This is a genomic window from Sphingomonas sp. 2378 (assembly GCF_038084995.1).
Lineage (GTDB): Bacteria > Pseudomonadota > Alphaproteobacteria > Sphingomonadales > Sphingomonadaceae > Sphingomonas.
Genome location: NZ_JAXCMJ010000013.1, coordinates 1 through 56,138, shown reverse-complemented (window position 1 = coordinate 56,138; position 56,138 = coordinate 1). Strand labels below are relative to the sequence as shown.

53 protein-coding genes (1 of these 53 running past the window's edge) are annotated in these 56,138 nt (G+C 66.9%); 16 read left to right on the top strand and 37 right to left on the bottom strand.

What is annotated here, in order from left to right; translation table 11 throughout:
* From metH to SM191_RS08905, 4 genes are all read right to left on the bottom strand, one after another.
* On the bottom strand, window positions 1-1,123 hold the beginning of the coding sequence (gene metH, locus SM191_RS08920) for a methionine synthase (RefSeq protein ID WP_341505880.1). 1,580 nt of this gene lie to the left of the window's left edge; the window shows 1,123 of its 2,703 coding nt (coding positions 1-1,123); it begins with the start codon at window positions 1,121-1,123; the stop codon falls past the left edge of the window.
* 144 nt (window positions 1,124-1,267) lie between these two features.
* The gene (locus SM191_RS08915) at window positions 1,268-2,314 is read right to left on the bottom strand and encodes a homocysteine S-methyltransferase family protein (RefSeq protein WP_341505879.1); all 1,047 of its coding nucleotides are present in this window, start codon (window positions 2,312-2,314) and stop codon (window positions 1,268-1,270) included.
* 198 nt (window positions 2,315-2,512) lie between these two features.
* Window positions 2,513-3,454, bottom strand: coding sequence for a methylenetetrahydrofolate reductase (metF, locus tag SM191_RS08910; protein ID WP_341505878.1), 942 nt, complete (start codon window positions 3,452-3,454; stop codon window positions 2,513-2,515).
* Window positions 3,451-4,413, bottom strand: coding sequence for an ArsR/SmtB family transcription factor (locus tag SM191_RS08905; RefSeq protein WP_341505877.1), 963 nt, complete (start codon window positions 4,411-4,413; stop codon window positions 3,451-3,453). Before SM191_RS08905 ends, metF begins: the two co-directional genes overlap by 4 nt.
* A gap of 125 nt (window positions 4,414-4,538) precedes the next feature.
* On the opposite strand from SM191_RS08905, the gene SM191_RS08900 reads away from it, so the two are divergent.
* Window positions 4,539-4,916 (top strand): hypothetical protein, encoded by a 378-nt coding sequence (locus tag SM191_RS08900; RefSeq protein ID WP_341505876.1) that lies wholly within the window; start codon window positions 4,539-4,541, stop codon window positions 4,914-4,916.
* Between the two features lie 90 nt (window positions 4,917-5,006).
* On the opposite strand, the gene arfB is transcribed toward SM191_RS08900, so the two are convergent.
* The gene (gene arfB / locus SM191_RS08895; RefSeq protein WP_341505875.1) at window positions 5,007-5,432 is read right to left on the bottom strand and encodes an alternative ribosome rescue aminoacyl-tRNA hydrolase ArfB; all 426 of its coding nucleotides are present in this window, start codon (window positions 5,430-5,432) and stop codon (window positions 5,007-5,009) included.
* 9 nt (window positions 5,433-5,441) lie between these two features.
* Window positions 5,442-6,086, bottom strand: coding sequence for an RluA family pseudouridine synthase (locus tag SM191_RS08890; RefSeq protein WP_341505874.1), 645 nt, complete (start codon window positions 6,084-6,086; stop codon window positions 5,442-5,444).
* Between the two features lie 49 nt (window positions 6,087-6,135).
* Here SM191_RS08890 and SM191_RS08885 point away from each other — a divergent pair, with 49 nt between their 5' ends.
* Complete coding sequence (locus SM191_RS08885) at window positions 6,136-6,915, top strand: M15 family metallopeptidase (protein WP_341505873.1); 780 nt, start codon at window positions 6,136-6,138, stop codon at window positions 6,913-6,915.
* A 140-nt stretch (window positions 6,916-7,055) separates the two neighbouring features.
* Here SM191_RS08885 and wrbA read toward each other — a convergent pair whose 3' ends face one another.
* Both wrbA and SM191_RS08875 read right to left on the bottom strand, forming a co-directional pair.
* Entirely contained in the window at window positions 7,056-7,658 is a 603-nt protein-coding gene (wrbA, locus tag SM191_RS08880; RefSeq protein WP_306999239.1) for an NAD(P)H:quinone oxidoreductase, read from the bottom strand.
* Between the two features lie 29 nt (window positions 7,659-7,687).
* On the bottom strand, window positions 7,688-8,425 hold the full coding sequence (locus SM191_RS08875) for a pirin family protein (protein ID WP_341505872.1): 738 nt from the start codon (window positions 8,423-8,425) through the stop codon (window positions 7,688-7,690).
* A gap of 135 nt (window positions 8,426-8,560) precedes the next feature.
* Here SM191_RS08875 and SM191_RS08870 point away from each other — a divergent pair, with 135 nt between their 5' ends.
* The 3 genes from SM191_RS08870 to ctrA all read left to right on the top strand — a co-directional run bounded on the left by SM191_RS08870 (window position 8,561) and on the right by ctrA (window position 11,391).
* On the top strand, window positions 8,561-9,496 hold the full coding sequence (locus tag SM191_RS08870) for a LysR family transcriptional regulator (protein WP_306999236.1): 936 nt from the start codon (window positions 8,561-8,563) through the stop codon (window positions 9,494-9,496).
* Entirely contained in the window at window positions 9,493-10,587 is a 1,095-nt protein-coding gene (locus SM191_RS08865) for an AI-2E family transporter (RefSeq protein WP_341505871.1), read from the top strand. Before SM191_RS08870 ends, SM191_RS08865 begins: the two co-directional genes overlap by 4 nt.
* Window positions 10,588-10,689: 102 nt before the next feature.
* Window positions 10,690-11,391 (top strand): response regulator transcription factor CtrA, encoded by a 702-nt coding sequence (ctrA, locus tag SM191_RS08860; protein WP_267434782.1) that lies wholly within the window; start codon window positions 10,690-10,692, stop codon window positions 11,389-11,391.
* A gap of 81 nt (window positions 11,392-11,472) precedes the next feature.
* Here the strand turns inward: ctrA and SM191_RS08855 are convergent, their stop codons facing one another.
* The 3 genes from SM191_RS08855 to SM191_RS08845 all read right to left on the bottom strand — a co-directional run bounded on the left by SM191_RS08855 (window position 11,473) and on the right by SM191_RS08845 (window position 14,978).
* A complete protein-coding gene (locus SM191_RS08855; RefSeq protein ID WP_341505870.1) occupies window positions 11,473-12,537 on the bottom strand; it encodes a choice-of-anchor A family protein in 1,065 nt (354 codons plus the stop codon).
* Between the two features lie 98 nt (window positions 12,538-12,635).
* Window positions 12,636-14,309 carry an amidohydrolase gene (locus tag SM191_RS08850; RefSeq protein ID WP_341505869.1) on the bottom strand — a complete coding sequence of 558 codons (1,674 nt, stop codon included), beginning with the start codon at window positions 14,307-14,309 and terminating at the stop codon, window positions 12,636-12,638.
* Window positions 14,310-14,534: 225 nt separating this feature from the next.
* Window positions 14,535-14,978 carry an Lrp/AsnC family transcriptional regulator gene (locus SM191_RS08845; protein ID WP_306999229.1) on the bottom strand — a complete coding sequence of 148 codons (444 nt, stop codon included), beginning with the start codon at window positions 14,976-14,978 and terminating at the stop codon, window positions 14,535-14,537.
* 127 nt (window positions 14,979-15,105) lie between these two features.
* Between SM191_RS08845 and ald the strand changes: the two genes are divergently transcribed.
* Window positions 15,106-16,212, top strand: coding sequence for an alanine dehydrogenase (ald, locus tag SM191_RS08840; RefSeq protein WP_341505868.1), 1,107 nt, complete (start codon window positions 15,106-15,108; stop codon window positions 16,210-16,212).
* Window positions 16,213-16,617: 405 nt separating this feature from the next.
* A complete protein-coding gene (locus SM191_RS08835; RefSeq protein ID WP_267434766.1) occupies window positions 16,618-16,830 on the top strand; it encodes a DUF3072 domain-containing protein in 213 nt (70 codons plus the stop codon).
* A 4-nt stretch (window positions 16,831-16,834) separates the two neighbouring features.
* On the opposite strand, the gene SM191_RS08830 is transcribed toward SM191_RS08835, so the two are convergent.
* The 6 genes from SM191_RS08830 to ccmC form a co-directional block, all read right to left on the bottom strand.
* Window positions 16,835-17,461, bottom strand: coding sequence for a tetratricopeptide repeat protein (locus SM191_RS08830; protein ID WP_341505867.1), 627 nt, complete (start codon window positions 17,459-17,461; stop codon window positions 16,835-16,837).
* A complete protein-coding gene (locus tag SM191_RS08825) occupies window positions 17,461-17,838 on the bottom strand; it encodes a cytochrome c-type biogenesis protein (protein ID WP_341505866.1) in 378 nt (125 codons plus the stop codon). The genes SM191_RS08830 and SM191_RS08825 overlap by 1 nt, the downstream gene beginning before the upstream one ends.
* Window positions 17,835-18,362 carry a redoxin family protein gene (locus tag SM191_RS08820; RefSeq protein ID WP_341505923.1) on the bottom strand — a complete coding sequence of 176 codons (528 nt, stop codon included), beginning with the start codon at window positions 18,360-18,362 and terminating at the stop codon, window positions 17,835-17,837. Before SM191_RS08820 ends, SM191_RS08825 begins: the two co-directional genes overlap by 4 nt.
* Window positions 18,359-20,293: a heme lyase CcmF/NrfE family subunit gene (locus tag SM191_RS08815; RefSeq protein ID WP_341505864.1), complete on the bottom strand. Its 1,935-nt coding sequence runs from the start codon at window positions 20,291-20,293 to the stop codon at window positions 18,359-18,361. The genes SM191_RS08820 and SM191_RS08815 overlap by 4 nt, the downstream gene beginning before the upstream one ends.
* Entirely contained in the window at window positions 20,290-20,724 is a 435-nt protein-coding gene (ccmE, locus tag SM191_RS08810; RefSeq protein WP_341505863.1) for a cytochrome c maturation protein CcmE, read from the bottom strand. Before ccmE ends, SM191_RS08815 begins: the two co-directional genes overlap by 4 nt.
* A 97-nt stretch (window positions 20,725-20,821) precedes the next feature.
* Window positions 20,822-21,547, bottom strand: a complete 726-nt coding sequence (gene ccmC, locus SM191_RS08805) for a heme ABC transporter permease CcmC (protein ID WP_341505862.1) — start codon at window positions 21,545-21,547, stop codon at window positions 20,822-20,824.
* Window positions 21,548-21,812: 265 nt separating this feature from the next.
* Here ccmC and SM191_RS08800 point away from each other — a divergent pair, with 265 nt between their 5' ends.
* A complete protein-coding gene (locus tag SM191_RS08800) occupies window positions 21,813-23,876 on the top strand; it encodes a TonB-dependent receptor (RefSeq protein ID WP_341505861.1) in 2,064 nt (687 codons plus the stop codon).
* A 92-nt stretch (window positions 23,877-23,968) separates the two neighbouring features.
* On the opposite strand, the gene SM191_RS08795 is transcribed toward SM191_RS08800, so the two are convergent.
* Window positions 23,969-24,418 (bottom strand): MaoC family dehydratase, encoded by a 450-nt coding sequence (locus SM191_RS08795; protein ID WP_341505859.1) that lies wholly within the window; start codon window positions 24,416-24,418, stop codon window positions 23,969-23,971.
* On the bottom strand, window positions 24,415-26,268 hold the full coding sequence (locus tag SM191_RS08790; RefSeq protein ID WP_341505858.1) for an acetyl/propionyl/methylcrotonyl-CoA carboxylase subunit alpha: 1,854 nt from the start codon (window positions 26,266-26,268) through the stop codon (window positions 24,415-24,417). Before SM191_RS08790 ends, SM191_RS08795 begins: the two co-directional genes overlap by 4 nt.
* Window positions 26,269-26,400: 132 nt before the next feature.
* On the opposite strand from SM191_RS08790, the gene SM191_RS08785 reads away from it, so the two are divergent.
* A complete protein-coding gene (locus SM191_RS08785) occupies window positions 26,401-26,757 on the top strand; it encodes an endonuclease domain-containing protein (protein ID WP_445949834.1) in 357 nt (118 codons plus the stop codon).
* A gap of 77 nt (window positions 26,758-26,834) precedes the next feature.
* Here the strand turns inward: SM191_RS08785 and SM191_RS08780 are convergent, their stop codons facing one another.
* Both SM191_RS08780 and SM191_RS08775 read right to left on the bottom strand, forming a co-directional pair.
* Window positions 26,835-28,433, bottom strand: a complete 1,599-nt coding sequence (locus SM191_RS08780) for a carboxyl transferase domain-containing protein (RefSeq protein WP_341505857.1) — start codon at window positions 28,431-28,433, stop codon at window positions 26,835-26,837.
* A gap of 136 nt (window positions 28,434-28,569) precedes the next feature.
* The gene (locus SM191_RS08775) at window positions 28,570-29,736 is read right to left on the bottom strand and encodes an acyl-CoA dehydrogenase family protein (protein ID WP_341505856.1); all 1,167 of its coding nucleotides are present in this window, start codon (window positions 29,734-29,736) and stop codon (window positions 28,570-28,572) included.
* Between the two features lie 185 nt (window positions 29,737-29,921).
* Here SM191_RS08775 and SM191_RS08770 point away from each other — a divergent pair, with 185 nt between their 5' ends.
* The gene (locus SM191_RS08770; protein WP_341505855.1) at window positions 29,922-32,078 is read left to right on the top strand and encodes a histidine kinase dimerization/phosphoacceptor domain -containing protein; all 2,157 of its coding nucleotides are present in this window, start codon (window positions 29,922-29,924) and stop codon (window positions 32,076-32,078) included.
* Between the two features lie 234 nt (window positions 32,079-32,312).
* On the opposite strand, the gene SM191_RS08765 is transcribed toward SM191_RS08770, so the two are convergent.
* The 7 genes from SM191_RS08765 to rpiA form a co-directional block, all read right to left on the bottom strand.
* Window positions 32,313-32,687, bottom strand: coding sequence for a biliverdin-producing heme oxygenase (locus SM191_RS08765; RefSeq protein WP_341505853.1), 375 nt, complete (start codon window positions 32,685-32,687; stop codon window positions 32,313-32,315).
* A gap of 131 nt (window positions 32,688-32,818) precedes the next feature.
* Window positions 32,819-33,565: an HAD-IIB family hydrolase gene (locus SM191_RS08760; protein ID WP_341505852.1), complete on the bottom strand. Its 747-nt coding sequence runs from the start codon at window positions 33,563-33,565 to the stop codon at window positions 32,819-32,821.
* The gene (locus tag SM191_RS08755; RefSeq protein WP_341505851.1) at window positions 33,562-34,383 is read right to left on the bottom strand and encodes a Cof-type HAD-IIB family hydrolase; all 822 of its coding nucleotides are present in this window, start codon (window positions 34,381-34,383) and stop codon (window positions 33,562-33,564) included. Before SM191_RS08755 ends, SM191_RS08760 begins: the two co-directional genes overlap by 4 nt.
* Window positions 34,380-35,363 (bottom strand): phosphogluconate dehydrogenase (NAD(+)-dependent, decarboxylating), encoded by a 984-nt coding sequence (gene gnd, locus SM191_RS08750; RefSeq protein WP_341505850.1) that lies wholly within the window; start codon window positions 35,361-35,363, stop codon window positions 34,380-34,382. Before gnd ends, SM191_RS08755 begins: the two co-directional genes overlap by 4 nt.
* Window positions 35,364-35,440: 77 nt before the next feature.
* Window positions 35,441-36,565, bottom strand: coding sequence for a transaldolase (gene tal, locus SM191_RS08745; RefSeq protein ID WP_341505849.1), 1,125 nt, complete (start codon window positions 36,563-36,565; stop codon window positions 35,441-35,443).
* A complete protein-coding gene (gene tkt / locus SM191_RS08740; RefSeq protein ID WP_341505847.1) occupies window positions 36,565-38,652 on the bottom strand; it encodes a transketolase in 2,088 nt (695 codons plus the stop codon). The genes tal and tkt overlap by 1 nt, the downstream gene beginning before the upstream one ends.
* 74 nt (window positions 38,653-38,726) lie before the next feature.
* A complete protein-coding gene (rpiA, locus tag SM191_RS08735; protein WP_341505846.1) occupies window positions 38,727-39,398 on the bottom strand; it encodes a ribose-5-phosphate isomerase RpiA in 672 nt (223 codons plus the stop codon).
* A gap of 267 nt (window positions 39,399-39,665) precedes the next feature.
* On the opposite strand from rpiA, the gene SM191_RS08730 reads away from it, so the two are divergent.
* The 3 genes from SM191_RS08730 to SM191_RS08720 are packed head-to-tail and all read left to right on the top strand — an operon-like array spanning window position 39,666 to window position 45,650.
* Complete coding sequence (locus SM191_RS08730) at window positions 39,666-40,850, top strand: efflux RND transporter periplasmic adaptor subunit (protein ID WP_445949836.1); 1,185 nt, start codon at window positions 39,666-39,668, stop codon at window positions 40,848-40,850.
* 7 nt (window positions 40,851-40,857) lie between these two features.
* On the top strand, window positions 40,858-44,088 hold the full coding sequence (locus SM191_RS08725) for an efflux RND transporter permease subunit (RefSeq protein ID WP_341505844.1): 3,231 nt from the start codon (window positions 40,858-40,860) through the stop codon (window positions 44,086-44,088).
* The gene (locus SM191_RS08720; protein WP_341505843.1) at window positions 44,088-45,650 is read left to right on the top strand and encodes an efflux transporter outer membrane subunit; all 1,563 of its coding nucleotides are present in this window, start codon (window positions 44,088-44,090) and stop codon (window positions 45,648-45,650) included. Before SM191_RS08725 ends, SM191_RS08720 begins: the two co-directional genes overlap by 1 nt.
* Window positions 45,651-45,711: 61 nt before the next feature.
* On the opposite strand, the gene phaP is transcribed toward SM191_RS08720, so the two are convergent.
* From phaP to SM191_RS08690, 6 genes are all read right to left on the bottom strand, one after another.
* Complete coding sequence (gene phaP / locus SM191_RS08715; protein ID WP_306999187.1) at window positions 45,712-46,083, bottom strand: phasin family protein; 372 nt, start codon at window positions 46,081-46,083, stop codon at window positions 45,712-45,714.
* Between the two features lie 86 nt (window positions 46,084-46,169).
* Window positions 46,170-46,628, bottom strand: a complete 459-nt coding sequence (locus SM191_RS08710) for a hypothetical protein (RefSeq protein WP_341505842.1) — start codon at window positions 46,626-46,628, stop codon at window positions 46,170-46,172.
* Window positions 46,618-47,085: a hypothetical protein gene (locus tag SM191_RS08705; protein WP_341505841.1), complete on the bottom strand. Its 468-nt coding sequence runs from the start codon at window positions 47,083-47,085 to the stop codon at window positions 46,618-46,620. Before SM191_RS08705 ends, SM191_RS08710 begins: the two co-directional genes overlap by 11 nt.
* Before the next feature lie 51 nt (window positions 47,086-47,136).
* Window positions 47,137-47,472, bottom strand: coding sequence for a hypothetical protein (locus SM191_RS08700; RefSeq protein WP_341505840.1), 336 nt, complete (start codon window positions 47,470-47,472; stop codon window positions 47,137-47,139).
* Between the two features lie 61 nt (window positions 47,473-47,533).
* Window positions 47,534-48,082 carry a helix-turn-helix domain-containing protein gene (locus tag SM191_RS08695; RefSeq protein WP_306999179.1) on the bottom strand — a complete coding sequence of 183 codons (549 nt, stop codon included), beginning with the start codon at window positions 48,080-48,082 and terminating at the stop codon, window positions 47,534-47,536.
* Window positions 48,083-48,233: 151 nt separating this feature from the next.
* Entirely contained in the window at window positions 48,234-48,434 is a 201-nt protein-coding gene (locus tag SM191_RS08690) for a hypothetical protein (RefSeq protein WP_306999177.1), read from the bottom strand.
* Window positions 48,435-48,807: 373 nt separating this feature from the next.
* On the opposite strand from SM191_RS08690, the gene acnA reads away from it, so the two are divergent.
* The gene (acnA, locus tag SM191_RS08685; protein ID WP_341505839.1) at window positions 48,808-51,495 is read left to right on the top strand and encodes an aconitate hydratase AcnA; all 2,688 of its coding nucleotides are present in this window, start codon (window positions 48,808-48,810) and stop codon (window positions 51,493-51,495) included.
* A gap of 369 nt (window positions 51,496-51,864) precedes the next feature.
* On the opposite strand, the gene SM191_RS08680 is transcribed toward acnA, so the two are convergent.
* The 3 genes from SM191_RS08680 to SM191_RS08670 all read right to left on the bottom strand — a co-directional run bounded on the left by SM191_RS08680 (window position 51,865) and on the right by SM191_RS08670 (window position 54,388).
* Complete coding sequence (locus SM191_RS08680) at window positions 51,865-52,377, bottom strand: hypothetical protein (RefSeq protein WP_341505838.1); 513 nt, start codon at window positions 52,375-52,377, stop codon at window positions 51,865-51,867.
* A 92-nt stretch (window positions 52,378-52,469) separates the two neighbouring features.
* Window positions 52,470-53,168, bottom strand: coding sequence for a hypothetical protein (locus SM191_RS08675; RefSeq protein ID WP_341505837.1), 699 nt, complete (start codon window positions 53,166-53,168; stop codon window positions 52,470-52,472).
* On the bottom strand, window positions 53,165-54,388 hold the full coding sequence (locus SM191_RS08670) for a TIGR04063 family PEP-CTERM/XrtA system glycosyltransferase (RefSeq protein WP_341505835.1): 1,224 nt from the start codon (window positions 54,386-54,388) through the stop codon (window positions 53,165-53,167). The genes SM191_RS08675 and SM191_RS08670 overlap by 4 nt, the downstream gene beginning before the upstream one ends.
* Window positions 54,389-54,484: 96 nt before the next feature.
* Here SM191_RS08670 and SM191_RS08665 point away from each other — a divergent pair, with 96 nt between their 5' ends.
* Both SM191_RS08665 and SM191_RS08660 read left to right on the top strand, forming a co-directional pair.
* A complete protein-coding gene (locus SM191_RS08665; protein ID WP_306999169.1) occupies window positions 54,485-54,637 on the top strand; it encodes a hypothetical protein in 153 nt (50 codons plus the stop codon).
* On the top strand, window positions 54,630-56,000 hold the full coding sequence (locus SM191_RS08660) for a putative O-glycosylation ligase, exosortase A system-associated (protein ID WP_341505834.1): 1,371 nt from the start codon (window positions 54,630-54,632) through the stop codon (window positions 55,998-56,000). Before SM191_RS08665 ends, SM191_RS08660 begins: the two co-directional genes overlap by 8 nt.
* The last annotated feature ends 138 nt before the right edge of the window (window positions 56,001-56,138 follow it).

Sequence of the window (56,138 nt, the reverse complement as noted above, 5' to 3'; positions counted from 1 at the left end):
CGCGGGCGGACTTGACCACTTGGGGCAGGAACATCTTGCCCGATCCGAACAGGTCGCCGACGACGTTCATCCCGTCCATCAGCGGGCCTTCGATGACCTCGATCGGCCGGGCGAATTGCTGGCGACATTCCTCGGTATCGTCGACGACATGCGCGTCGATGCCCTTGACCAGCGCGTACTCCAGCCGCTTGGTGACCGGCAGGCTGCGCCACTCCGCCGCCTGCTTTTCCGCGACCGCATCGGTGCCGCGATAGCGCTCGGCCAGCGCGACCAGCCGCTCGCCCGCTTCGGGATCGCGGTTGAGGACCACATCCTCGCACGCCGTCCGCAACTCGGGATCGATCGTGTCGTACACGTCGAGCTGGCCCGCATTGACGATTGCCATGTCCATGCCCGCCGGGATGGCGTGGTAGAGGAACACCGAGTGCATCGCCCGGCGCACCGGCTCGTTGCCGCGGAAGCTGAACGACAGGTTCGACAGGCCGCCCGAGATATGGACGTGCGGGCAGCGCGCCTTGATCTCGCGGCACGCCTCGATGAAGTCGACGCCGTAATTGTTATGCTCCTCGATGCCCGTCGCCACCGCGAAGACATTGGGGTCGAAGATGATGTCCTCGGGCGGAAAGCCGATGCCCATCAGCAGGTCATAGGCGCGGGCGCAGATCTCGACCTTGCGCGCCTTGGTGTCGGCCTGGCCGACCTCGTCGAACGCCATGACGACCACCGCCGCGCCGTACGCCATGCAGCGACGGGCATAATGGAGGAAGGATTCCTCGCCTTCCTTCATGCTGATCGAATTGACGATCGGCTTGCCCGACACGCATTTCAGCCCCGCCTCGATCACGCTCCATTTGGAACTGTCGATCATGATCGGCACGCGCGCGATATCCGGCTCGGCGGCGATCAGCTTGAGGAAGGTGGTCATGGCGAATTCGGCGTCGAGCAGCCCTTCGTCCATGTTGACGTCGACCACCTGCGCGCCATTCTCGACCTGGCTGCGCGCCACCTCCACCGCGCGGGCATAATCGCCCGCCAGGATCATCTTCTTGAACGCCGCCGAGCCGGTGACGTTGGTCCGCTCGCCGATATTGACGAAATTGGTGGAGGATGCGGTCTGGGTCATATCTCGATCTCTATTCCTCCCCTGCTAGGGGAGGTGGCAGGGCGCAGCCCTGACGGAGGGGTGTCACGCTGTCGAGAGGCGGGTCTCTGCGAGACACCTTCCCCTCACCCAACCCTCTCCCCGGAGTGGAGAGGGCTATTCAGGTCACGCCGCCATCGTGAAGGGCTCGAGGCCAGCGAGGCGGGTGACGACCGGCGGGGTCGGGACGGCGCGGGGCTTCATGCCCTTCACCTTGTCGGCGATCGCCTTGATATGCGCGGGCGTCGAGCCGCAGCAGCCGCCGAGCACATTGACCTGCCCCTCGACCGCCCATTCGCCGACCAGACCGGCGGTGGTGACGGGCGCTTCGTCATAGGCACCCAGTTCGTTGGGCAGCCCGGCATTGGGATAGATCATGATCAGCGTGTCGCAGATTTCGCTCAGCGTCTTCACATGCGGGCGAAGCTGTTCCGCGCCGAACGAGCAGTTCAGCCCGATGGTCAGCGGCTTGGCGTGGCGCACCGCGTGCCAGAAGGCCTCGACCGTGTGGCCCGACAGGTTGCGGCCCGACAGGTCGGTCAGCGTCATCGACAGCATGATCGGGATTTCACGGCCCCGCGCCTCGCCCGCCTCGATCACCGCCATGATCCCGGCCTTGGCGTTGAGCGTGTCGAACACCGTCTCGATCAGGATGAAGTCCGCCCCACCCTCGACCAGCGCGTCGATCTGTTCGCGGTAGACGTCCTTGAGGTAATCGAAGTCGATCTCGCGATAGCCCGGATCGTTGACGTCGGGCGACAGCGACAGCGTCTTGTTGGTCGGCCCGATCGCGCCCGCGACGAAACGCGGGCGGCCGTCCTTCGCCTGATATTCGTCCGCCAGACGGCGGGCGAGCCTGGCGCTCTCGACATTGATCTCGCGGACCAGATGTTCGGCACCATAATCGGCTTGGCTGATCCGGTTCGCCGAGAAGGTGTTGGTTTCGGCGATGTCCGCACCCGCCTCGAAATAGGCGCGGTGGATGGACTCGGGCACCTCCGGCTTGGTGAGCGCCAGGATGTCGTTATTGCCCTTCTGGTCGTGCGATAGGCCCAGCGTCCCGGCATAGGCCGCCTCGTCCAGCTTCCAGTTCTGGATCTCCGTGCCGAACGCGCCGTCGGTGATCAGGATACGCTTGGCGGCTTCGGCCAGGAAGGTGTCGCGGGTCGTCATCGGTCTGCTCCTGCTCTGGCGAGCGGTTGTTCTTTTCCAGGGGTGGGGAGCCTCTGGCGTCATCGCCTGTGGCCCTGCCCTCCCCCATCCCCTCCCGCTTGCGGGAGGGGTGTGCCTGGGTCTTCGGTCGGGCACTATCGCCAACCGCCGACCCTCTAATTCATCACTCCCCTCCCGCCTGCGGGAGGGGGCTAATCGTCACGCCGCCGCGATCGCCTCGGCCTTCTTGCCGCGCACGCCCAGCAGATGGCTGATCGCATAGGCCAGTTCGGCGCGGTTGAGCGTGTAGAAGTGGAAGCCCTTCACCCCGCCCGCATACAGACGGCGGCACATCTCCGCGGCGATCGTCGCGGCGACGAGTTGGCGCGCGCCGGGATGGTCGTCCAGCCCCTCGAACAGACGGTCCATCCAGTCGGGGATGCACGCCCCGCACATGGCGGCGAACTTGCGGGTCTGGGCGACGTTCGACACCGGCAGGATGCCCGGCACGATCTCCGCCGTGATCCCCGCCGCCGCCGCCGCGTCGCGGAAGCGGAAATAGGCTTCGGGCGAGAAGAAGAACTGCGTGATCGCGCGGTTGGCTCCGGCATCGATCTTACGCTTCAGATTGTCGATATCCGACGCCTGATCCACCGAGTCCGGGTGGCATTCGGGATAGGCCGCGACCGAAATCTCGAACGGATGCAGCTTTTTGAGGCCCGCCACCAGATCGGCGGCATTCTCATAGCCGCCCGGATGGCTCACGAAGCGCGCGCCCTCCGCAGGCGGATCGCCACGCAGCGCCACGATATGCCGCACGCCCGCCGCCCAATATTCGTGCGCGACCTGATCGATTTCCTCGCGCGTCGCCTCGACACAGGTCAGATGCGCCGCCGCCGCCAGCGTCGTCTCGCGCTGGATCCGCGCGACGGTGGCATGGGTCCGTTCGCGGGTCGAGCCGCCCGCGCCGTACGTCACCGACACGAAGCGCGGGTCGAGCGGCTCCAGCGTGCGGATCGCATCCCAGAGCTGCGCGTCCATCTTCTCCGTCTTGGGCGGGAAGAATTCGAAACTGACCGCGATATCGCCGCCGACATCGGCGAACAGCGGTTCGTCATGCGCCAGCGCCGCTTCGGCCTGGGTCAGGATCGTATTCGTCATGCCGCCTTCACCCTATTCGTCTCGACGGGCCGAAGCCCCTTCTTCACACCCAGCCAGAGCTTGACGGTCAACTCGCCGCCCTCCAGCGTCTTCGTCTCGGCCAGCGTCAGCCCGGCGGGACCGAACCAGCCGGCGATCTGTTCGTCGCCAAAGCCCAGACGGCTATGCGCCGCCTTTTGCCGCAGTTCCTCGCGATCGTGCGGCGCGAAATCGGCGATCAGCAACCGCCCGCCCGGCCCCAGCACCCGCGCCGCCTCGGCGATCGCCGCCCCCGGCTGCTGCGCGAAGTGGAGGACATGGTGCAGGATCGCGATATCCGCCGCGCCGTCACCCATGGGCAGCGCATAGAGGTCCGCCTGCCGCAACTCGGTATTGGCGCGCCCGTGCAATTTCGCGCGGGCCAGCCGCAGCATCTCCGACGATCGATCGATGCCCAGCGCCGCATCAGCGCGGTCGCCGAACAACTCCAGCATCCGCCCGGTGCCGGTGCCGATGTCGATCAGCGTGCCCAGATCGCCTTCGCCGATCAGGCCCGCCATCGCCTCCTCGATCTCGCTGTCCGCGACATGGAGCGAGCGGATCGCGTCCCACTCGCCCGCATGATCCTCGAACCAGGCCGCCGCACTCGCCGCCCGGTCCGCGCGCACCGCCGCCAGCCGCGCGACATCCGCCACCACCCAGGGGTCGGGCCTGTCCGCCGTCCAGCGGTCCAGCGCCGCCGTCATCGGCTCCACCGCCTCACGATCGCCGAGTGCGACGAACACCCAACTGCCTTCCTTGCGCCGCTCGGCCAGTTCGGCATCGACCAGGATCTTCACATGGCGGCTGACGCGCGGCTGGCTCTGGCCCAGCACCTGCGCCAGTTCGCCCACAGACAGTTCCATCGAGCGGAGCAGCGCCAATATGCGCAGCCGCGTCGGATCGCTGAGGGCGCGAAAGATTTCCAGCGCATTGGCCATGGATTACGATATAAAGATATCTTTATATGCGGTCAACGGAGGCAACTCATTTAGGCCGACACGGACCCGAAACGGATAATCTGCGTTGGCACGCCGATCATATGTTTGAAACGGGAGTGTTTGCCATGAAGAAGGCCCTGATCCTCGCCCTGACCGGCGCCGCCGCCATCTCGCTTTCCGCGTGCAGCGAAAACAGCCGCACCCAGACCGAACAGGCCGCCGATGCGATCGGCTCGGACGTGAAAGCGACGACGCAGAACGCGTCGGACGATGTCGAGGCGGCGACGGCGCGCGCGCTGAATTCGGCGGAGAATGCGATGGACAAGGCGGGCGACAAGCTCGACCGCGCCGGTGACCGTGCGGCGGCCCATGCCGACCGCGCGGGCGACAATATCGATCGCGGCCTCGACCGGGCGGGCGACAAGATCGAAAAGGGCGCCAACGACGCCCGCCAGGCGACCGGCAACGCGCTGGTCCGTGCGGGCGAGGACGTTCGCCGCTAAGCGGTCCGTCCTTCGGGATGAAGGGAACGGGTCGGCGAGATTCTCGTCGGCCCGTTTTCGTTTGGGGAGAGGCTGTCCCTTGCCCCAAACTCAGTCGAACCGCACCTTCCCCCGCCCCGCCTTCACCTGGGCGCGCCCCTTCTTGGCGTCCACCCGCCGCGTCTGCGAGGCCCGTGTCGGCTTGGTCGGCCGGCGCTTCTTGGGCACGATGGTCGCCTCGCGGATCAGCTCGATCAGCCGCTCGCGCACCTCGCGCCGGTTCATCTCCTGCGAGCGGCTGGCATCGGCGCGCAGGGTCAGCACGCCGTCCTTGCTCAGCCTTTGCCCCGCCAGCACCGCGAGGCGCATCTTCACCGCCTCCGGCAAACTCGGCGAGCCGCCCACGTCGAAGCGCAGCAGCACCGCGCTGTCGGTCGTGTTGACATGCTGCCCACCCGGCCCGGAGGCGCGGGTGAAGCTCTCGCCGATCTCGCGCTCGTCGATCGCGATGGCGCTGGTGACGGGGATCAGCGCCATCGAACCGGCTTATTCGGTGAACGCGCCGAAGCGTTCGGGAAGCGGGGCTTCCGCGGTGATCGGGCCTTTGGTATCGCCGCGCGGCACGGTCAGGCTGGCGGCGTGGAGCAGCATGCCCCCGGCCTCGCCCGCACCGTAAACGGGATCGCCGACCACGGCCGCGCCCAGCCCGGTCGCCGCATGAACGCGAATCTGGTGCGTGCGGCCCGTCTCGGGGCGGAACTCGACCAGCGTCCGCCCGCCCTCATGCCGCAGCGCCCGCCAGCCGGTCCGTGCCGCCTTGCCTGCCGGATCGGCGACGATCCGCCAGCCTTCCTCGCGGGTCGAAACCTTGGCGAGCGGAAGGTCGATCATCCCTTCCCCCTCGACGACACCATTCAGCACCGCCAGATAGCGCTTTTCGACCAGCCCGGCCTCGAACGCCTGCTGGAAGCGCGCATGCGCCTTCGGGTTGCGCGACAGAAGCAGACAGCCGCTGGTGTCGCGGTCGAGCCGATGTACCGCATGCGGCCAGCGCTTGAATCCGAATTTGAGCGATTCCAGGTGGTTTTCGAGGCTGATCGACCCATTGCGGGGCCGATCGACGGGCAGGCCCGCCGGTTTGTCGATCACCAGCGCTTCGCCGTCGATGAATAGAACGCGATCTCCGTGCATCACGCTCCCTTGCCACCGCCAGCGCCGACATGCCAGAGCCGCGCGCGTCATGCCGTCCCTTCGTACCGTTTTCCTGCCCGCGACCTTCGCCGTCACGCTCGCCCTGCTGCCCATCCTGGCGCAGGCCCAGTCGTGCGACGGCGCGCTGCCGCCGCCGGGCCCCGATGGCCGGGTCGCCGGGCATTTCTTCTATGGCGACGCCCCGCCCGCCGAACTGGTCCCGGCCCCGCCGGGCTTCGCGCTGGGCCAGCCCTGCTATGTCCGCCGCGACATGCTGCCCGACCTGGAGCGGTTGCTGGCCGCCGCGAAGGGCGATCCGGCGGTGATGGGGCAGTTGCGCGGGCTGTCCTGCCACCGCGCCATCCTGCGCCAGGGTCATGTCTTTTGCCGCGACCGGGACAGCACCGCCGCCGAGCGCGCCATTTCGGTCGCCCCGGCGGGGCATAGCGAGCATGCGACCGGCTATGCGATCGACTTCGCGGTGCGGCCCTCGCCCAATTGCCCGGATGCCGAGGCCTGCATGGCCGCGACCCCGGCGGCGCGCTGGCTGTTCGCCAACGGCCCGCGCTTCGGCTTCGAGTTGAGCTTCCCCGCAGGCAACACGCAGCGGGTGAAGTGGGAACCATGGCACTGGCGCTGGGTCGGGACCAGTCCGACCGCGCCGGGGGCGGCGCAGGCACGCTTCATCTTCGCCAAGGCGCGCGCGCAGTTTCCCGCCAAGCCGGGGGTGCGCGATCCGTTGAAGGTGGTGGTGGCGAGCCCGCCGCCGGTTCCCGTTGCGCCCACGCCCTTGTCCGCTCCGCTCAAGAAGAAGCAGAAGCGGCGATAGGGTTGGGCGTGGCCTTCGACTTCGCTCAGGCTGAACGGGATCCGGGGATATAGCCCCGTTCCAACTACCACCCTCCGTTCGCACTGAACGGAGGGTAGGAAAAAGGCGGGGATACCTTCCGGCACCCCCGCCCCTTAAAATCACCCGAACAGCTTGGCGGCCGTCTCGGCGATGCGCTTGCCCTGGTAGCGGGCGCCGTCCAGGTCGACCTGGCTCGGCTGGCGGCTGCCGTCGCCATCGGCCAGGGTGGACGCGCCATAGGGCGTGCCGCCATGGACTTCCTTGACACCCATCTGGCCCTGGAAACCGTAATCCAGCCCGACGATGGTCATACCGTGGTGGATCAGGTTGGTCAGCACCGAGAACAGGGTCGTCTCCTGCCCGCCATGCTGGCTGGCGGTCGAGGTGAAGGCGCCGCCGACCTTGCCGACCAGACCGCCGCGCATCCACACGCCGCCGGTGGTGTCCCAGAAGGCCGCCATCTGGCTCGCCATCCGGCCATAGCGGGTCGGCGTGCCGACGATGATCGCGTCATAGTTGGTCAGCGCGTCGGGGCCCTCGATCTCGGGGTGCGCGGTGTCGGTCTTGAAGTGCGCGGCGGCGACCACCTCGGGCGGAGCGGTTTCGGCGACGCGGCGGATATCCACCTCGGCACCCCCGGCGCGCGCGCCCTCGGCGATGGCGTCGGCCATCTTCTCGATGTGACCATAGGACGAATAATAGAGTACCAGAACCTTGGCCATGTGACTTAACTCCCTTCCAGAAATTGCAGTTATTCGGAATCGACCAGAACGATCTCGGCATCCTCGATGGCGGTGATCGTCACGGTACGGCCACCCGACAGCGCCGCACCGTCCCGAGCCGCGAACGGCACACCGTCGATTTCGATCCGTCCGGTCGCGGGGACGAGATAGGCGTGACGCCCCTCCCCCACGACATGCTCGACGCTTTCCCCGGCCCGCAGGGTCGCGCCCAGCACACGGGCATCGGCGCGGATGCGTAGCGCATCGCCATCCTCCTCGAACCCGCTGGCCAGCGTCACGAACCGGCCCGAACGCTCGCCCCTGGGGAACGGCTTGGCGCCCCAACTCGGCTGGCCGCCCCGGCTGCGCGGTTCGATCCAGATCTGGAAGAGCGTGGTCGGCTCGGCCTCCAGATTATATTCGGCATGGCGCACGCCCGATCCGGCGCTCATCACCTGAACATCGCCCGCCGCGGTGCGGCCGACATTGCCCATCGAATCCTGGTGCGTGATCGCACCGGTGCGGACATAGGTGATGATCTCCATATCGGCATGGGAATGCGGCGGGAAACCGGCGTTGGGAGCGATGACATCATCGTTCCACACCCGGATCGCGCCCCAGCCCATGCGGGCGGGATCATAATAATTGGCGAACGAGAAATGGTGCCGCGCGTCCAGCCAGCCATGGTTGGCATGGCCCAGGCTTTCGAAGCTGCGGCGGTCGATTCCCCGATCCTGAACAGGGGTGTCGATGACTTGGGTGCTCATAGGGTATCTCCCTTGGTTGAGCCCAAGATAGGGTGCATAATCGTCGCGTAAACGGAAACGCTGGAAACCGATCGTTTCCAAGTGCATTGTAGCGCGGAGCCGGCCGCCAAAGGGGTCGGGGCGAAGGGGGTATGGATGCGTCTGCCGGATCTGGAAGCCTGGGCCATCTTCGCCGCCGTGGTGGAGCACCGATCCTTCAGCGGCGCCGCCGACGCCATCGGGCTGTCCAAGGCCACCGTGTCCAAGGCGATCACCCGGCTGGAGGCGCAACTCAACCAGTCGCTGTTCCACCGCACCTCGCGCCGCCTGGCCCTGACCGAGGCGGGCAAGCCGCTGGCCGAGCATGCCGCGCGCATTCTGGCCGAGGCGCGCGCCGCCGAGGAAGCCGCGCGCGACGCCGCCAGCGCGCCCGCCGGTCGCATCCGGCTTGCCGCGCCCATGTCGTTCGGGGTGACCAACATCGCACCGGTCATCGCCGAGTTCCTGGCCGCGCATCCGGGGATCGAGATCGAACTCAGCCTGTCCGACGCGCGGGTTGATATCGTCGCGGAAGGCTATGACATCGCACTGCGCATCGCCGATCTGCCCGACAGCTCGCTGCGCGCGCGGCGGCTGTGCGGGATTTCTACGCATGTCGTCGCTTCGCCCGGCTATCTGGCGGAGCATGGCACGCCGACCCACCCCAATGAACTGGGCGAGCATCGGCTGCTCAGCTATTCCAACATCACCGGCCCCTGGCGCTTTCGCCGCTCCGACGGGGCGGAAGTGTCGGTCCGTCCGCAAGGTCCGCTGACCGCCAATAGTGGCGATGCACTGGTCCCCGCCGTGCTGGCCGGACTGGGCATCGCGCGGCTGCCGGGGTTCATCATCGGGCCGCATCTGGCATCGGGCCGCGCGGTGGCGATCCTGGAGGACTGGACGCCGCCGCCGATCGGGCTTCATCTGCTGACGCCGCCCAGCCCCTTGCGCCCGGCGCGGGTCGAGGCGCTGATCGCCTGGCTGGCCGACCGGGTCCGCGACCCCTGCATGATCGCCAAGGCGACGGAGAAGGCGATGGGGGACGTGCGATGAACCGGCTTCGCCCCGACGAGGCCGATGCGCGCTTCATCCGCCGCATCGTCCTGACCTTGGTGATCCTGGGCGTCGGCGCCGCACTGTTCCGGGCGGGCGACCTGCTGATCCTCGCCTTCGGGTCGATCCTGGGGGCGATCGTCATCCATGCCATCGCCGATCTCTATGCCGACCGTCTGCCGATCGGCCCCAAACGCTCGCTGACCCTGTCGGTCGCGACGGTGCTGGCGGTGCTGGGCTTCCTGGCCTGGCTGTTCGGCGTCGCCTTTCGCCAGCAGTTGAACACGCTGGTCACGCAATTGCCGAACCTGATCGACCAGTTAGCCGCCTGGGCCGCGCAATCGCCGGTCGGAGCCAAGGTGGTGGACGCGGTCCGCGCCGCCTATGCGGGCAGCCGGGTGGCGCAGGATATCGGCGGCATCGTGTCGGGCGCGGGCGAGTTCGTGCTCAACTGCGTGTTGCTGCTGGTCGGGGCGCTGTTCTTCGCCGCCGATCCCAAAGTCTATGAGCGCGGCTTCCTGCTGCTGATCCCTCGATCGATGCGCCCGGCGATGGAGGATGCGCTGTTCGATACCGGATCGACCCTTCGCCTGTGGCTCCGCGCGCAATTGATCCAGATGACGACGATGGGCGTGCTGGTCGGCGTAGGATTGGCGATCGCGGGGGTGCCGTCCGCCGCCGCGCTGGGGCTGCTGACGGGCCTCAGCGAATTCGTCCCCTATGTCGGGCCGGTCGCCGCGATGCTGCCCGCGCTGGGGCTGGCGGCGCAGGGCGGCAACCATGCGATCATCGGCACGCTCATCACCTTCGCCCTGGTCCGCCTGGTCCAGACCAACGCCATCACCCCCTTCGTCACCAGTCGCGTCGTGGCGATCCCTCCGGCCGTAACCCTTTTCGCGATCATCGGGATCGGCACCATATTCGGCCTTTTCGGACTTTTCTTTTCCGCGGCACTGTTGATCGTCGTGTTTACCTTGATCAGAAGCCTGTATTTGCGGGAAGTTCTGGGCGAAGACATTCCGCCGGTGGAACATCAGACCTTGCTCGACCCCCGGGCCAGAGTGAAACAAGACAATAATAATCCGGGTTAGGAGCGAATTAACCTTTTACGTTCACGCAAGCGTTGGCTAATGATTAACACATCCGGTCGCCCGGGGACCTTGGTGGCGATCATTCGCGAATGGGGATTGTCGATGCGCGTGCTGCTGATCGAGGACGAACCGACCACCGCCAAGGCGATCGAGCTGATGCTCGGCAGCGAAGGCTTCAACGTCTATACCACGGATCTGGGTGAAGAAGGCCTCGATCTGGGCAAGCTGTACGACTACGACATCATCCTGCTCGACCTGAACCTGCCGGACATGCATGGCTATGACGTGCTGAAGCGCCTGCGTGTCGCGCGCGTCTCGACCCCGGTGCTGATCCTGTCGGGGATCAACGAAATGGATTCGAAGGTGCGCAGCTTCGGCTTCGGCGCCGACGACTATGTCACCAAGCCCTTCCACCGCGAGGAGCTGATCGCGCGCATCCACGCCGTGGTCCGTCGCTCCAAGGGCCATTCGCAGTCGATCATCCGCACCGGCAAGCTGGCGGTCAATCTCGACGCCAAGACGGTCGAGGTCGACAATGCCCGCGTCCACCTGACCGGCAAGGAATATGCGATGCTGGAGCTGTTGTCGCTCCGCAAGGGCACGACGCTGACCAAGGAGATGTTCCTCAACCATCTCTATGGCGGGATGGACGAGCCCGAGTTGAAGATCATCGACGTCTTCATCTGCAAGCTGCGCAAGAAGCTGAGCCTGGCCTGCGATGGCGAGAATTATATCGAGACCGTCTGGGGTCGCGGCTATGTGCTGCGCGAACTGGACGAGGGGGAACAGGCCGCCGTCGCCTGATCCTTTGGCCGTTACGAAAAAGGCCGGTTCGCAAAGAGCGGACCGGCCTTTTTCATTGACGTGATTGCGCAGCCTTCCCCGTCAGGCCGACACCGACCGTCGACGCCACGCCACCATCGCCATCAATCCCAGTCCGACGGCCATCATCAACAGGCTGCCCGGCTCGGGCACCGGGGTCGGCGACCCGCCGCCGCTGCTCCCGCCCGAACTGCTCGGCGGATTGGGCGCGGTCGGGGTATAGGTGCCGATATAGGTCCCCAGGTGGAACTCGCCATTCTGGATCAGGCTGCCGAACACCGCCGATCCTTCGATATAGTTGCCGGTCACCGCCGCGGCCTTGGGGGCCAGCACCGACCCCTTCCATGCGGTCGACAGGGTCAGGCTGGTCGCATCGGGGAAGTTCCAGATGACATGCTCGCCCAGCCCCGTGGCATTGCCCAGGAAATTGTCGTTCAACTGGATCGCACTGCCGCTGACATTCACGATGACGGTGTCGGCGCCATTGGTGTTGAACGCGATCTCGCCGAAGCGCGTCAGGTCGGCGGCGGTCAGGTTGAACACGCCGACGCCATCGGCATTGGCCACCGCGTTGAACGTCGCGCGATTGCCCGCGATCGAAACCTGCGCCGTCGGGCTGAGTGCGGCATAGCCGTTCGACAGGTCCGTCATGCTGCTCGCCAGCACCGTCTTCTGCTGCGTCAACCCCGCGACGAAGCCGGGATCGCTGTTCCCCAGGCCCGACTGGACGACATTCTGGTTGATATTGGTGTTGGACAGGCTGCCCCCGACCTTCACCGTCTGAACGCCACCATTCAGGTTGAAGCCGCTCTGCACATTGCCGCCGACCAGCGCACCCGAGCCGTTGTTCAGGTTCTTGGTGCCGCCCAGCACGTCACCGACCACCGTCAGGCCGGGCAGCGCATAGGTTGAGGCGGGGACGGTGCGAATCTGGTAGTTGGACGAATTGCCGCTGAGATTGCCACCGACAAAGGTCCGCCCCTCCACCTCCGAACTGGAGGTCAGGTCGCCCAGGACGATGAGATTCCATTCCTTCAACGCGTCGATCCCGACCACCAGGGGGTCGGCGATGGCGATCGACGGCATGGCGACGGCGACCAGCCCGGCAAGAACGAGACGATGTTTCATGGGGCGATGATAGACGAAAATCGCCGCCAAATCATCAGGCGGTTGGCGAGCAGGTGTCCCGAAGCGCGACGCCCATGGTCATGGGGCGGCCTATAACATCACTTCCGCTCCCAGACCTTCTGCCCGCCGATCCAGGTTTCCTCTACCCGCGTCGCCCGCAACTCGCTGGGGTTGATGTCCAGCGGGTTGCGGTCGACGATGATGAAGTCCGCCTGCTGGCCCTGGCCCAGTCGCCCGAACAGGTCCTCGGCAAAGGCCGCATAGGCACCGTCCATGGTGAAGGCGCGCCAGGCCGCCTCGCGTCCGATGATCTCCTGTGGCTGCCACCCGCCATAGGGCTGGCCGTCCGGGCCTTGCCGTGTGATCGCCGCGGCCCAGCCAGCAAAGGGATCGGGGCTCTCGACCGGATAGTCCGACCCGAAGGTCAGCGTCGCGCCGTTCTTCAACATGGTGTTCCAGGCATAGGCCCCCGCCAGCCGTGCCGGGCCCAGCCGCGCCTCCGCCATCTGGCGGTCGCTGGTTTCGTGCACCGGCTGCATCGAGGCGATGATGCCATGCTTGCCGAAGCGCGGCAGGTCGACCGGATCGACGATCTGGGCATGTTCGATCCGCCAGCGCCGGTCGCCCTTATAGGTCTCGGCCAGTTCGTCGATCGCGTCGAGCACCTGTGCATTGGCCTTGTCGCCGATCGCGTGCACGGCAACCTGGTACTTGTCCATCGCCGCACGGCTCATCAGGTTGCGGATCACGTCATCGGTCATAAAGCCCAGACCGGATTGCCCCGGCGCATCGGCATAGGGTTGCTTCAACCATGCCCCGCGCGATCCCAGCGCCCCGTCGCCGTACAGCTTCACCCCGACCAGGCGCAGCTTGTTGTCGTACAGCCACGGCGTCGGCCCGGTGCCGCCGATCCGCACCGTATCGTCGATCCCGCCGCCATAGCTCATGATGCGGACCCGCAGATTTCCGGCATCGCCCATCCGGCGATAGGTCATCCATTCGTCCAGCGTCGTGCCCATATCGGCGGTCGCGGTGATGCCATGGCTGAGCAGTTCGTTCTGCGCCTTCAGGAAGGCGGTGTTGCGATCCTTGGCCAGCGGTTGCGGGATCGCCTTCTGGATCAGCGTCATGGCGGCGTCGACGAACACGCCGGAGGGCTGGCCACCGATCTTCTCGATCCGGCCACCGGCGGGCGAGACGGTCCTGGCCGTGATCCCCGCCGCCTTCATCGCCGCGCTGTTCGCCCACAGCGCATGGCCATCGGCGCGCTCCATCACCACCGGGCGGTCGGCGGCGACGGCATCCAGGTCGGCGCTGCTGGGAAAGCGGCCCAGGCCCCAGCTTTCCTGGTTCCATCCGCCGCCCAGGATGACCTTGCGATCCGGATTGGCCGCGACATAGGCGGCGATCCGGCTGCGCGCCTCGTCCAGCGACCGGGTGGTCGACAGGTCGAGTTCGATCAGGCGAAAGCCCAGCCCCATCACATGCCCGTGCGAATCGACGAAACCGGGCAGCATCACCCGCCCCTTCATGTCCGCGCGCCAGTCCAGCTTCTCGGGGCGCTTGTCCTTGGCGGAGAGCAGCCGCACGACCTTTCCATCCGGGGTCAGCAGCAATCCGGTGAACCGCACGACCTTGCCGTCCCTGTCGAGCGTCAGCCCGGTCACATTGTCGACCAGCGCATCGGCGAAGGCAGGAGCGGGAGACAGCGCAACCGCCAGCGCGGCGAGAACGGTGGGAAGGACGCGGAAGGAGAAAGCCTGCTTTACCATGGGGTCATTCCCTATCGGGTGACGGGCTGGGTGGGAAGCGTGGGAGTATGCCGATCACTTTCGGTATTCCTCCTGCTCCCCGGACGTCATCCCCCCCTTCCGTCATCCCAGCGAAGGCTGGGATCTTCGGCAAAGGCACCGCTCCGATCGACAAAGGCCCCAGCCTGCGCTGGAGCGACGGATGATGAACGGGGATGATGAATGGCCGGGGCGCCATGGGCGACCTCAAGACCGCCGCACCACCTCGCGGATCACGAAATGCGAGGCCAGCCGCGTCACCCCCGGCAAACGCGCCAGCGTTTCGCGGTGGATGCGCTCATAACTGTCGTCGCGCCGGACCTCGACCTGGATCATATAATCCGCCTCGCCGCTCATCAGGAAGCATTCGACGATCTCGGGACAGCGCAGGATTTCGCGCTCGAACGCCGCCATCGTGTCCTGCCGCTGGTCCTTCAGCGTGACGTTGACCATCACGGTCGAGGGTCGCCCCCGCGCCTCGTGGCTCAGGATCGCGCGATAGCCGGTGATGACCCCCGCCTCGCGCAGTTGGGAAACCCGGCGATGCGCCGCGCTGGCGGACAGGCCGACCTTCTCCCCCAGCGCGGCGCTGGTCAGGTCGGAATCGCGGGCCAGTTGGGCCAGGATGCGGCGGTCGATGGCGTCGGACATTTCATCCCGGTACACCCGCCACCCACGCAAGGAAATCCTGATAAACAGGATTCACCGGGACCGCTTTGCACACCTCTCCCGCCCGATCGGCGCTATTGTCATGGCAATAGTCTTCACGGAGAGTCCCATGCGCGTCGGTGTGCCCAAGGAAATCAAGAACCACGAATATCGCGTCGGCCTGACCCCGCCGTCGGTCGCCGAACTGGTCGCCGCCGGGCATGAGGTCATCGTCGAGACCAAGGCTGGCAGCGGCATCGATTTCGAGGATCAGGACTATATCGACGCGGGCGGGCGCATCGTCGCCACCGCCGCCGAGGTGTTCGACCAGGCCGAAATGATCGTGAAGGTCAAGGAGCCGCAGGCGGTCGAGGTCGCGATGCTGCGCCCGCACCATGTGCTGTTCACCTATCTCCACCTCGCCGCCGACAAGCCGCAGGCCGAGGGACTGATGCAGTCGGGCGCGACCTGCATCGCCTATGAGACGGTCACTTCGCCCCGTGGCGGCGTGCCGCTGCTCAAGCCGATGTCGGAAGTCGCGGGCCGCATGGCGGTGCAGGTCGGCGCGCATTACCTGGAAAAGCAGCAGGGCGGCCGTGGCATCCTGCTCGGCGGCGTTCCGGGCGTCGCGCCTGCCAAGGTCGCGATCCTGGGCGGCGGCGTCTCGGGCGTGAACGCGGCACAGATGGCGGTCGGCCTGCGCGCCGATGTCACCATCTATGACATCAACAACGACCGTCTGGCCGAACTGGACATGTTCTTCTCCAGCCAGATCAAGACCGCCTATGCGTCCAAGGCGGCGATCGCGGCGGCGGTGAAGAATGCGCATCTGGTCATCGGCGCGGTGCTGGTGCCCGGTGCGGCCGCGCCGAAGCTGGTCACCCGCGACATGCTGAAGACGATGAAGCGCGGTTCGGTGATGGTCGACATCGCGATCGACCAGGGCGGCTGCTTCGAGACCAGCCATGCCACCACCCATCAGGACCCGGTGTTCGAGGTCGATGGCGTGATCCATTACTGCGTCGCCAACATGCCCGGCGCGGTCGCCCGCACCTCGACCTTCGCGCTGAACAACGCGACCCTGCCCTTCGCGGTGAAGCTGGCGAACATGGGCGCCGAAGCCGCGATGAAGGCCGATGCGCATCTGGCGAACGGCCTGAACGTCTCGGGCGGCAAGATCCGCCACGCGGCGGTCGCCGAAGCGCTCGACCTGCCGTTCGAGGCCTGGGCGGGCTAAACTCCGTTCGCATTGAGCGAAGTCGAAGTGCAAGCCACGGTGTCCGCCACGAGGGTGGCCCCGTGGCCTTCGACTTCGCTCAGGCCGGACGGCTGTTGGGATCGCCCACCCCCGTTCGCGCTGAGCAGAGTCGAAGCGCACGCCCGGACCTCCGCCACATAGGCAATCCCTGACCTCCGGTTTTATTTGACTGAGCGGTGCGTGGGATAAGGTTCGCGCGGAGGCGCGGAGAGTTCACGTCCGGCCGACAGGCCGGTCTTTCATCATCAGGGTGCGTCATCGCCTTCGGCCGAACGGACCCCGATGGGTGCGTCTACCCCAAACCTCTCTGCGTCTCCGCGCCTTCGCGCGAACCATTGAAACAAATCAAGAACATGAGAGTTGGTCCCGCGAAAGGAATTCGCGATGACCGACAATCCCAAGACCGAACCCTTCTCCAATGCCGAGAAGGACCCCGATGACTGGACGACCGGCGACGAACCGATGACCGGCGCGCAGGCGAGCTATTTGAAGACGCTGTCCGAGGAAGCGGGCGAAGGGTTCGACGAAACGTTGAGCAAAGCCGACGCCTCCAAGCGGATCGACGCGCTTCAGGCCAAGACCGGGCGGGGCCAGTAAGCCCTTATTGCCCCATCATCCGCATCGCCTGATCGAGCAGCATCACCCGCTGCTCGATCGCCGGGCGGTAGGAGGCGTCGGCGGGGGTCAGTTGCAGGGCGCGTCGCCATAGCAACCGGGCCCTGGCGAAATCCCCCGCCCGCATCCAGGCCAGCCCCTCGAAGAAGAACGGCACCGGGTCGTTCGCCCCCAGCGTCCGCGCCCGGCGGAATGCGAATTGCGCGGCGGGCGACATCTGATTGCGGTCATGTGCGAACAGGACATTGCCCAGTTCGGTCCAATAGGGAACGCTGCGCGGATTGGCCCCGACCGCGCCCAGCATGATCTTCACCGCCGTCCGGCTGTCCCCCGACCGCGCCAGCGCATCGGCGGCGGTGAACATCGCCGCCTCGCCGCCATAACGCCCCAGCAACTGCCCGCGCAGGTCGATCAACGCCTCATTGTCCGACTGCCGGTCGGACGGCGGCATGGGCGCGGCGGCGGGCAGGGTCGGCCTTCCCTGCCATGCATAGCCGACCCCGCCCAGCGCCAGCGCGGCCCCCAGCATCGTCCAGAGCGGCCGGGGGAAACGCAGCCAGAACGCCAGCGCGATCGCCGCCGCCGCGAGGCCGAGAAGCGCGAGCCAGCCCATCAGCGTGCCCGCCGGAAGCTGGAGCGCGCGATCAAAGCGCCGACGCCCAACAACAGGATCGGCGTCGCCCATAGCAAGGCCGTCGCGCCCGACAGCGGCGGATCATAGCTGACATAATCGCCGTACCGTTCGATCAGCCAGTGGCGTATCGCCTCCGGGCTTTCCCCCTGGGCGATACGTTGGCGGACCAGTGCGCGCATATCGGCGGCCATGTCCGCATCGCTGTCGGCGATCGACTGGCCCTGACAGACGACGCAGCGCAATTCGCCCATCAAGGCGCGGGCCTGCGCCTCGGCGCGGGGGTCGGCAAGCTGGGTGTTGCCGTAATCGGGCGCGGTCGTGGCCGCCGCCAGCGCCAGGGCGAGGAACAGGCTCATCGCGCCGCCTCCACATCGCGGACGATCCGGTCGACCTGATCGGGGCGGATATCGCCGATATATTGCCGCACGATCCGCCCGCGCCCGTCGATCAGGAACGTCTCCGGCACGCCCGACGAGCCGAGCGACAGTTGCACCCGGCTGCGCGCATCGTTGCCGATCGCGGCATAGGGGTCGCCGTTGCGGAGCAGGAAGTCGGCGATGGCGGGGCCCTTGTCATGGATGGCGATGGCGTCGATCTCCACCCCCCTGGCCTTCAACGCCATGAGTTGCGGCGCTTCGGCGATGCAGGGGATGCACCAGCTCGCGAAGACGTTGAGCAGGCGCGGATGCCCCTTGCCGAAATCGCCGCTCGCCAGCCCCGGCTTGCCCGGCACCATCGGGTCGAGCCGGAAGTCGGGCAAGGGCTTGTCGACCAGCGTCGAGTGAACCGTGGTGTCGGACGGGCGCATCAGCCCGCTCGCCACCACGACGAACAGGATGGCGAAGGCCGCCAGCGGCACCCAGATCAGCCAGCGCTTCAGTCCCATAGCAACGCCCGTCGCCGCTGCTGCCAGCCCTTGAACCAGCGCCCGAACAGCGCCAGCGCCCCGCCCAGCGCGACCAGCGCGCCGCCCAGCCAGATCAACGTCACGAACGGCTTCCACCACAGCCGCAACTGCCAGCGACCGGTCGCCGCATCCTGCTGCCCCAGCACGGTATAGAGTTGCCCGTCCCAATGGGTGGCGATGGCGCTTTCGCTGGTGGTGGTCGGCGGATCGGTAAAGAAGCGCTGTTGCGGGCGGAGGGACTCCGCCGACCCGTCGCGCGTCGCGGTCAGCCGCGCCTCCAGCGCCGACCAGTTCGGTCCGATCGCCGGATAGATGCGGTCCAACTGCACCCGCCACGGTCCGACGATCGTGGCTTGCCCCGGATAGAGCGCGACCAGCCGCTCGGCGGTGAAGGCGCTGTCGCAGGCCATGCCGATCATGCTGACCCCGATCCCGACATGCGCGACGACCATGCCCCAGATCGGCAAGGGCGTGCGCCGCCAGTTGCGCCGGGTGATCGGCAGCACGCTGGCGACGATCAGCCCGACACCGAAGGACAGGCCCAGGAGCGGCAACGCCCCCATGCCCCCGGTCAGGGTCAACACCAGCGCGAAAGTCCCCGCCGCAGCAACCATCGGCCAGAGCATCCGGATCAGCACAGCCTCCGCCTGATCCTGCCGCCAGCGCAACATCGGCCCGACCGCCATGACCGCGACCAGCGCCAGCGCGATCGGCCCGGCGGCGGCGTGGAAGAAGGGTGGCCCGACCGACAGTCGCACCCCGAACCCGGCGGCGACCAGCGGATAGAGCGTGCCGATCAGCACGATGCCCAGGATCACCGACAGCAACAGGTTGTTGACGACCAGCCCGCCCTCGCGGCTGACAAAGGCGAAGCTGCGCCCCGCCCGAACCTGCCCGATCCGCGCGCCGAACAGGGCCAGCGCGCCGCCGATATAGAGACCCAGCAGCGCCAAGATGAACGCCCCGCGCCGGGGATCGACGGCGAAGGCATGGACGCTGGTCAAAATCCCCGAGCGCACGAGGAACGTCCCGATCATCGACATGGAGAATGCGACGACGGCCAACATCACCGTCCACGCCCGCAATCCGTCGCGCGCCGCCAGCACATTGACCGAATGGAGCAGCGCCGTCGCCGCCAGCCACGGCATCAGCGAGGCATTCTCGACCGGATCCCAGAACCACCAGCCGCCCCAACCCAGCTCATAATAGGCCCAATAGGACCCCGCCGTGATCCCGATGGTCAGGAGCACCCAGGCCCCCAGCACCCAGGGCCGCATCGCACGGGCAAAGGCCGGGCCGACCTGCCCCGTGACCAGCGCGCCGACCGCGAAGGAGAAGGCGACCGACAGCCCGACATAGCCCGCATAGAGCGTGGGTGGGTGGAACGCCAAACCGGGGTCCTGCAACAGCGGATTGAGCCCCTGCCCCTCCACGGCGGCTGGATTCAACCGCGCGAACGGGTTGGAGGCGAAGAGCAGGAACGCATAGAAGCCCAGCGCGATCGCGCCCTGCGCCGCCAGCGTCGCGACATGCGTCGCCCGGTCGAGCGCGCGTTCCCTCCATGCCACCAGCGCGCCGCCCGCCCCCAGGATCGTGACCCATAGCAGCATCGACCCTTCGTGATTGCCCCAGGCTCCGGCGAATTTGTAGATCCAGGGCTTGGCCGAATGGCTGTTTTCCGCGACCAGCCTGACCGACAGATCGGTGTTCAGGAACAGCGCGATCAGCGCCGCCATGGCGATGGCGACCAGCGCGCCCTGCACGATCGCGACCGGGCCGATCGCCGCCATCGCCTGCTCACCGGCGACATCCTTACGCCGCAGGCCAAGCACGCCCAGCAACAGTTGCAACCCCGCCAGCATCGCGGCGAACCAGAGCGCGGCAAGGCCCGCCTCGGCGATCATGGCTCCAGGCTCCGGCTCTCGTGCATATTGCCCGCCATCTCGGGGGGCATGTATTTCTCGTCATGCTTGGCGAGCAGATTGGTCGCGACGAAGCGGCCATCCGGCTGGAACTGCCCCTCGGCCACCACACCCGATTTCTCGCGGAACAGGTCCGGCGTGATCCCGGCGAAGGTCACGGGCGTCGTCGCCTTGCCATCGGTCACGACGAAGCGGACCGTCACGCCATCGGGGGCGCGGTGGACCGATCCCGCCTCGACCATCCCGCCCAGCCGTACCGCCCTGCCCAGCGGCAAGCCTTGCGCCTTCGCGTCCGAAGGCGTGTAGAAGAACGCCGCCTGGTCCTTCATCGCCGACATGGCGAGCAGCACCGCCGCGACGATCGCGGCCAGCGCCAGCAGCGCCAGCGCAAGGCGTTGGGATTTGGGCGTCATTTCTCGGCGCGCTTCATCGCCAGATAGCTGATCAGGGTGAGCGCGCCTGCGCCGCCCAGCATGACCGCATAGGCAGCCGCCACGAACGCCATCTGGTTCATGCCCGCGCCATCCGCCGCATCCGCGCCTCGGCCTTGGCCTTGGCGAGCAGGGTGCGCATCCGCATCAGCACGATGGCGGCGAACAGGAAGGTGAAACCGGCCAGCGCGATGGGCAGCGGCCAGAGCAGCGACTTGTCGATGCTGGAACCCGTCAGCCCGATCGACTGGCCCTGGTGCAGCGTGTTCCACCACACGACCGAGTAACGGATCACCGGCAACAAAGCGGTGCCCGCCAGCCCGTACAGAGCCGGAATCCGCCCGTCCCCTCCCCGATCCGCATCGGCGCGGGCGAGCGCGATATAGCCCAGATAGACGAACAGAAGGAGCAGCATCGAGGTCAGCCGCCCGTCCCATTGCCACCACGTCCCCCAGGTTGGCCTCCCCCAGATCGACCCGGTGGCGAGGCACAGCGCGGCGAACACCGCCCCCGGCCAGGCGATGGCGCGGCCCGCGACCTGCGCCAGCGGATGCCGCCAGACGATCAGCGACAGGCTGGCGATGGCGATCCCGCTCCACCCGCCCATGCCCAGCCAGGCGGCGGGTACATGGATGTAGAGGATGCGTACCGTCTCCCCCTGAAGATAATCGGGGGGCGTCTGCGTCAGACCCGCCCAGACCGCGACGGCGATCAGCACGACGCCCGTCCCCAGGAAAATCCCGGTCAACGGACGAGCGATCTTCAGGAAACGCGCGGGGTTCGCAAGGGTGTGCAGGGTGGCCACGATGACAGGACTGTAAGGCCGTTTTTCGACCGCGTCATCCGCCTTCTCCCTCCTTATTATGCCCCTCCCGCAGGCGGGAGGGGTTTGGGGAGGGCATGGGGTCTCACGGAGACCGTCGCTTGTGGCCTACCCTCCCCCATCCCCTCCCGTTTACGGGAGGGGCGTGAAACTCATTAAGCGTTGAACCCGATAACATCCTGATTCGTCTTATCCTCGCGACACTCCTAGCAGGAGGCGCAAGGCGCAAAGGGACCATTACATCATCATGCCAGCCTTCCACCGCCTGCCCTTCCTCGCCCTCATGCTGACCCCCGCCCCCGTCTCTGCCCAAACCACAGAACCCGAAACCATCATCGTCACGGGCCGCGGCCTGGCCGACCAGCCCGGCGACCGCGCGCTGGACGTGGTGACGATCGACCGCGACCGGATCATGCAGAACGCCTCGCAAAGGCTGGAGAACGTCCTCGCCGATGTCGCCGGCCTTCAGCAGTTCCGCCGTTCGGACAGCCGCTCGGCGCATCCGACCTCGCAGGGGATCACCCTGCGTGGCCTTGGCGGCAATGCGTCGAGCCGGGCGCTGCTGGTGCTCGACGGCGTGCCGCAGGCCGATCCGTTCGGCGGCTGGGTGGTCTTCCCGGCCTATGCCACGGGGCGGCTGGGGCGCATCCGGGTGACGCGCGGCGGCGGATCGGGGTTTTGGGGTCCCGGCGCGCTGGCGGGCACGATCGAGATGGACAGTGCGACCCCCGACCAACTCTCCCCCCTCGACCTGGCGCTATCCTATGGCAGCCGTGATTCGGTCGATGCGCAAGGTTCGACCTCGCTGGCGCGCGAGGGCGGGTTCCTGACCCTGTCTGGCGCCTATGCGCGCGGCGACGGCTTCACCCCCATCGTCGAGGGACAAGGCGGGCCCGCCGACCGCCCCGCCCCTTACGAGCAATATTCCGGCGCGGCGCGCGGCGTCATCGGCATCGCGCCTTCGACCGAGTTGCAGATGACCCTCGCCGCCTTTCACGACGCGCGCGATCGGGGGACCGACTTCACCGACAATCGCTCGGACGGCGCGGATGCCAGCATCAGGCTGGTCGGGCGCGGGGCATGGGGCTGGTCGGCGCTGGGCTATGTCCAGACACGCCAATTCGCCTCACGCTACGCCAGCGTGAACGCCGCGCGGACGGCGGCGACACTGACGCTCGACCAGTATAATGTCCCCGCGACCGGGCTCGGCGCACGAGTGGAGGTGTCGCCGCCGCTGGGCGATGCGGTCACGCTGCGGCTGGGTGGCGATATCCGCGACACCAGCGGCCGGACGCAGGAACTCTACACCTATGTCGCCGGGCTCCCCACGAGGCGGCGCGAGGCGGGCGGCGCGACGCGGACCATGGGGCTGTTCGCCGATGGCAGCGTCGAAACAGGTGTCCTGACCGTCACCGCCGCCGCGCGGGTGGACGACTGGCGCATCCGGGGCGGAAAGCTGGACGAAAATATACTGGCGACCGGCGCGGTGCTGACCGACACCGATTTTGCGGATCGCTCGGGACAGGAGTTCACCGGGCGGCTCGGCCTCGCGATGCGACCTGTCGAGCCATTGACCCTGCGCACCGCCGCCTATCGCGGGTGGCGGCTGCCGACGCTCAACGAATTGTACCGGCCGTTCCGCGCGGGAGCCGATGCGACCGCCGCCAATGCCGCGCTGAACCCCGAACATGTCGAGGGGGTGGAAGGCGGCTTCGACCTGACCCCGGCAAGGGGCTTGCGCCTGTCGGGGACGTATTTCCTTAACCGGCTGACCGATGCGATCGCCAATGTGACGATGGGGCGCGGACCGGGAACATTTCCCGGCGTCGGCTTCGTCGCGGCGAACGGTGTGTATCGGATGCGGCAGAATCTCGACGCGATCCGCTCGCAGGGGTTCGAGCTGGAGGCGATTGCCAGCAGCGGACCGGTCAGCGCGCGCGCCTCCTGGTCGCATGTCAGCGCGCGGGTCGAGGCGTCCGGCATTGCCGCACCGCTCGATGGCCTGAGACCGGCGCAGACACCGCGCGACCAGCTATCGGCGACGCTGGCGGTCGAACATCGCGGAGCGGCTCTGAGCGGGACCGTGCGGCATATCGGTCGCCAGTTCGAGGATGACCAGAATAGCCGTACCCTCGCCCCCGCCACGACGCTGGACGCCTATGCGGCGATGCCGGTCGTTCGCGGCTGGTCGATCGAGGCGCGGGCGGAGAATCTGGCCGATGCGCGGGTCGAGGCGACCTATAGCGGCGCGGGGCTGATCGAGCGGGCGACGCCCCGGACGTTGTGGATCGGGGTGCGGACGCGGTTGTGAGCAAAGGGGCGTGCACTTCGACTTCGCTCAGTGCGAACGGGGTTCAGTACCCCGCTCCGTTCAGCCTGAGCGAAGTCGAAGGCCACGCCCCGTCAGGCCCGCCGCTTCACCAACGCCGTGCGCAGACACCGGCACACCACCTCGTCCCGCTGGTTCAACGCCTCATGCCGGAACGTCACCAGCCCGGCCCCCGGCCGCGACTTGCTCTCGCGCAGGGCCGTCACCTCGCTCGTCGCGCGCAGCGTGTCGCCCAGGAACACCGGCGCGGGCATGACCAGTTCGTCATAGCCCAGATTCGCGACCAGCGTCCCCAGCGTCGTCTCCCCCACCGATAGCCCGACCATCAACGAGAAGGTGAAGGTGCCGTTGACCAGGATCCGTCCGAACTCGCTGGCCTTCGCCGCCTCGGCATCGATGTGCAGCGGTTGCGGATTATGGGTCATGGTGGAGAAGAGCAGATTGTCCGTCTCGGTCACGGTGCGACGGATGGGATGGTCGATCCGGTCGCCGATCGTCCAGTCCTCGAAGACGCGCCCGCTCATGCCGCATCCTCCGCGACGATGCGGACCAGCGCAATACCCTCCGCCACCTGTCCGCCGGCTTGCGCCATCAGGTCGGTGACGGTGCCGTCGAACGGCGCGGTCAGGACATGCTCCATCTTCATCGCCTCCAGCGTGACGAGCGGCTGGCCCGCGCTGACCGTCTGTCCCTCGCTGACCGCCACCGCGATGATCCGGCCGGGCATGGGCGACAGGATCGCGCCGTCCCCCGCCCCGCCCGCCGCGAGGCCATCCGCGCGCCAGCGGGTGAAGGACCAGCTTTGCCCGCCCTCGGAGATCAGCAGTTGGTCGGAAGGCGAAGGGGGCACCTCTCCCGCCTCGCTGTAATCGACCGTGATCGGCTGGCCGTCGAGCAGAAAGCGCGAGGTCCGCCGGGGCGCGGCGTTGAGGCGGAAGCCGATGAGGTCGTCCTGCCCGATCAGCGCCGCCGCCGCCTCGGCCAGCGCCTCTTCGGAGGGCTCGGTCGGTGGCATCAGCGACTCGCCCTCGCGCGCGATCAGGCCGGTATCGACGCGGCCGCTGGCGAAGTCGGGATGGTCGAGCGCCTGCACGAGGAACCCGGCATTGGTGCGGACCGGCCAGATCACCGCCTCGTCCAGCGTATCGGCCAGCATTTCGCGGGCGTCGTCCCGGCTTTGCCCGTGCACGATGACCTTGGCGATCATCGGGTCGTACCAGGGGGTGATCTCCGCGCCTTCCTCGACTCCCGTGTCGATACGGATCGCGGGGTCGTTCCCTAAGTCGAACACCTCCAGCGTGCCGATCGCGGGAAGGAAGCCCCTGGCCGGGTCTTCGGCATAAAGCCGCGCCTCGATGGCGTGGCCGTGGATCGCGAGCTGTTCCTGCGCCATCGGCAAGGGCTCGCCCGCCGCGACGCGGAGTTGCCACTCGACCAGATCGACACCGGTGATCGCCTCCGTGACGGGATGCTCGACCTGGAGCCGCGTGTTCATCTCCATGAACCACACCCGGTCGGCGCGAAGCCCCTCGGAGGCGTCGGCGATGAACTCGATGGTCCCTGCGCCGACATAGTCCACGGCCTGTGCGGCACGGACTGCGGCACCGCACACGGCTTCGCGGGTCGCCTCGTCCATGCCGGGCGCGGGCGCTTCCTCGATCACCTTCTGGTGGCGGCGTTGCAGCGAGCAATCGCGCTCGAACAGATGCACGACCCGGCCATGGCGGTCGCCGAACACCTGCACCTCGATATGGCGGGGCGAGAGGATGTATTTCTCGATCAGCACCCGGTCGTCGCCGAACGAAGCCGCCGCCTCGCGACGGCAGGAGGCCAGAGCCTCGGCGAAAGCGGCGGGGTCGTCGACGCGGCGCATCCCCTTGCCGCCGCCCCCGGCGACCGCCTTGATCAGGACGGGATAGCCGACCGCATCCGCCTCGGCGGCGAGGCGGTCGGGGGACTGGTCCTCGCCCAGATAGCCGGGGGTGACCGGGACTCCGGCGGCGATCATCCGCGCCTTGGCGGCGTCCTTCAGGCCCATGGCGCGGATGCTGTCGGGGTTCGGCCCGACCCAGACCAGCCCGGCGGCGATCACCGCCTCGGCGAACCCGGCATTTTCAGAGAGGAAGCCATAGCCGGGATGGATCGCCTCCGCCCCGCTGTCCTTCGCCGCGGCGAGGATTCGGGCGGCATCGAGATAGCTTTCCCGCGCCGGAGCCGGGCCGATCAGGATGGCTTCATCGGCCAAGCGGACGTGCAGTGCGTCCGCATCGGCTTCCGAATAGACCGCGACGGTGCGCAACCCCATCTCCCGCGCGGTGCGGATAATGCGGCAGGCGATCTCGCCACGATTGGCGATGAGGAGGGATTGGAACATGCTTTAATCCTCATTCCTCCCCAAGCTGTGCTTGGGGAGGGGGACCATGGCGATAGCCATGGTGGAGGGGCGATGGGAATACCGACGAAGCCGGGCCGGACGGTTCGGAAAGCGCGTGCTCTCAGGCGTGATTTGACGCTGCCCGAGGTCGTGCTGTGGCGCGTCCTCCGCGAGCGGCCCGAAGGGTTGCGGTTTCGCAGGCAGCATCCGGCGTGGGCCTATGTGCTGGACTTCCACTGCCCGGCGGCGAGGCTGGCGGTCGAAGTGGATGGCGAGGTCCACGGGCGTGGTAATCGACCGGAGCGGGATACTCGGCGCGATGCATTTTTGGGCGAGCATGGGGTGGCGGTTTTGCGCATACCCGCTGGGGATGTGCTTCGCGATCTGGATAGCGTCGTGCGTTACATCGTCGCGCAGGCTCGCGACCGCTTGCCCCTCCATCTTCCTGCGGACGGTCCCCCTCCCCAAGCACAGCTTGGGGAGGAATAAGCGGCCTTCTTCATTCCTCCCCATCTTCGATGGGGAGGGGGACCGCCGCGAAGCGGTGGTGGAGGGGCATTCCCCGATCACATCCGGAACACCCCGAACCGGGGCGCCTCCGCGATCGGAGCATTCAAACACGCATCCAGCGCCAGCCCGAGGACATCCCGCGTCTGCGCCGGATCGACGATGCCATCGTCCCACAGTCGCGCGGTGGCGTACCAGGGATTGCCCTCGTCCTCGTAACGCTGGCGGATCGGGGCCTTGAACGCCTCCGCCTCCTCCGGCGTCCAGTTCTCCGCATCGCGGTGGACGGTCGCGAGCACGCTCGCGGCCTGCTCGCCGCCCATCACGCTGATCCGCGCATTGGGCCAGGTGAACAGGAAGCGGGGCGAATAGGCGCGCCCGCACATGCCGTAATTGCCCGCGCCGAAGCTGCCACCGATCAGCACCGTGATCTTGGGCACCTGCGCCGTCGCCACCGCCGTCACCAGCTTGGCGCCATGCTTGGCGATCCCCTCCGCCTCGTACCGCCCGCCGACCATGAAGCCGGAGATGTTCTGGAGGAACAGTAGGGGGATACGCCGCTGGCACGCCAGTTCGATGAAGTGCGCGCCCTTCTGCGCGCTCTCCGAGAACAGCACACCGTTATTGGCGAGGATCGCGACGGGCTTGCCATGGATATGCGCGAAGCCGCAGACCAGCGACGCACCGTACAACGCCTTGAATTCGTGGAAGCGCGAGCCATCGACCAGCCGCGCGATCACCTCATGCACGTCATAGGGCGCGCGGACATCCTGCGGGATCAGGCCGTATAGTTCCTCCGCCGAATAGAGCGGTTCGTCCGGCTCCGCGAGGTTGACGTCGGGCAGGACCTGAGGCGGCAGCGTCTCGACGATGTCTCGGACGATCGACAGCGCATGGTCGTCATCTTGCGCGACATGATCCACCACGCCCGACTTGCGGCCATGGGTGTCCGCACCGCCCAGTTCCTCGGCGGAGATGACCTCGCCCGTCGCCGCCTTCACCAGCGGGGGCCCCGCCAGGAAGATCGTCCCCTGCCCGCGCACGATCACCGTTTCGTCCGACATGGCCGGGACATAAGCGCCGCCCGCCGTGCAGCTTCCCATGACGCAGGCGATCTGCGGAATGCCCGCCGCCGACATCTGCGCCTGGTTGAAGAAGATGCGGCCGAAATGATCGCGGTCGGGAAAGACCTCCGCCTGGTGTGGCAGGTTCGCGCCGCCGCTATCGACCAGATAGATGCAGGGCAGCCGGTTCTCGAGGGCGATCTCCTGCGCCCGGAGATGCTTCTTGACGGTCAGCGGGTAGTAAGTGCCGCCCTTCACCGTCGCGTCGTTGGCGACGATCATCACCTGGCGGCCATGGACGCGACCGATACCTGCGATCATCCCCGCGCCGGGGACGGCATCGTCATACAGGCCGTTGGCGGCAAGCTGGCCGATTTCAAGGAAGGGGGAACCGGCGTCGAGCAACTGCTCCACCCGGTCGCGGGGGAGGAGTTTTCCGCGTGCGACGTGACGTTCGCGGGAGGATTCGCTGCCGCCAAGGCCCGCCCGCGCCACATCGGCACGCAGGCGCTCGGCGAGCGCGCGGTTATGCCCGGCATTGGCGCGAAAGCCCGGATCGTCGCGCGACACCCGGCTGCAAATCGCCGCCCCCATCAATTCCTCCCCATCTCTGATGGGGAGGGGGACCGCCGCGAAGCGGTGATGGAGGGGCGAGGGGCTTGCCCCTCCACCATCGCTGACGCGATGGTTCCCCTCCCCAAGTACAGCTTGGGGAGGATTGAAGCGGTCGTCATTGCGCCACCTTTTCGAACTTGCCGATCAACTCGCGCCCGATCAGCATCCGGCGGATCTCGTTCGTTCCCGCGCCGATATCGAGCAGCTTGGCATCGCGCGCGAAGCGTTCGACCGGCCAGTCCTTGGTATAGCCCGCCCCGCCCAGCGCCTGGATCGCCTCCATCGCCACCTTCACCGCATTCTCGCTGGCGAGCAGGATCGCGCCCGCCGCGTCGAACCGGGTGGTCCGCCCCGCATCGCAACTGCGCGCCACCGCATAGACATAGGCCCGCGCCGAATTGAGCGCGACATACATGTCGGCGATCTTGGCCTGGATCAGCTGGAACTCGCCGATCGCCCGGCCGAACTGCCGCCGCTCGCGGACGTAAGGCACGACCACGTCGAGGCACGCCTGCATGATGCCGAGTTGAATTCCCGCCAGCACCGCGCGCTCATAATCCAGCCCGCTCATCAGCACGCCGACGCCGCCGTTCACCGGCCCCATCACCTGCGCGTCCGAGACGAAACAGTCGTTGAAGACCAGCTCGGCGGTCGGGCTGCCGCGCATCCCCATCTTGTCGATCTTTTGGCCGATCGCAAAACCGGCCATGTCCTTCTCGATCAGGAAGGCGGTGATCCCCCGGCTCCCCTCGCCCGTCTTGGCATAGACGACCAGCGTGTCGGCATAGGGCGCATTGGTGATCCAGAACTTCGTGCCGTTCAGCACCCAGCCGCCCTCGGCCTTCACCGCGCGCAGCTTCATCGACACGACGTCGGACCCCGCCGACACCTCCGACATGGCGAGGCTGCCGACATGCTCGCCCGAAATCAGGCCGGGGAGATATTTCGCCTTCTGCTCCGCATTGGCCCAGCGGCTGATCTGGTTGATGCACAGATTGGAGTGCGCGCCATAGGAGAGCCCCAGCGAGGCGGAGGCGCGCGACACCTCCTCGATCGCGACGACATGCTCCAGATAGCCGAGACCCAGCCCGCCATCCGCCTCGTCCACCGTGATGCCATGCAGGCCCAGCGCACCCATTTCGGGCCAGATGTCGCGGGGAAACCAGTCTTCCGCGTCCATCCGCGCGGCGAGCGGTGCGATCCGGTCGGTCGCGAAGCGGCGTGTCGCCTCACGGATCATGTCCGCGCTTTCGCCCAGCGCGAAGTCGAAATCCTCGATCATGTCCTCTCCAAGCGGCTCTTTGAGTCCGTTACCCCGCTTTAAACGGATATTACCCAAACGCGCAATCTTCGTTCCAGCCTCGGTTGCATCGCCCGATGCCGGGGCGGATCGAAAGGCCGATCCAAACATTTGCAACTGGTCGCGAAACTCTTCATGTGGCAGGAACGAGAGGATTTGATCACCTGATGGCCACCCGTCCCGTCGCCACCGATCCAGGGCAAGATATTACCGCCTGCGACCGGGAACCCATCCATATTCCCGGGGCGATACAGCCACATGGCCTGCTGCTGGTCGCCGATGCCGCGACGCAGCGGATCGTCGCGGGCGCAGGGAATATCGAGGACCGGCTGGCCTCCGAATGGCTGGATCGCCCCTTGTCCGAACTGCTCGGACAGGAGGTAGCGAAGATGGTCGCGGCCATGCCGATCGGGCCGGGCTCGGCGGTCGCCGCCGTCCCCGTCGACGGGTCGAACGAAGCCTTTTCGGTCACCGCGCACCGCGTCGCGGGCGAACGGGTGCTGATCGAGCTGGAACCCAGCATCGCCGATGCTCCCTGGGGCCGGGGCAGCCCGCTCGCCTGGCTGGACGCGGCGGCGACGAGCTTCGAGCGGACTGGCGACCTGGCGATGCTGTTCGACCGGGCGGCGACCACCTTTCGCCTGCTGACCGGCTTCGACCGGGTGATGGTCTATCGCTTTCTGGACGAGGATGCGGGCCGCGTCGTGGCCGAGGCGCGCGCGCCGGAATTGCAATCCTTCCTCCACCATCACTTCCCCGCATCGGACATTCCGAAGCAGGCCCGCGCGCTGTACGTCCGCAACAGGACGCGCTGCATTCCCGATATCGGCTATGTCCCCGCGCCGCTCCGCCCCGCCGGGTTCGAGACGCTGGACCTCAGCGACGTCGCATTGCGCAGCGTGTCGCCCATCCATCTGCGCTATCTGGCGAATATGGGCGTGGTCGCCTCCGCGTCGATCTCGATCGTCAAGGACGGGGTGTTGTGGGGCATGGTCGCCTGCCACCATCACAGCCCGCGCCGCCTGTCCGCCGAACTGCGCGCCGCCGCCGCCGCGCTGGCGGGCGGCCTGGCGCGTCAGATCCGGGCGCGCGAGGAGGCCGAACTCTATCGCGAGCGGCTTCGCCTGCGCGCGGCGGAGGACGGCATATTGCCGCGCGTCGTCGGGCCGGGCGATATCGTCCCCGTCATTCGCCGCCTGATGCCGGACCTGATGACCATGCTGGGCGGGACCGGCTTTGCCATCATCCATGGCGGCAAGGTGCATGACCATGGCATCTGCCCGCCCGCCCTCGCCTCGCTCGACATCGCGCAGACGGTGACCGCGCGTACCGCCGGCGAGTTGTTCGTCACCCATCAACTTGCCGACGCGATGCCCGAGACCGCACCGCTGGCCGCCACCGCCAGCGGCGTGCTGGCCCTGCCGCTGGTCGATGGCGGGATCACGCTGTTGTGGTTCCGTGCCGAGCAGGTCGAGGAGGTCGAATGGGCGGGCAATCCGCACAAGTCGGTCGCCGCGAACCCCGATGCCACCCTGACCCCGCGCGCCTCGTTCGACAGCTGGCGCGAGACGGTGCGCGGGCGTTCGCGTCGCTGGACGATGGAGGAAGTGGAGTCCGCCCATCGCCTCCGCCGGGCCCTGCATGAAGCGTCGCAGAACCACCGGCTGCGCGGGCTGAACAGCGCGTTGCAGCGGACGCTGGACGACAAGGAAGCGCTGCTCCAGCAGAAGGACGTGCTGATGAAGGAGGTGGACCACCGGGTCCAGAACAGCCTCCAGCTCGTCTCGTCCTTCCTGTCGCTCCAGGCCAAGGCGGCGGGCGATCCCCATGTGCGCGAGCAGTTGAACGAGGCGCAGGCACGGCTGTCCGCCGTCGCCCTGGTCCATCGGCGCCTCTACCGCGACGACCAGATCCAGACGGTCGATCTCGCCCGTTATCTGGAGGATCTGGTCGGCGACATGCGCCAGTCAATGGGTCGCGACTGGTCGGCGATGATGCGCATGGACCTGACGCCGATCCTGATGCCGACCGATCGGGCGATCAACCTCGGGCTGGTCACGACCGAGTTGATCATCAACGCCACCAAATATGCCTATGACGGCGCCGCGGGGCCGGTAACGATCACGCTGGAGCAATATGGCAATCGCCTGCGCCTGATCGTCGCGGACGAGGGGCGTGGCAAGGGCGACGATGAGGTCGACGACGGGCGCGGCTTCGGCAGCCGGATGATGGCCGCGATGATGCAGCGCCTGTCGGGTACGATCGAATATGACGACAACCAGCCGGGCCTCCGCGCCATCGTGATCGCCCCGATCGCGGATTGAGGGGGAAGCCTTCGGGGCTCTAACCTCCGTTCAGCCTGAGCGAAGTCGAAGGCCAAGGGCATAATTACCCCAAAGGTACCACCCCGGCGAAGGCCGGGGTCCAGTTTTTGGCATCCTTTCGGAGCGTCAAAATGCTTCGCATCCGGACCTCGGCCTTCGCCGGGGTGGAGGGGAATAAAAGTGAGGCGAATCCCATAGCCTTCGACTTCGCTCAGGCCGAACGGAGGGTGGGGGTTACGCCGCTTTGCCGTAAAGGGCGAACACAACCTCTGCGGCCTTTACCGCCCGGTCGATCCACGCCTCATCCCCCGCCGCCGCGTCCAGCGCATGGCGGAAGTCGCGCCATTCCCCCGGCCCGAAGCCGGACTGGAGATAGGCCTTGGGCAGCCCCTCTCCCACCCGCCGGGCGAGCATCACCCCGCCCAGCCGCGATCCTTCCGTCACATACAGCGCGCCCCAGCGCGCCGCATCGTCATCCGACAGATCGAGCGTCAGGGGTTCGGGCATATCCCACCCCAGCGCGCTCAGGTCCGCCGCCAGCGCCGCACGCCGCGATCGCCAGGGAAAGCCGATCCGCCGCCCCGACAACCAGTCCTCGACCACGGGCAACGCACGCGCATGGGCGATCAGGAACGCCGTGTAGCTTTCCCGATCGTCCAGCCGATAGGCGCCATAAGCGGCATCGACCGCCTCATGCGCGGGACCGGTGCGCGCGCGCAGGATGGCCGATGCGCTGTCGCTTATTTCAGGCAGGCGACGATCCCCGCGATCACCGCCAGCGTCTCTTCCGGATCGCGCACGCGGACCGTGTCGAGGCCCAGTTCCTTGGCGGGATAGTCGTTGCCGCCGGGAAAGATCGCGTCGCCGATGAACATCATCGCGTCGAGGGGAATGCCGCTGGCGTCGCGCAGCTTCTTGAGCCCGTACGCCTTGTCGACGCCCTCACGGGTGATGTCGATCGAGGTCGCACCGCCCATGTTGATCGACAGGCCCGGCAGGCGCTGCTTGAGATCGGCCTGTATGATCTTGCGCTTCTCGAACTTGGGGTCCCAATGTTCCTTGGCGTCGATCGGCGCCTGCTGGCCGAGCGCGGAGAAGGTGATCTGGCTGCCGCGATCCTCGATCCGCTCGCCCCAGGTCTGCTCCGGCACGAAGCCGGTCGCCTCCAGCGCGGCGTCGAACGCCTCCAGGATCTTGGCCTTGGTCGCATCGTCGAACAGTTCGGCATAGACCGGGGTCCATTGGCCGTCCTGATAGGTGTAGAGCTTGGTGCCGGTGGTCGGCATCAACCACAGCTTGCTGCGGTCGGCGCGTTCGGGCAGGCGGCTCGCCACCTGCTTGTCGAACTGCGGCCAGTCACCGCCCGAGATCACCGCGACATGCGCGACGTCGAGCAGGTCGGCCAACGCCTCCCCCATCGGTTCGCCCAGAGGCTGTTTGCTTTCGGCCAGCGTACCGTCGAGGTCGAACGCAACCAGTTGCTTCATGAAGGCACTCCGATTCTGGGCATGATGATAGTATTGATGGCATAGGCCACGCCATCGTCCGCGTTGGAACGGGTGTGTACCGATATCTGTTCCCTAACAGCGTCCGGCGCATTCGCCATCACGATCGGCAGGCCCGCGCGTACCAACATGGGAAGGTCGTTGGCCTGGTCGCCCAGCACCGCGACCTGTTCCAGCGGCACGCCGAACGCCTTGGCCAGCATAGCCACGCCATCGCCCTTGTTCGCTTGCAGCGCGGTCACGTCAAGATAATAGGTCTGCGACTGGGCTATGGTCGCCGCCCTGCCATGCGCTTCATTCGCCTTGTCATGCAGGCCACGCAGCAATTCGGCGTCGTCGCTGACCAGCGTGATCTTGTCGACCTTGTCGATCAACGCGGCAAAATCCTGCGTCACGACCGGTTCCTGCGACGACGCCTTGCGCTCATGCTCGACATGGGTGCCCTCGGCGCTGCTGGCGTACCAGCGATCGTCGGCGAAGACCCAGATGGCGACCGGGTTCTCGGCCGCCATCGCCAGCACGTCCTTCACGACCTCGGCCGGCACCCGGAATTGCACGTCGATCGAACCGTCACGACGGAAGACGGTGCCCCCGTTGAACGCCCCGATCGGCGCGTCGATCGCCAGTTCCTCGGCCAGCCAGCCCAGCCCCGATCGCGGCCGGGCGCTGATGATCGTGAAGCCCACACCCGCCGCCTCCAGCCGCTTGACGGCGGCGATGGTGGCGGCGCGGAGTTTCTTGTCCGGATCGACCAGCGTGCCATCGACATCCGACACGACCAGCCGGATGGGCGGGCTCATTGCGGGATTTCGGTGTGGCCGCCAAAGCCGAAGCGCATCGCCGACAGCACCTTGTCGCCGTATGTATGCTCGACCCGGCTGCGATAGCGCGCGAAGAGCGAGGCGGTCAGGACATTGGCCGGAACCTTCTCCTCCATCGCCGCGTCGATCGTCCACTGGCCCTCGCCCGAGTCCGCGACATGGCCCGAGAACTGCTCCAGCATCTCGTCCTTGGCCAGCGCGATGGCGGTCAGGTCGAGCAGCCATGACGAGATCACGCTGCCGCGCCGCCAGACCTCGGCAATGTCGGTCAGGTTCAGGTCGAAGCGTTCGTCCTCGGGCAGCTTGTCGCTGTTCTTCGACTTCAGGATGTCGAAGCCCTCGGCATAGGCCTGCATCAGGCCGTACTCGATGCCGTTGTGGATCATCTTGACGAAATGACCGGCACCGGCGGGACCGGCATGGATATAGCCCTTTTCGGCGCGCGGATCGACCTTGTCGGCGATGCGGCCCGGCGTGCGGACGATATCGCCCGTGCCGGGGGCGAGTGCCTCGAAGATCGGATCGAGATGGTCGACCGTTTCCTTGTCGCCGCCGATCATCATGCAATAGCCGCGCTCCAGGCCCCAGACGCCGCCCGAGGTGCCGACATCGACATAATGGATGCCCTGTTCCGCCAGCGTCTTGGCGCGGCGGATATCGTCCTTGTAGAAGCTGTTGCCGCCGTCGATGACCACGTCACCGTCCTTGGCCAGCCTGGCGATTTCCGCGATCGTGTCCTCGGTCGGGCCACCGGCGGGCAGCATCACCCACCAGATCGCCTTCTCGGCCAGCTTGGCCGCCATGTCCTCCAGCCCCGTGGCCGCCTCCGCGCCGTCCTTGGCGAGCGCCTGCACCGCCTCGTCGCTGCGATCCCAGGCCACCACCTGATGCCCAGCCAGCATCAGGCGGCGCGCGATGTTGCCACCCATGCGGCCAAGGCCGACCAGACCGATCTTCATGCGGAACTCCATTATGTTCTTGGTGTCGTAAAAAAGGGAAAGGCCCCCTCCCCGGCCTGGGGAGGGGGCCTGTCGGATCAGGCCGTGGCGGGCTGCTTCTGCCCGATCGCGCCGAGCAGATCGTCGAACGCCTTGACGAAGGAGGCGACCCCCTCCGCCACCAGCGTGTCGGTCACACCGTTCAGGTCGAGGCCCAGCCGCTCGGCCTCGGCCAGCACATGCTTGGCCTCGTCGATATCGGCGGTCAGCGTCTCGGCCACCGTGCCATGGTCGCGGAAGGCGTCCATCGTCTTGGGCGGCATGGTGTTGACCGTGTCCGGCCCGATCAGCGTGTCGATATAGAGCGTGTCGGGGAAGGACGGATCCTTGGTCCCCGTCGAGGCCCAGAGCAGACGCTGCGGCTGCGCGCCCTTGGCGGCCAGCGCCTGCCAGCGGTCGGACTTCAGGAAGTCCAGATACCACTGATACGCCAGCTTGGCGTTGGCGATGGCGACCTTGCCGCGCACCGCCTTCAGCGCATCCGCCTCGGCATCGCCGGCGGCGATCCGCTCGTCGATCTTCTTGTCGATCGCCGAGTCGATGCGGCTGATGAAGAAGCTGGCGACGCTGGCGATCCGGTCGATCGGCTGCCCGGCCTTGACCCGCTCTTCCAGCCCGGCCGCATAGGCCTCGGCCACCTTGATATAGGCGGCTTGCGAGAAGAGCAGCGTGACGTTGACGTTGATCCCCTTTGCGATGGTCGCCGAGATCGCCGCAGCACCCGCATCGGTGCCCGGAATCTTGATCATCAGATTGGGGCGATCGACCGCATGCCACAGCTTTTCGGCCTCGGCGATGGTCGCGTCGGTGTCGTCGGCGATATAGGGCGACACTTCCAGGCTGACATAGCCGTCCTTGGCGTCGAGCCGGTCATAGACGGGCCCCAGCGTTTCCGCCGCCGCCTTGATGTCCTGGATCGCCAGATGCTCGTAGCGGTCGATGGTCGCCGCGCCGGGATTTTCCTTGTCGAACGCGGCCAGCGTGCCGTCATAGGCGTCGCCATGCCCCATCGCCTTTTCGAAGATCGACGGGTTGGAGGTGACGCCGGTCAGCCCGTCCTCGGCGACCAGCTTTTCCAGCCCCTTCGCCTCGAGGAACTTGCGATCGACGAAATCGAGCCAGGGGGCGCAACCCTTGGCGCCCAGTTCCTGCAACTTGCTCATCACTTGGTCTCCAGCATTTCGCGGGCCACCTTCACGACATTGTCATGGGTGAAGCCGTACTTGTCCTGCAACTTGGCGAGCGGGGCCGAGGCGCCGAAGGTCGACATGGTGATCGTCCGACCGTCGAACCCGACATAGCGGTCCCAGCCGACCGACCCGGCCTGCTCGACCGCCAGACGCCTGGTGACGGCGCGCGGCAGGACGCTTTCCTTATAGGCCGCATCCTGCAACTCGAACCGATACCAACTCGGCAGCGAGACGACGCGCGCCTTGATGCCATCGGCCTTCAACGTCTCATAGGCGTCCGTCACCAGCGACAGTTCCGACCCCGTTGCGATCAGGATGATGTCGGGTGTGCCGTCGCAATCCGCAAGGACGTAACCGCCCTTCCTCACGCCCGAAGCAGGCGCATATTTGCCGCGATCCAGCGTCGGGAGCGCCTGACGTGAGAAGATCAGCGCGGTCGGATGGCTGGCCGACTCGGCGGCGCAACGCCACGCCTCGGCAACTTCGTTGGCATCGCCGGGGCGAATGGTGTCGAGGCCGGGGATCGCGCGCAGCGTCGCCAGATGCTCGATCGGCTGGTGGGTCGGACCGTCCTCGCCCACGCCGATCGAGTCGTGCGTGAAGACGAAGATCGCACCGATCTCCATGATCGCGGCAAGGCGGATCGGCGCGCGCATATAGTCAGAGAAGACCAGGAAGGTCGCGCCATAGGAACGCAGATGCGACAGCGCCATGCCGTCGACGATCGCGCCCATCGAATGCTCGCGCACGCCGAAGTGGAAGTTGCGCCCCTCATAGCTGCCCGGCTGGAACGAACCGCCATCCTTGATCAGCGTCTTGGTCGAGGGCGCGAGGTCGGCCGAACCGCCGATCAGCCACGGCACCTTGGCGGCGATGGCGTTCTGCACCTTGCCGCCCGAATCGCGGCTGGCGATGCCCTTGGCATCCGCCTCGAACACCGGAATCTCGCTGTCCCAGCCCTCGGGCAGTGTGTCGGACAGCATCGCGTCGAGTTCGGCGGCGAGGTCGGGATATTCGGCGCGGTAACGCTCGACCATCGCGACCCATTCGTCGCGCAGCGGCTTGCCGCGTGCCTCGATCGCGCCCTGGAACGCTTCGCGCACGCCGTCGGGGACCAGGAACTTGGCATCCTCGGGCCAGCCATAGGCCTTCTTCGTCGCGCGGATCGCGTCCTCGCCCAGCGGCTCGCCATGCGCCTTTTCGCTGCCCGCCTTGGGGCTGCCATAGCCGATGACCGACTTGACGACGATGAAGGTCGGCTTGTCGGTGGTCGCCTTGAAGGTGTCGAGCGCGGCGGTCAGCGCGGCGACGTCGTTCGCGTCGTCGACATGCAACACGTTCCAGCCATAGGCCTCGAAACGCTTGCCCACATCCTCGTCGAACGCGATGTCCGTGCCGCCCTCGATCGAAATCTGGTTCGAGTCGTAGATCCAGCACAGGTTGGACAGCTTGAGGTGCCCGGCGGTCGAGGCCGCCTCGGACGCGACGCCCTCCATCATGTCGCCGTCGCCGCACACGACATAGACGTCATGGTCGAAGACCGGGAAACCCTCGCGGTTGAAATGCGCCGCCAGCCAGCGCTCGGCGATCGCCATGCCGACCGAATTGCCGCAACCCGCGCCCAGCGGGCCGGTCGTCGTCTCGACGCCGGTGGTGTGACGATATTCGGGGTGGCCCGGTGTCTTGGAGTTGAGCTGACGGAAGCCCTTCAGGTCTTCCAGGCTGAGCGCGGGCTTGCCGGACTTTTTGCCGTCCGCGTCGATCTCCTCGATCCCCGCTAGGTGGATCAGCGAGTAGAGCAGCATCGAGGCATGGCCGACCGACAGCACGAAGCGGTCGCGATTGGGCCAGTCGGCATGGGCGGGGTCGTAGCGCAGGAATTTCGACCAGACGGTGTGACCGACCGGAGCCAGCGCCATCGGCGTGCCGGGATGGCCCGAATTGGCCTGCTGCACCGCGTCCATCGACAGGGTGCGGATGGTGTCGATGGTCAGTCGCTCGATCGACCCGTCTTCATGAAGATGGGTATCGGCCACGGCGTGGGTGGTGGCATCGGTCATGGAGTCTGGCCTCATCCTTGTCTTATGCGATCGAACGCGTCCGCGCCCGCTCTGGTTGCCATGCGTGAGCGGCCTTAGCGCGGGTTCGCCCCCCGTTCCAGCCGGGTAACGATCCCGTTATCCGCAATATAGGCGGCATCGATTTCGCGCAGGAACAGACCATGCCCGACAATTCCTGGTATCGCTACCAGAGAATCGGCGAGGGTCGGGAGCGAGGAATCGTCCCAGCCATGGCCGTCGATGACGATATTGCCATTGTCGGTCCGATAGTCGGGGCGCTCGACCATATGGACGAAAAAATCCTTCAGTCGCGCGGTGACATAGCTTTTGGCGAAGGGCAGTATCTCGACGGGAAGCGGCGTTCCGCCCAGCCGCGCCACCCGCTTCGAGCCATCGGCGATCACGATCATCCGGTCGGCGGCGTCGGCGACGACCTTCTCACGCAGCATCGCCCCGCCCGCCCCCTTTACCGCATACAGCCGCGCGTCGATCGCATCCGCGCCGTCGATCGCCAGATCGACCCGCGACACCTCGGCGAAGTCGCGCACTCGCAGACCCAGCGACTCGGCCAGATTGGCGCTCGCGAGGGAGGTGGCGACCGTCTCGATCCGCAGATTCCGTTCGGCCAGCGCCGCAATGGCGTGCGCGGCGGTCGAGCCGGTCCCCAGGCCCACCAGCATATCGTCGCATACCTCCCGCACCGCGGCAGCGGCGGCGAGGTGCTTATCGGCGTCCCGATCCTTCATTTCCTTACAAAAATGCTCCAGAACCCCAAAGGCTCCCACATGACGGGATTCGCCGCAACGCGACAAATTGCGACAATTAAGGCATGGGGATTTAGGCCATCATCGCTTGCCTTTTCGGCTCCGCCTCGTGCAATTTGACATAAGACAGCAACGTTTGCCCGGATCACGCATTGAGGCGCGAGCCGGGCTCCCGCTCGGCATTTCAGGCAGGTGGACGATTTGAACTTTCCAGGCTTTCGCGGGCGCCGGGCGCTTGCCGGTACGGCCATGGTCCTGGCGCTGGCGACCTTGTCGGCATGTGGCGGCGAAAAAGGCGGCACGGCCAAGGCGCGCGCGGGCGGACAGCAGCAGACGCCGACCGTCGGCTTCGTCACCGTCCAGCCGACCAACGCGCCGATCATCACCGAACTGGCCGCGCGGACCACGGCCTTCGAAAGCTCCGACGTGCGCCCGCAGGTGACCGGCGTCATCCGCCGCCGCTTCTTCACCGAAGGCTCGCTGGTGAAGCGCGGCCAGCCGCTCTACGAGATCGACCCGCGGCTCTACCGCGCCTCGGTCAACCAGGCCGCTGCCAACCTGCAAAGCGCGCAGGCCAATGCGGAGGCGACGCGAACACTCGCCGAACGCTATCGCCCGCTCGCGCAGATCGAGGCCATCTCGAAGCAGGACTATACCAACGCCCAGGCCTCCGCCCGCCAAGCCGCCGCCCAGGTGGCGCAGACCCGCGCCGCGCTGGAAACCGCACGGGTCAACCTGCAATTCACCACCGTCCCCGCCCCCATCACCGGGCGGATCGGCCGCTCGCTGTTCACCGTGGGCGCGCTGGTCAGTGCCAGCCAGACCGATCCGCTGGCGCAGATCCAGCGGCTGGACCCGATCTTCGTCGATATCCAGCAATCCGCCGCCGACCTGCTCTCGCTCCGCCGCAGCCTGTCGGCGCGCGACGGCCTGATCCCCGCCAGCGCGCGCGTGACGCTGCGGCTGGAGGACGGGACCGATTACGGGCAAACCGGCACCGTCGAGTTCGCCGAAGCCGTGGTCGATCCGCAGACCGGCACCGTCACGCTGCGCGCGCGCTTCCCCAATCCGCAAGGACTGTTGCTGCCCGGCATGTTCGTGCGCGCGCGCTTCGCCCAGGCGATCGACACGGGTGCCTATCTGGTCCCGCAACAGGCGATCGCCCGCGACCCCAAGGGCAATGCGACGTTGTTCGTCGTCGGCCAGGACAGCAAGGTCCAGCAGCGGACGGTCAAGGCCGAGCGGACGCAAGGGACCAACTGGGTCGTCACCGATGGCCTGAAACCCGGCGACCGGATCGTGACCCAGGGCCTCGCCAATCTGCGCGCGGGCCAGAGCGTGAAGGCGGTCCCCGCCGACAGTCCGCAAAAGGTCCAGCCCCCCTCGCCCGAGCAGTTGAAGAAGATGCAGGCCGCCAAGAGCAAGGCGGGCTGACCGGACCATGCTCAGCCGCGTCTTCATCGATCGTCCCATCTTCGCCTGGGTCCTTGCCATCATCGTCATGCTGGCGGGCGTCGGCGCGATCATGGGCCTGCCCATCGCGCAATATCCCGACGTCGCGCCGCCCCAGGTGTCGATCCGCGCCACCTTCCCCGGCGCGTCCGCCCAGACGTTGCAGAACTCGGTCACCCAGGTCATCGAGCAGCAACTGACCGGCATCGACGGGCTGCTCTATTTCCAGTCCTCCTCGTCCAGCCGTGGCTCGGTGACGATCACCGCGACCTTCGCAAAGGGCACCGACCCCGATATCGCGCAGGTGCAGGTCCAGAACCAGGTCCAGCAATCGGTCGCACGCCTGCCGCAACAGGTGCAGCAACAGGGTCTGGTCGTCCGCAAGTCGAACCCCGACTTCCTGCTGATCGCAGGCGTCTATGACGAGACGAACCGGATGACGAACCAGGACGTCTCCGACTATCTCGTCTCCAACCTGCAAGACCCGCTGGGCCGTATCCAGGGCGTGGGCGACACCAACGTCTTCGGCTCGCAATATGCGATGCGCATCTGGCTGAACCCGGAGCGGCTGGCCTCCTATCAGTTGATGCCCTCGGACGTGGTCACCGCGATCCAGAACCAGAATACCGAAGTCGCGGCGGGCGAAGTCGGCGGCACGCCGTCGGCCAGCACGCAGATGCTGAACGCCACCGTCACCTCGCAGTCGCGGCTCCAGACGCCCGAGCAGTTCCGCGAGATCATCATCAAGACGCTGAACAACGGCGCGACCGTCAAGCTGTCCGACGTGGCGCGGATCGAGCTGGGCGCGGAAAGCTATGCCGCCGTCAGCCGGATCAACCAGCATCCCGGCGCGGGTATCGCCGTGCTGATGGCCCCCGGCGCCGACGCGCTGAAGACCGCCGAACTGGTCAAGGCGGAAATCACCCGCGTCGCCAAGACCTTCCCGCCCGGCCTGAAGATCGCCTATGCCAATGACACGACCGCCTTCATCAAGCTGTCGATCGACGAGGTGGTCAAGACGCTGATCGAGGCGATCATCCTCGTCGTCATCGTTATGTTCGTCTTCCTGCAAAGCTGGCGCGCGACGCTGATCCCGACGATCGCGGTGCCGGTCGTACTGCTGGGCACCTTCGCGATCTTCTATCTGGCGGGATTCTCGATCAACACCTTGACCTTGTTCGGGCTGGTGCTCGCCATCGGCCTGCTGGTCGACGATGCGATCGTGGTCGTGGAGAATGTCGAGCGCCTGCTCGACGAAAATCCCGACATGACCCCGCGCGAGGCGACGATCGAGTCGATGAACGAGATCACCGTCGCGCTGATCGCGATCGCGCTGGTCCTGTCGGCGGTGTTCCTGCCGATGGCGTTCTTCGGCGGGTCGACCGGCGTCATCTATCGCCAGTTCTCGATCACGATCGTCTCGGCGATGATCCTGTCGGTCGCGGTCGCGATCATCCTGTCCCCCGCCCTCACCGCCAGCCTGCTCAAGCAGAAGGCCAAGGAGGGAGAGGAAGGCGCCTGGCTCGACCGCAAATTCCCGCGCGTGGCGCATGGGCTGCAACGCGCCAAGGACGGGTTCAATTCGCGTTTCGACTGGACGGTGGAGAAATACACCTCCGCCGTGCGCACCGTGGTCGACCGCAAATGGCTGTTCCTGCTGATCTATGTCGGCGTCGTCGCGCTACTGGCGATCCTGTTCCTGCGCCTGCCCACCGGCTTCCTGCCGACCGAGGATCAGGGTTCGGCGATCATCCAGTTCCGCCTGCCCGCCGGCGCGACACAGGGGCGGACGATGGAGATCCAGCGACGCGTCGAGCAATATTTCGCCCAGAACGAAGGCAAGAACGTCCAGGTGCTCTTCACCGTCTCGGGCGGCGGCGGTGGCGGCACCAGCGGCCAGAATACCGGCCAGGGCTTCATCAACTTCGTCGATTGGGCCGACCGCAAGGGCAAGGAAAACAGCGCCGACGCTATTACGGGTCGCGCCTCCGCCGCATTCCGGGGCTTGCGCGACGCGCAGGTCTTCGCGCTCGTTCCGCCCGCCATCCGGGGTCTCGGCCAGTCGGACGGCTTCACCATGGAGTTGCAGAACATCTCGGGCATGTCGCTGGAGAAGTTCGAGGCGATCCGTGACGAATTGCTCGCCAAGGCCAATGCCGATCCCAAGCTGGCCTCGGTCCGCCTGACCGAACTGCCCGATATCGCGACCCTGCGCGTCGACCTCGACCAGCAGAAGCTGTCGGCGCTGGGCCTGACCCAGCAACAGGTGAATTCGACCCTGTCGACCGCCTGGGGCGGGCAATATGTCAACGACTTCATCGACCGTGGCCGCGTGAAGCGCGTCTTCGTCCAGGGCGATGCCCCCTATCGGAGCGAGCCCGAAGACCTGAAGCAATGGTTCGTGCGCGGGTCGAGCGGCCAGATGGCCCCCTTCTCCTCCTTCTCGACGATCAACTGGGGCGTGGCCCCGACCACGCTGTCGCGCTTCAACGGCATCCCGTCCTATGAATTCCAGGGGTCTGCCGCACCGGGCTATAGCTCGGGCGACGCGATGCAGCGGATGACCGAATTGGCCGCGCAAATCCCCGGCACCTCGATCGCCTGGGCGGGGCTGTCCTATCAGGAGCGTTTGTCTGGCGGACAGGCCCCGATCCTCTACGGCCTGTCGATCCTGGTCGTGTTCCTGTGCCTGGCCGCGCTCTATGAAAGCTGGTCGATCCCGTTCGCGGTGCTGCTGGTCATTCCGCTCGGGTTGATCGGGGCGGTGGCGTTCGTCACTTTGCGCGGGCTGACCAACGACGTCTATCTCCAGATCGGGTTGCTCACGACGATGGGGCTGGCGGCGAAGAACGCCATCCTGATGATCGAGTTCGCCGAACAGGCGGAGAAACAGGGCAAGCGCGTGATCGACGCCGCGCTGGAGGCCGCCAAGATTCGTCTTCGCCCGATCCTGATGACCAGCTTCGCCTTCATCTTCGGCGTGTTGCCGCTGGCGATCTCGACCGGTGCGGGGGCGAACAGCCGTATCGCGATCGGCACCGCCGTGATTGGGGGCATGCTGACCGCGACGGTGCTGGCGATCTTCTACATCCCGCTGTTCTTCGTGCTGGTCCGCCGGTCGGTCCGCAACGGCCTGGCCCGGCTGCGGGGCAAGCCGATGAGCGAGCATGGCGCGGGGCATCGCCCGGCACCCGACGCACCCGAGGCGGAGAAGGCCTGATGCGTATCCTGTCCCCGCTCCCCGCCATGCTGCTGGCCGCGACCGCGCTGTCGGCCTGCTCGATGGCGCCGAAGTACGAGCGCCCCGCCACGCCGGTGCCGCCCTCCTGGCCGGTCGGCGACGCCTATCTCCGCCAGTCGGAGGCGGCGCTGCCGACGGTGCGCTATAGCGACGTGTTCCGCGACGCCCGGTTGCAGCAACTGATCGTGCAGGCGCTGGCCAACAATCGCGACCTGCGCGTCGCCGCCGCCAATATCGCGTCCACCCGCGCGCAATATCGCATCCAGCGCGGCAGCCTGTTCCCGCAGATCGATGCGACGGGCCGCTACAGCTATACCGATCGCGGTTCGGGCGGTGCGGGCAGCCAGGCGGTCGGCAATGGCGGCACGGGAACCGGCACGGGCGGGACGGGCACGGGCACTGGGACCGGCGGCACCGGCACTGGCACCGGCGGCACCGGCGGCACGATCGTCACCGGCGCGAACGGTTCGGGCAGCGCCTGGTCGGTCAATCTGGGCACGACCGCGTTCGAGCTGGACCTGTTCGGGCGTATCCGTTCGCTGACCGGCGCGGCGCTCGATCGCTATTTCGCGACCGAGGCCGCCGCCCGCGCGACCCGGCTGACGCTGGTGGGCGACATCGCCGATGCCTGGCTGACCTATGGCGCGGACCAGAGCCTGCTCGCCATCGCGCAGCAGACCGCCGCCAATGCCGAGCGCAGCGTCACGCTGACCCGCGCGCGGCTGACCGGTGGGATCGCTCCGCGTACCGACCTGCGTCAGGCCGAGCAGGTGCTGGCGACCGCCCAGGCCGATCTGGCGCAACAGAAGACCGCCGTCGCGCAGGACATCAACGCGCTGCAACTGCTGGTCGGCGCGCCGATCGATACGGCGCTTCTCCCCCGCTCGATCGAGGAGGCGGCCCCCACCGTCGCAACCCTGCCCGCCGGGCTCGATTCAGGGATCCTCCTGCGCCGCCCGGATGTGGTGCAGGCCGAATATCTGCTGCGCGCCGCCAATGGCCAGATTGGGGCGGCGCGGGCGGCGTTGTTCCCGCGGATCTCGCTGACCGGGCTGGTCGGCTTCGCCAGCACCGCGCTGTCCTCGCTCTTCTCAGGGGGCAGCTTCAACTATTCGGTCGCACCCGCCGTCAGCTATCCGATCTTCCAGGCCGGGGCCGGGGTCGCGAACGTCCAATATTCGGAGGCGCAGCGCGATGCGGCGCTGGCAACCTATGAAAAGGCGATCCAGACCGCCTTTCAGGAAACCGCCGACGCCTTGGCGCGGCAGGGGACGATCGCGGACCAGCTGGGGGCCAATCGCCGCTTCCTGGATGCCGCCGCCGACACCTATCGCCTGACCGAGGCGAGCTATCGCGGCGGGGTGACGCCCTTCCTCAACACATTGGACGCGCAGCGTTCGCTCTATTCGGCGCAGCGAACCGTGATCGCGACTCAGCTGGTCGAGGCGAGCAACCGGGTGTCGCTCTACCGCGTGCTCGGCGGCGATTCGCTGCTGGAGACCACGCCGAACGGCCCGGTGGCGCTCGGCGCGGGGCAGTAATCCACCACCATCACCCCCTCCCTCTCCTTACGGGAGAGGGAGGGGTGGAAGTCAGAATGCCTTACCCCTGGTCCTGCCTGGACCGAACCGCTCCGACCGCGTCACGCCCGAACTGGACGATCATCTCGCCGATCTCGCGCGCCTGCGACATGGAGCGGGTGCCCTGTTCCCGCAGGAAATCGGTCTGGATGCGCATCACATCGGACAGGTCCTTGGCGGAGGCCGCCGCGCGCATCGCCGAAAAGGCTTCGCGTGCATTGGTTTCCGCCTGATCCAGCATCTTGAGCGTCACGGCCGATCCGCCTTCCGCGATCTTCTGACCCGAAGCTTGCATCGCTTCGCCCGCGCCCTTCATCCGGTCGGTAAAGGCGCCAGCGCCCATATCGCCGCCGATGGCACCCGCACCGCCGCCATTTCCGAATTCGTCGGCCATGTCATGATCTCCTTGCCCGTTACCGTTCGAATTGAACCCTTGGGGCCCCCGAGAGTTGCACGGCTTCCGGCCGGGCCGCCTTTCGATCACAGCCGCTGGAAATAAGCTTCCAGGATCGCCCGGCACTTGGCCGTGGCGCTGAGGCGACCGTCTTCGGACCGCTCGATCCAGTCGCGCGCGATCAGCAGGTCGATCCACCGCGTGCCCGCCACGCCGTCGCCCGGCAAGCCCGCCGCGTCCAATATGGCTGCATCCCCTTGCAGGTGTTGCGCGACATACACGGCCAGCACGATCTCCCAGGCGGGATCGCCGAACAGGTCGCCATCGGGGCCCGCCATAGCCCGGACGTGCCGACGATGGCGAAGGATCATCGCGGCGCATTCGCGCGGGGTCGGCACACGGGGCGGGCGCGGCACGGGCACGCCGCCCGCCTCGCCCGAAATCGCCTGGATCCGCACCTGAACGTCGGTCATGACGGCGGTGAACTGGGTAAAGCTGGCGCGATCCTCCTCCGGCCAGTGGAGCAGGCGCAGGTCAGACGTCATCGCGCGGCTCCCGCCACGGCAGGCTCCAGTCCGGGTCGTGCCCGTACAGCGCCAGTCGCCGCTGGTGCCGCATCACGCCCAGTGCCAGCACCAGGATCATCGGATAGGCCAGCTTGCCCGCCGCCACCGCATACATCCACGGCATCAGCCCCGGATCGAGGCCGCGCACCCCATGGACGCCGATGGCCAGCAGATGCAGCGCCGCCAGCCACAAAGGCCAGAACCGATTGGCCACAGCCGCCACGACCACCAATCCGGCCATCAGCGCCAGGTCGATGACCAACCCCGCCATATCGACCGAACGAAAGCTGGTCGCCGGGTCGAAAGGGACGAGGTAGGTCGCCACCGAGGCGACGAACAACATGATCGCGGTCCATCGCTCGGGCCGCCCGCCGCGCAGCAACGCGTAGAGGCATACCACGGCCTGTAGAATGTTGAAGATATAGACGTGAATCACGGCGTGCGCCGCAGGGATGAGGCGGAATTGGGCATCTCGCCGCTGTGATCCTCAGGCCGCGACGCGCGGGGGCGTCCGGACATCAAGGCCCGTCGATTCGCGTCGCCTGGCGCGGTCGTCGCCATGATCGTCCGCATCGAAACCCGGCTTTTCCCCAGTGCGGGGGCTCTGCACGATATGATCGCCGCCCTGACCGATCGTCTGCGCCGCCCGGTTCAGCAATTCGAGCGCATGTTGCCCGACGACCGCCGACAGCCGGGCCTCCGCCCGCCCCTGGGGCAACGCCGCCGCCAGCGCGCCCGCCGTCGCGAAGGCGGCGTCCAGATCATTTTCCAGCTGCCCCAACAGGCGAGCCACCTGGCCCCCCGCGTCATGCCCTGTCGTCATCGCGCGCCTCAACCCGTTCCCGAATCCCGCACCCCGGATAGGGGGGCGCGGCGAATCATGTTCAACCGGCAAGGTGCGACATCCGACCGATGACGCGGGCCATCACGTCCAGCCCCGTCGCCAGCATGCCGAATCCGACGGCGAGCGCGATGGCGATCACGGAAACCCATAACAGCCTTTCGGCCACCGTCATGTCGTTGCGAAGCTGGCCTCGCCGCCGGAAAGGCAGGGGCAAGCGGGGCGATGCGTGGACATGGCCGTCCTGCACCGCCCCACCGACCGTACTCCCATCCGGTGCGGTCGGCCTTGGCACGGGGTTCGGTTCGGACGACAGCCCCATAGAATCGGGTATGATTTTACTGGGGTCGGTTTCCGAAGGCTTTTCCGTATCTTGGTCGGAATCCTGGGCCTCGAACTCGGCCAGCGCCAACGCCGCCTCACGCCGGTTGCGCGCGCCCAGAAGGCGCACCGCCTCCGCCAGATAGCTGTCGACCGTGGATTTGCCCAAGCCCAGTTCGGCGGCGATTTCCTTGGACCCCATGAGTGCTTTCACGCCACGCAGGCATTGGCGGTGGCGACGGGTAAGAAGGGCGAAACGTTCGGGGGTCATCTCGTTTTCCGGCCACGCCGGAGGATCCGTCCAGGCATGACGACGCCCTAGCCGCGACTAAGGGTCGTCGCCAAGCGCTTCCGCGTCCGTTCCGGGCGCGTTCGAACTACTGAGAAACAAGGTTAATCGATTTAACGATTCTGTCGAAAACTTATGAGCCGGACTTGCCCGGCATCTTGATGGCCTCGATCGAATCGAGCGCGCGGAGCAGATCGTCGAAGGCGGCGTCCTCCTCCACCGGAAAGGACCGGCGGAAGCCGGAGCCCAGCACGTCGAGGTCGCGCTGGGTCAGCAGGCCGACCGCGACGATCGGATCGGGGCGGCGCGGCGCCGGCGGCCGATCGCGCGTCATTGGCATCGTCCTATCGGGGCCTGGCCGTTCCGCCCGAGCGTGCTTTCGCGGCACGCGGCATTTTGACACGGCGCAGGCATAGGAAATCGTGTCACTTTCAGGCCGCGCATCGTCCGAACTCCATTCATGATGGCTGAACCCGTCATTCGGCGTGCCTGTTCCACGCATTTTCGGCACTTGCGACCGGGCACCGGGACAGTCGATCCGCCTTGCCTCCGTTTCGTCGGGCTTTCGCACGCGCACACCCTTCCCTCTGAGGCAACCCATTGCTAAGGCCGCGCGTGTCAACCGGATCTATCCCCGGCGCGCCTGCTCGCGGCTGAAGCTGCCGTGTCCCACTGGGCGTGCCCGGCTCGACCAAGAAGGGACGCCCATGACTGCGATAGGCCAGGACAGCCTGAACACCCGCTCGACGCTGACCGTCGACGGCAAGAGCTATGATTATTACAGCCTCGCCAAGGCTTCCGAGCAGCTCGGCGACATCAGCCGCCTGCCCTTCTCGATGAAGGTGCTGCTGGAGAATCTGCTGCGCTTCGAGGACGGCAAGACCGTCACGCGCGAGGATATCCAGGCGATCGTCGACTGGCAGAAGACCCAGCGTTCGGACCGCGAGATCCAGTATCGCCCGGCCCGCGTGCTGATGCAGGACTTCACCGGCGTGCCGTGCGTGGTCGACCTCGCCGCGATGCGCGACGCGATCACCAAGCTGGGCGGCGATGCGGCCAAGATCAATCCGCAGGTTCCCGTCCACCTCGTCATCGACCACTCGGTCATGGTCGACGAGTTCGGCACGCCGCAGGCCTTCGAGGATAACGTCGACCTCGAATATCAGCGCAACATGGAACGCTATGAATTCCTGAAGTGGGGATCGAAGGCGCTCGACAATTTCTCGGTGGTTCCGCCGGGCACCGGCATCTGCCACCAGGTGAATCTGGAATATATCGGCCAGGCCATCTGGTCCTCGACCGAAACCGGCGACCATGCCAAGGGCAGTGCGACCATCGCCTATCCGGACACGCTGGTCGGCACCGACAGCCACACCACGATGATCAACGGCCTGGGCGTGCTCGGCTGGGGCGTCGGCGGGATCGAGGCGGAAGCCGCGATGCTGGGCCAGCCCGTGTCGATGCTGATCCCCGAGGTCGTCGGCTTCAAGCTGACCGGCAAGCTTCAGGAAGGCATCACCGCCACCGACCTGGTGCTGACCATCACCCAGATGCTGCGCGCCAAGGGCGTGGTCGGCCGCTTCGTCGAGTTCTACGGCCCCGGCCTGTCGTCGATGACGCTCGCCGACCGCGCGACAATCGCCAACATGGCGCCGGAATATGGCGCGACCTGTGGCTTCTTCCCCGTGGACGACAAGACGCTCGACTATATGCGCCTCACCGCGCGTTCGGACGAGAATGTCGCGCTGGTCGAGGCCTATGCCAAGGCCAACGGCTTCTGGCGTCATGACGATGCCGCCGACCCCGTCTTCACCGACACGCTGGAACTCGACATGTCGACGGTCGTGCCGTCGCTGGCGGGTCCGAAGCGTCCGCAGGACAAGGTCGTCCTCACCGAGGTGGACGACGTGTTCAACGCCGACCTCGCCAAGGTGTACAAGAAGGACGCCCCCGCGCGCGTCGCGGTCGATGACCGTGGCCATGACATCGGCGACGGCGACGTGGTGATCGCCGCGATCACAAGCTGCACCAACACCTCGAACCCGAGCGTGCTAGTCGCCGCCGGTCTGGTCGCGCGCAAGGCGAACGCACTGGGCCTGAAGCCCAAGCCCTGGGTCAAGACCTCGCTCGCCCCCGGTTCGCAGGTCGTCACCGATTATCTCGACAAGGCGGGCCTGACCGCCGATCTCGACGCGATCGGCTTCAACCTGGTCGGCTATGGCTGCACCACCTGCATCGGCAATTCGGGTCCGCTCGCCGAGCCGATCTCGAAGGCGATCAACGGCAACGACATCGTCGCCGCGAGCGTGTTGTCGGGCAACCGCAACTTCGAGGGCCGCGTGTCGCCCGACGTGCGCGCCAACTTCCTGGCCAGCCCGCCGCTGGTGGTGGCCTATGCGCTGAAGGGCACCGTCACGCAGGACATGCGCGAGACGCCGATCGGCCAGGGCAAGGACGGCCAGGACGTGTACCTCAAGGACATCTGGCCCTCGAACGAGGAAGTCCGTTCGCTGATGGATGCGAACATCGACGACGAGATGTTCCGTTCGCGCTACGGCAATGTCTATGCGGGCGACGCCAAGTGGTCGGCGATCGAGGTGACCGGATCCGACACCTATGCCTGGCCCGCCGCTTCGACCTATGTCGCCAACCCGCCCTATTTCGAGGGCATGGAGATGACGCCGAAGCCCGTCACCGACATTATCGAGGCCAAGCCGCTCGCCATCCTGGGCGACTCGATCACCACCGACCACATCAGCCCGGCCGGTTCGATCAAGGCCGACAGCCCGGCAGGCATCTTCCTGCAAGAGCATCAGGTCGCCAAGAAGGACTTCAACTCCTATGGCGCGCGTCGCGGCAACCATGACGTGATGATGCGCGGCACCTTCGCCAATATCCGCATCAAGAACGAGATGGTGCCGGGTGTCGAAGGCGGCATGACCCGGTATGAAGGCGAAGTGATGCCGATCTATGACGCCGCGATGCGTCACAAGGCCGACGGCACGCCGCTCGTCATCGTCGCGGGCAAGGAATATGGCACCGGATCGTCGCGCGACTGGGCGGCGAAGGGCACCAACCTGCTGGGCGTGCGCGCGGTCATCACCGAGAGCTTCGAGCGTATCCACCGCTCGAACCTGGTCGGCATGGGCGTGTTGCCGCTTCAGTTCGCCGAGGGCGTGACCCGCGAGACGCTGAAGCTCGACGGCAGCGAGACCTTCACCATCCAGGGCGTGGCGGGTCTCCGTCCGCGTCAGGATGTCGAGGTGATCCTGGCCCGCAAGGACGGCTCGACCGAGACCTTCCTGACCAAGTGCCGCATCGATACCGTCAACGAACTGGAATATTTCCTGAACGGCGGCATCCTGCAATACGTGCTGCGCAACCTGGCGGCGTAAGCGGCTTTCCCGAGGGTGAGCCCGATGCTCGCCCTTTGGAGTAGGAAAAAGTCCGTCCGGAGCGATCCGGGCGGGCTTTTTCATACGTTGCAGCAGGAGACATGCACTTGATCCCCCTCTCCTTCAGGGGAGGGGCCGGGGGGTGGGGCGCATCCGCCAGCGCACGGCTCTTTGAAAGGCCCCACCCCGACCCCTCTTCCGAAGGGGAGGGGCGGCTTCGGATCCGTGATGCCCTCAATCCTCCCCAAGCCATGCTTGGGGAGGGGGACCGCGCCCGTCAGGGCGTGGTGGTGGGGCAGGCCGCCTCGCCCCTCCACCACCGCTTCGCGGCGGTCCCCCTCCCCGCGCTGTCGCGCAGGGAGGAATGGGTCAGTCGGCGACCTTCTGCGCCTCGACGATCCGGGCGTCGCTCCCCAGGGTATAGAGATAGGCTTTCCGCTCCTCCGATCCCGGACGGAGCCGCTTGAGAATGCGTTCCTGATCCCTGGTCAGCGCGAAGCGGGTATAGCCCGACCGGACGAGACAGCCATTCACCTCATCCTGAAGCTGGGCCTGCAAAGCATCGACATGCTGGTCGGGGCGGTACATGCGCCGCAGCATGACCTGCCGTTCGCTCTTGTCGAATACGGAGTCGTTTCCCGCCGACGGCATGTTGTTCTCGCGTTCGAGCACCTCGAAGCCGCGAACATATTTCTTGGCCTCATCGTCCCCGGCCACATCCCGCCGCGCCGCCTTGAGCATGCATTCGCGACTGCCGCTGTCGAACAGTTCGCGCGACGATCCGGGTTTGCCCCAGCTATAACTCCGGGTCGGTTTGGCCGTCGCGACGGAACCGGACAACAGCGCGATGCCCACGCCCAGCGGAATGATGGCTCGCAACATGATCTCTCCCACGGCTTGCCACGGCGATGTCCGCCGGGTCGGCCCGTCATTCCGACGGGCGTGGGGATCATAACCTGGTGGAACGCCCCGGCTCAATGCGGGCGTTGCGACTTTCGCAAAGCGGTTTCGCGCTCCAGCCGTTCGAGCATCGCCTCGATCGATTCCTCCGCCCGGTCGGGACGCGGCAGCGCCGCCCCCTGGTCGACGGCCTCGGGCTCGCGCATCGGCGGGATCGGCATGGGTTCCGGCGCGGACGGCTCCGCATCCAGCGGTGCGAAGGGGCGGACCGGTTCGCGCGGCGTCGTCAGGATGGCATCGGGGTCATAGGCTGCCAGCGGCTGGTCGAGATCGGCGGGCAGCGTCCGCTCGATCACCTCGTCCTCCACCGGGGGCGGCGGTGCGCCCAGTTCGGCGGCATGGAGCGGGCGGCGCGGCGGCGCGTCGGGATGCCGGTCGGAGCGGCGGACCGAGGGCACATAATCCTCGTCATCCTCGCGCTCGACCGGGGCCTTGCGCGCCAGCAGCCCGCCCGGCCCCCAGAGCAGATAGGCGATCGCCCAGACCACCGCACCACCGCCGACCCCGGCGACACCGGCCAGCAGCAACCGGGCCTTGATCCCCAGCGGCGGCTGCGCGGCGGAGACGAGGTCGGCCAGCCCCAGTTGCGCCACCAGCATCTCCAGCCGCCAGCCCGGCGCGATCAGCACCAGAAGGGCGAGGAACACACCGACGGCCCCACCGATCAGGGCGGGGGCGAAGCGATAGGGAGAGGGCGTGGCGGTGAAGGTCATAGGCTGTTCGTCGACGCCCTGTGTAATAGCCGCTGGTAAACAGGTTCGTAATGGCGAATATTCGAGGCCCAATCGCGTTCCTTTTCGACAAATGCTCGCCCCGCCGCCCGCCGGGCGTCCCAGATCGCGCGATCGCCCAGCAGATCCGCCAGCGCATCGGCCAGCGCCGCCGGGTCGTCGGGTGGGAACAGCGTGCCCGTCACCCCGTCGCGGATCAGCTCGCGATGGCCACCGACATTCGACGCCGCCACGAGTCGTCCCTGCGCCATCGCCTCCAGCGGCTTGAGCGGGGTGACCAGGTCGGTCAGCCGCATCTTCTTGCGCGGATAGGCGAGCACATCGACCAGTCCGTAATAACGCTCGACCTCCTGATGCGGCACGCGGCCGACGAAGCGGATCGCATCCGCCACTGGCGAGGCGTCCGCCTGCGCGCGCAATGCCGCCTCCATGGGTCCTCCGCCAACCAGCAGCAGTCGTGCCTTGGGCCGCGCCGCGACCAGGCGCGGCATGGCGGCGATCAGGTCGTCCAGCCCTTCATAGTCATAGAAGCTGCCGATGAAGCCGATCACCTCGGCCCCCTCCAGCCCCCATTCCGCCGCCAGCGCTGCGTCGCGCGGCACCGGCTGGCCGAACAGGGTCAGGTCGACGCCGTTGGGCGAGACGATGATCTTGTCCGCCCCGATCCCCCGCGCGATCAGGTCGCCGCGAAGCCCCTCGCAAATCACCGCCACCGCATCGGCGCGGGCACAGGCCCAGCTTTCCACGGCGCGAGTGACGCGGTAGCGCGCGCTGCCCTCCACCCCGGTGCCGTTGCCGACCGCCGCATCCTCCCAAAAGGCGCGAATCTCATAGACCAGCGGCAGGCCGCGCCGCCGCGCCACCGCCCACCCGGCCAGCGCGTCGAGGACCGGCGAATGAGCATGGAGGACGTCGGGGCGAAACGCCTTCACCGCCGAATCGATCGCGCGGACCTGCGCCGCCAGCCCGGCCCCCTCGCCGATCACGCCGCGCCGCCCCGCGCCGCCGCCCTGGACCGGCGTGCGGTGGAAGGTCAGGCCGTCGACCATCTCGACACCGCCCTTCCCCGCCCCCTGGCGCGGCCCGGTGACGGCGGCGACGGTCATCCCCGCCGCCTCCTGGGCCTTCAGGATCGCGCGGGTGCGAAAGCTGTACCCGCTTTGCAGCGGCAGGCCATGATCGAGAATATGCAGGATACGCATGACGTTGTGCCTGTCATGCCACCCCTTAACGCCGCGTCAACCGGCGGCTTATAAGCGTCTGGGGACGTTGACGGCTTTGGGACGGAAAGAAGGGCGATGATCGACAGTTTTGCCCTTTTGCTCACCCATGGCCTGATGCTGATCGCGGCATGGCGGCTGCTCGGCCGACGCGATCTGGACCAGGAGGGGGAGGAGCGCCCTTCCCGCGTCGATCGGCTCCGCGCACAGGGGCGGCGCCCCGATGCGTGACCTGTTCCTGATCGGATTCCTGTTCAGCCTGTTCGCCATGGGGCTGCGACGCCCGTTCCTGATGGTGCTGGCCTATATCTATATCGATATCGTCTCGCCCCAGCGGCTGACCTATTATCTGCTGAACACGGTGCCGATCTCGCTGATCGCGGTGGTCGCCGCGCTGGGGGGATGGGCGCTGACCGACGACAAGCGCGACAGCCGCTTCACCGCGCGGCAGGGGGCGATCCTGCTGCTGCTGATCTATTGCGCGATCACCACCTATTTTGGCGCGGACTTTCCGGTCGAGGCCAGGGACAAATGGGACTGGGTGTGGAAGGCGCTGGCCTTCGCCGTCTTCCTGCCCCTGACCCTGCGAACGCGATTGCGGGTCGAGGCGCTGCTGCTGTTCATGATCCTGTCGCTGTCCTCGATCGTCATCGTCGGGGGGATCAAGACGCTGTTCTCCGGGGGCGGCTATGGCGAGCTGAACCTGATGGTGGTCAACAATACCGGATTGTACGAGGGCAGCATCATCTCGGCGGTCGCGGTGGCGGCCATCCCGGTCATCCTGTGGCTGATGAAGCATGGCACCATCTTCCCGCCCGACTGGCGGGTGCGGGCGTTCGGCCTGGGGCTGATCTTCGCCTGCCTGCTGATCCCGGTCGGTACCTCGGCACGGACGGGATTGTTGTGCATCGGCCTGCTGGCGGTCCTGATGTTGCGCGATGTGAAGCGCCGCCTGCTCTATATCGGCGCGCTGGTGGTGGCGGGGATGGCGGTCGTGCCGCTGCTCCCCGCCTCCTATACCGAACGGATGAACACCATCCGCACCTATCAGGGGGACGAGTCCGCCTCGACCCGGCTGGCCGTGTGGAAATGGACGCTCGACTATGTCAGCTCCAATCCGTTCGGCGGCGGGTTCAACGCCTATCTCCAGAACAGCCTGCGCTACGACATCACGACCGTCCGGGGATCGGCGCATGACAGCAAGGTGGAGCAGAAGGTCACCACCGACCGTGCCCGCGCCTATCATTCCAGCTATTTCGAAATGCTGGGCGAGCAGGGTTGGCCGGGCCTGTTCCTGTGGCTGGGCATCAATATCGCCGGGCTGTTGCGGATGGAGTCGCTACGCCGTCGCTATCGCAAGGCGGACGATCCGCTTCACTGGGGCGGGCAACTGGCGGGCGCGCTCCAGCATGCGCATCTGATCTATCTGCTGGGCGGGGCGTTCGTCGGGATCGCGTTCAATCCCTTCCTCTATCAGTTGATGGCGGCGCAGATCGGGCTCGACACCTATCTGGCGCGACGCACGCGCGAGGGGCGGCAGAAGGCGGTGCTTGGCAACCGCCCGCTAAGGCCGAGCACTGTTCCTCCCCTTTAAGGATTCCTCTGCGAAACGGCTCATTTGTGACAGAGGATTTGGGCGAGGCTTTCGCTGCAGGGATCCGGTACGGGCCTTGGTCAGCTTTGGCTGGCCGGTTTGGAGGGGCAGGATCGCCCCGGCTCAGCCAGCGGCAAG

Excerpts from the sequence above, each read along its gene's own strand:
- SM191_RS08915 (WP_341505879.1), bottom strand. The coding sequence starts at position 2,314 with ATGACGACCCGCGACACCTTCCTGGCCGAAGCCGCCAAGCGTATCCTG.
- metF (WP_341505878.1), bottom strand. The coding sequence starts at position 3,454 with ATGACGAATACGATCCTGACCCAGGCCGAAGCGGCGCTGGCGCATGAC.
- SM191_RS08905 (WP_341505877.1), bottom strand. The coding sequence starts at position 4,413 with ATGGCCAATGCGCTGGAAATCTTTCGCGCCCTCAGCGATCCGACGCGG.
- SM191_RS08900 (WP_341505876.1), top strand. The coding sequence starts at position 4,539 with ATGAAGAAGGCCCTGATCCTCGCCCTGACCGGCGCCGCCGCCATCTCG.
- arfB (WP_341505875.1), bottom strand. The coding sequence starts at position 5,432 with ATGGCGCTGATCCCCGTCACCAGCGCCATCGCGATCGACGAGCGCGAG.
- SM191_RS08890 (WP_341505874.1), bottom strand. The coding sequence starts at position 6,086 with ATGCACGGAGATCGCGTTCTATTCATCGACGGCGAAGCGCTGGTGATC.
- SM191_RS08885 (WP_341505873.1), top strand. The coding sequence starts at position 6,136 with ATGCCGTCCCTTCGTACCGTTTTCCTGCCCGCGACCTTCGCCGTCACG.
- wrbA (WP_306999239.1), bottom strand. The coding sequence starts at position 7,658 with ATGGCCAAGGTTCTGGTACTCTATTATTCGTCCTATGGTCACATCGAG.
- SM191_RS08875 (WP_341505872.1), bottom strand. The coding sequence starts at position 8,425 with ATGAGCACCCAAGTCATCGACACCCCTGTTCAGGATCGGGGAATCGAC.
- SM191_RS08870 (WP_306999236.1), top strand. The coding sequence starts at position 8,561 with ATGCGTCTGCCGGATCTGGAAGCCTGGGCCATCTTCGCCGCCGTGGTG.
- SM191_RS08865 (WP_341505871.1), top strand. The coding sequence starts at position 9,493 with ATGAACCGGCTTCGCCCCGACGAGGCCGATGCGCGCTTCATCCGCCGC.
- ctrA (WP_267434782.1), top strand. The coding sequence starts at position 10,690 with ATGCGCGTGCTGCTGATCGAGGACGAACCGACCACCGCCAAGGCGATC.
- SM191_RS08855 (WP_341505870.1), bottom strand. The coding sequence starts at position 12,537 with ATGAAACATCGTCTCGTTCTTGCCGGGCTGGTCGCCGTCGCCATGCCG.
- SM191_RS08850 (WP_341505869.1), bottom strand. The coding sequence starts at position 14,309 with ATGGTAAAGCAGGCTTTCTCCTTCCGCGTCCTTCCCACCGTTCTCGCC.
- SM191_RS08845 (WP_306999229.1), bottom strand. The coding sequence starts at position 14,978 with ATGTCCGACGCCATCGACCGCCGCATCCTGGCCCAACTGGCCCGCGAT.
- ald (WP_341505868.1), top strand. The coding sequence starts at position 15,106 with ATGCGCGTCGGTGTGCCCAAGGAAATCAAGAACCACGAATATCGCGTC.
- SM191_RS08835 (WP_267434766.1), top strand. The coding sequence starts at position 16,618 with ATGACCGACAATCCCAAGACCGAACCCTTCTCCAATGCCGAGAAGGAC.
- SM191_RS08830 (WP_341505867.1), bottom strand. The coding sequence starts at position 17,461 with ATGGGCTGGCTCGCGCTTCTCGGCCTCGCGGCGGCGGCGATCGCGCTG.
- SM191_RS08825 (WP_341505866.1), bottom strand. The coding sequence starts at position 17,838 with ATGAGCCTGTTCCTCGCCCTGGCGCTGGCGGCGGCCACGACCGCGCCC.
- SM191_RS08815 (WP_341505864.1), bottom strand. The coding sequence starts at position 20,293 with ATGATCGCCGAGGCGGGCCTTGCCGCGCTCTGGTTCGCCGCGATGCTG.
- ccmE (WP_341505863.1), bottom strand. The coding sequence starts at position 20,724 with ATGACGCCCAAATCCCAACGCCTTGCGCTGGCGCTGCTGGCGCTGGCC.
- SM191_RS08800 (WP_341505861.1), top strand. The coding sequence starts at position 21,813 with ATGCCAGCCTTCCACCGCCTGCCCTTCCTCGCCCTCATGCTGACCCCC.
- SM191_RS08795 (WP_341505859.1), bottom strand. The coding sequence starts at position 24,418 with ATGAGCGGGCGCGTCTTCGAGGACTGGACGATCGGCGACCGGATCGAC.
- SM191_RS08790 (WP_341505858.1), bottom strand. The coding sequence starts at position 26,268 with ATGTTCCAATCCCTCCTCATCGCCAATCGTGGCGAGATCGCCTGCCGC.
- SM191_RS08780 (WP_341505857.1), bottom strand. The coding sequence starts at position 28,433 with ATGGGGGCGGCGATTTGCAGCCGGGTGTCGCGCGACGATCCGGGCTTT.
- SM191_RS08775 (WP_341505856.1), bottom strand. The coding sequence starts at position 29,736 with ATGATCGAGGATTTCGACTTCGCGCTGGGCGAAAGCGCGGACATGATC.
- SM191_RS08770 (WP_341505855.1), top strand. The coding sequence starts at position 29,922 with ATGGCCACCCGTCCCGTCGCCACCGATCCAGGGCAAGATATTACCGCC.
- SM191_RS08760 (WP_341505852.1), bottom strand. The coding sequence starts at position 33,565 with ATGAAGCAACTGGTTGCGTTCGACCTCGACGGTACGCTGGCCGAAAGC.
- SM191_RS08755 (WP_341505851.1), bottom strand. The coding sequence starts at position 34,383 with ATGAGCCCGCCCATCCGGCTGGTCGTGTCGGATGTCGATGGCACGCTG.
- gnd (WP_341505850.1), bottom strand. The coding sequence starts at position 35,363 with ATGAAGATCGGTCTGGTCGGCCTTGGCCGCATGGGTGGCAACATCGCG.
- tal (WP_341505849.1), bottom strand. The coding sequence starts at position 36,565 with ATGAGCAAGTTGCAGGAACTGGGCGCCAAGGGTTGCGCCCCCTGGCTC.
- tkt (WP_341505847.1), bottom strand. The coding sequence starts at position 38,652 with ATGACCGATGCCACCACCCACGCCGTGGCCGATACCCATCTTCATGAA.
- rpiA (WP_341505846.1), bottom strand. The coding sequence starts at position 39,398 with ATGAAGGATCGGGACGCCGATAAGCACCTCGCCGCCGCTGCCGCGGTG.
- SM191_RS08730 (WP_445949836.1), top strand. The coding sequence starts at position 39,666 with ATGGTCCTGGCGCTGGCGACCTTGTCGGCATGTGGCGGCGAAAAAGGC.
- SM191_RS08725 (WP_341505844.1), top strand. The coding sequence starts at position 40,858 with ATGCTCAGCCGCGTCTTCATCGATCGTCCCATCTTCGCCTGGGTCCTT.
- SM191_RS08720 (WP_341505843.1), top strand. The coding sequence starts at position 44,088 with ATGCGTATCCTGTCCCCGCTCCCCGCCATGCTGCTGGCCGCGACCGCG.
- phaP (WP_306999187.1), bottom strand. The coding sequence starts at position 46,083 with ATGGCCGACGAATTCGGAAATGGCGGCGGTGCGGGTGCCATCGGCGGC.
- SM191_RS08710 (WP_341505842.1), bottom strand. The coding sequence starts at position 46,628 with ATGACGTCTGACCTGCGCCTGCTCCACTGGCCGGAGGAGGATCGCGCC.
- SM191_RS08700 (WP_341505840.1), bottom strand. The coding sequence starts at position 47,472 with ATGACGACAGGGCATGACGCGGGGGGCCAGGTGGCTCGCCTGTTGGGG.
- SM191_RS08695 (WP_306999179.1), bottom strand. The coding sequence starts at position 48,082 with ATGACCCCCGAACGTTTCGCCCTTCTTACCCGTCGCCACCGCCAATGC.
- SM191_RS08690 (WP_306999177.1), bottom strand. The coding sequence starts at position 48,434 with ATGACGCGCGATCGGCCGCCGGCGCCGCGCCGCCCCGATCCGATCGTC.
- acnA (WP_341505839.1), top strand. The coding sequence starts at position 48,808 with ATGACTGCGATAGGCCAGGACAGCCTGAACACCCGCTCGACGCTGACC.
- SM191_RS08680 (WP_341505838.1), bottom strand. The coding sequence starts at position 52,377 with ATGTTGCGAGCCATCATTCCGCTGGGCGTGGGCATCGCGCTGTTGTCC.
- SM191_RS08675 (WP_341505837.1), bottom strand. The coding sequence starts at position 53,168 with ATGACCTTCACCGCCACGCCCTCTCCCTATCGCTTCGCCCCCGCCCTG.
- SM191_RS08670 (WP_341505835.1), bottom strand. The coding sequence starts at position 54,388 with ATGCGTATCCTGCATATTCTCGATCATGGCCTGCCGCTGCAAAGCGGG.
- SM191_RS08665 (WP_306999169.1), top strand. The coding sequence starts at position 54,485 with ATGATCGACAGTTTTGCCCTTTTGCTCACCCATGGCCTGATGCTGATC.
- SM191_RS08660 (WP_341505834.1), top strand. The coding sequence starts at position 54,630 with ATGCGTGACCTGTTCCTGATCGGATTCCTGTTCAGCCTGTTCGCCATG.